The organism is Thalassomonas sp. M1454, from assembly GCF_007097525.1.
Classification (GTDB): Bacteria; Pseudomonadota; Gammaproteobacteria; order Enterobacterales; family Alteromonadaceae; genus Thalassotalea_A.
Map to the genome: position 1 here is coordinate 1384115 of NZ_VKDD01000002.1, position 45621 is coordinate 1429735.

Here is a 45621-nt window from a genome sequence, read left to right on the forward strand (position 1 = left end):
GATGATCAATATTCATTTGAATATTACGATGGCGTTTATCCGTTGGCATTTCATCCGTTAACACTATCATTGGCGACCGATCTAAATAAGCACAGCCAACACCTGTAGATAAATTGGTAGCACCAGGACCAAAGGTGCCAAAGCATACGCCTGGTACGCCAGTTAATCGACCGGTTGTCTCAGCCATAAAGGCAGCACCACCTTCATGACTAGTTAATATGAACTCAATGCCCGGAGTTACCCTTATAGCTTCCATATAATCAATCCAAGCACCACTTGGCACGCCAAAGACATATTGCACACCTAATTCTTTTAGCGCCTGAATAACTTGTACTGCTACCGTTTTATCTTGATTCATATTTTATAGCTTAAGTTGATACTGCTTAGGAAGGTTATATTCCTTTTCCGTTTTACTATTAGGACAAGGAATTTTTAAATATATAGCACACAACTGTAAATCTTTACCTGTAGCTCTGACTTCTTCTTCACCGTGTAATCTATCGCCAACAATAGGCAAGCCAATGCTAGCTAAATGCTTTCTTATTTGGTGTTTACGGCCGGTTTCAATTGCGACTTCAACTAAGGAGTAATCATTAACTGAGTCATATTCTATACAAGTGATGTGACTTATCGCGGCTTTGCCATCTATTTCCCTGGTAATTGTCTGTGGTTGAGAGTTTTGACTATGATCGCCATGAACAATAGCTTGGTAAGTTTTCGCAGTATTTCTTTGCTCAAATGCATTTGTTAGTTCGCGCACCGCAGATTTACTATGGGCTAACACTATTAAGCCAGAGGTTGCTTTATCAAGGCGATGGACGATAAAAGCAGGACGTTGCGGCGTAAGGTGAGTTTCAACGAAACGATTAATGGTGGTGTGATCGCTCCACTTTGAGCCCTGACATAACATACCATATGGCTTATACCAAACACTGTATGAGCTTTTATCGTCAATTAATATAGCATCTTCAACACTTTGCTTTAAAACACTAAGGTTGTAATACATATGCAATACATCACCAATTTTAAGAGTCTTTTTTGCGCGGCGTAAACGTTGGGTAGAAGCTCCTCGCTCCAACCAAACACAACCCTTTTGCATTGCTTGTTTTATTACTTGCTTTGATAGAGGTGAAGCTTCAGCCAATAACTCTGTAACTGAGTATTGCAGGTCTTCAACGTTTACATGAAACTCGTGAGCAGTTTGTGTCATTTAACTATAGATATTTATTAGTAATATCTGCAATGTAACTTAAGTTAGCGTTTTAGCCAACGTTTGAATTTATCTTTACGCAGATAAAGTAGGACAAATAACATTATAAAATAAATACTAGGCTCGATAATTTCAGATTTAACAGACCAAAAGAAATGAATACACACGAGGATTGTGAGTACGTAGTTGTAATTGTGTAGGCTCTGCCACGTTTTGCCCATTTTCCGCCTTAGCAGTGTAAGTGAGGTGATAGCAAGAGCGGTGATAAAAACAAAAGCAAGCATGCCCACAGTAATATAAGGCCTATCGACTATTTCATCGATAAACAAGGAAAAGTCGAATTGCAGTTCAAAAAACAAAAAATTATTAAGGTGTAAAAGCGCATAAAAAAAAGCGTACAAGCCAAGTAAACGTCTAACTTGTAGTAAAAAGCCTAACTTAAAGAATCTAGCTAGCGGGGATACACATAGGGTAATTAACAGTAAGTTTAATGCCCCTATACCAGTAAAATGAATAATATCTTCAACGGGATCGGCACTAAGTAAATCATTAATCGCTAAATAATACATCACAACAACGGGCAACAAAGCGCCAAGGTGAATCAATGTTTTTAATAACCAGATCTTATATTTAGTAGATAACATTTACTTAAACCTTTTCTAGCCTCAGACAATATAAAATCCATTAAGTAGCTACTTAATGGATTTTTATAAGACCGGATATTTCAGCAATAAATTACCGCTAGATAATTACTTTAAAGAAAATGAGTATAAGTCGGCATCATTAATCGCATGACGGCTCACAAGTACTTTAGAGTCTATTGTAGGCGATAGAGCTGAATAAGAGCGAATTGAATTTACAGGCAATTCATAAACAACCTCGTCCTCACCATCTATATTTAAGCGTTTGACTTGATCATTGGTGTCGTCTCTATATAGGTAATAAAAATTATTATCTACCCAGAAGTAGTTGCCGTAATCGTTGATTAATAAGTTATCTTCAACCTTAGTAAATTGTTGAGTTGTTTTATTAAAGGCCCAAATACCACGCTGATTAAATCGAGAGGTGTAAATGACATTATTCGCCCCTTCGACAGCAAAAACCTCACCGGAGTCAGTTAATTGCTTCATTTCATTAGCAGTGAGGTTATATTCATATAATCCCCACTTACCATTTTCAGAGCCTGAAAAATAGAACCTATCTTCGTCTAATGACCAATTAGGGTTTTGAATTTGCACATCGATATTAGCTATAGGTTTAAATGTAACATTTGGCAATGTACCTAGATAAAACCTACCCTCGGGGTATTCTTCTGTTTTCATAATAACAACGAATTTGTTACCACTTGGTGAAACCGTAGCAATGAGAACAGAACCAATATCTTTAGTAATTTGCTTAGAAATAAATTTTTGTCTAAGCCATAATTCCCAGCTGCCTGAGCGGTTGGATGAGAACAGAATACTATCATCAAAAGCGACATGACTACCATATAAATCACGTGATGATGATGCTATACGACGGGTTGTTCGTCCTGTTTCCATCGAAACTTCTTCAATATATTCACTAGTACTGTAACGAGTAAATACTAACTCATCAGTTTTTGGATTAATTGTTAAACTGCCTGGGGTAGGCGTTTTATCTAAGATAACTTCCGACTTATCATTCAAATCTAAAGCAACGATAGCATAGTTGCCGCCCATAGCTTGGGTAAGAATCAGTTTCTCATTCAACTTATCCCAAACAAAACCAAGTAAGGCTAAGTCATTAGTTTTGATAAGCTCTACTACAGGCTTATCTGATTGGTAATCTGCAATAGTAAGTAATTCAGAACTAACCGCATGTTTGCGAATAACAGCTAGCTTTTTATCGTTGTAAATAAAGCTTACCGATAAATCTTCATAATTAGCTTCAGGGGTGGTGATTTGTTTAATATTTTCTGAAGAAAATTCATAGGTAAAAATAGCAGTGCTATCACCAACGACTTTGTTGTATGCAAGCAATTTACCGGATGAACTCCAATCAATGACTTTATCATCATTATTAAAATAACAACCAGAATCAATTAACTTATCTTCTCTTGAGATCAGCTGAAAAGTTCTTATTTCGCATATTCCTTCGCCATTTAATCGTGCATAGGCAATTGACTTTCCATCAGGCGACCAAACAGGAGCATATTCATCAAAATTACTTTCGGTTAACTTTCTTATAGGCGCGTTTTCATTTAATAAGTTAATTAAGTATATCTGCCCTTTACGACTTGATTGGCGCCAATGTAGAGCTAAAAACTGTCCATCAGGACTAATTGCAGGTTGCTTCTCAACCCCTTCAAAATTAGTAATATGCTTAATAACTTTAGGTTGCAAAGCAGTTGGAGGGGAGCTCATATAAGGAATATAAATTATAATAGCGATAAGCAAAGAAATAATAATTGCACTAAGTTTTAATGGCGATATTTTTTTACTTACCCAAGGAATATCAACCTCTTCTTTTATCCCCTCAGGCTTAAGTACAAGTTGATAACCAACTTTTTGAATGGTTACAAATACTTCGTCATTTTCAGCACCTAAATCTGTAAACACTTTGCGTAAGTGCCATACAGCATTAGGGAAGCCAGTTTTACCTACGCCAACATTACCTAGCCAGATTTTATCAATGGCATCATCTTTACTGACAATGTGATCGTCTGACAAAATAAATAACTTTAATAGTTCGAATACTTTGGCTGAGAGCTGAACTGTTTCTTGTTCCGAAGAAATTGTCATTCGAGTACAATCAATGCTCCAACGCCCGATTGAATATTTTCGAAATGCTACATCGATCATTAAAGAAGTCGCCTATTTATTATTAAATGTTTTTCTAATTTGTTTATTACAATATTATTTAGATTAAATAAATATCTAAAATCAAAGCCAGTGTTTTTTTTTACTTATCACTCTTGCGCTATTCGATTATAAGATAATTAGATGATTTATAGAAGTGATGATTTTTTATTATTTATGCTAAAAAATAAATAACTTATTAAAATGTATCGTTTTATTTCCTATCAGAAATATCAAGACATTTTACAAACAAATTTAGTTTGATAAATAAGCGAAAGTGTTAAACGCCAATAGAAACATTACAAATATAAATCAATAATATCTTTTTAAGTTCATATTTTTATAGAGTTCAGCTACCTGCTCTGCGTATCCATTAAACATTTGTGTTTCTATTCTATTACGAGCAAATAAACCTCCACTTGTAATTCTTCTCTCACTCGCTTGTGACCAACGAGGGTGATCAACGTTTGGGTTTACATTGGCATAAAAGCCATATTCGTTAGGTGCTAATTTATTCCAGGTAGTTTTTGGTTTACGAGTAACCAACTCAATTTCAACAATTGACTTAATGCTTTTAAAGCCATACTTCCACGGGGTAACTAAACGAATTGGCGCGCCATTTTGTGCTGGCAGTGTTTTACCATACAAGCCTACCGATAAAAACGATAAATCATTCATCGCTTCATCAAGGCGTAATCCTTCAACATAAGGATAATTTATACCTCCACCTAAATATCGGTTTGATTGACCAGGCATTTGTTTAGGATCGTACAAAGTTTTAAATTTCACATATTTGGCATCAGAATTTGGCTCAGCTTTTTTAATTAAATCGGCTAAACGAAAACCTAGCCAAGGTATAACCATAGACCAAGCTTCAACACAGCGCAGTCGATAAATGCGTTCTTCCAATTCGAACGAGCTAAATAGTTGCTCATAATCTAAAGTAAATGGCTTATTAACCTCGCCAGTTATTTTTAATTGCCATGGGTCTACCTTAAAGTTTTTGGCATATTCAATAGGTTGATCTTTTTTAGCACCAAATTCATAAAAGTTATTATGACTGATCACTTTAGCTTCAGGTGTAAGCTTATCTGTAATTTGTTTGGCATTCGTTTTAGTAAACTTTAACGGTGTTGTTTTAAAGCTACTATCACTGTCTTTAGCAAGCGCATTTAAACTTAAACCTGTACCAGCTAATAAGGTAGATGCGCCAGCAAAGCCTAAACCTTTAAGTAACTTACGGCGTTCTTTATATACGCTTTCGTCAGTTACATCATTTTCGGTTAACTCGTTATTACGCTTTATTTTAATCAACATAGCCTACCTAGTGTTTCAGTGTATTTAATAAACATACTCTATCAGACAGTAAATAGTTTAAAAAAATTTCAAAAAAAAGCCTGAATTAAATTCAGGCTTTGCTAGTTTTTTTTAAATAAGTGAGTGGAAATTTAAGCCGCTTGAGCTATTTCATCTAAATAGGCAACGATATCTTTCGATTCGTACATCCACTTACTTGTGCCATCGTTATTATCAATTCGTAAACAAGGTACGGTTCGTTTACCACCGTGCTGTAAAAGATCGGCTAAATGATTGTCTTTTTTAATATCGCGATACTCAATATTTAAGTTTTGGCGCTTAGCCGAACGGCGAACTTTAACGCAAAATGGGCAAGCATTTAATTGGTAAATACTAAAGTTTGCGGTTTTTTCATCTAATTTTTGCTGTAATTGTGGATCACGTTTAACTGCTTTTGGTGAAAAAATAAAATTAATTAATAATATAATTCGACCAATAATAAATCGTAATAAAGCCATGTTTGTTTCCTAGTTTTTTTCGTTAATGCTTTTAAATAATATATTTATCTGTGCCTTAATAGTTTTAGCTATTAAGCGTTACCACATTAAATCATCTGGAATTTGATATTCTGCATAAGGGTCGTCCTCATCAATATCTTCTTCTACCTTTTCATTACTAACCAATACGATAGAAGCATCTAAAGTTGCTAACTTCTCGGCAGTTTCTGCGGTAACTAAATAACTTTTTTGTTCAAAGCCACAAATAGCTAAACGGCCATTAACCAAAGCTTTTTGTGTTGGCGTATCGACTAACATCTTTTTAATTTTACCGTCTTGGGTAAAATTAAATTCAATTTCTCCCATAACAGAAAAACTATGATGAGTGAGAATTTGTAATATTCTTTGTTGAAGCTCTTTAGCCGCTAGTTGTTGCTTTTTCTCATCGTTAAGCGCTTTATCTTTTGCTGCTTTTTCAGCTTGTTGTTTGGCTAAGTCGGCTCTTACTTTTTCTTGTAAGCTAGCTTCAATTTCTACACCACTACGCTTCTGTTTGTTCTTTTTTCGTTTATCACTATTGGCCTGCTTTGCTTTTTGTTTGGTAGTTAAGCCAGCTTTAAGTAATTGATCTTGTAAAGACGCCATGAAATTGCCCTAAAATGCATTCGAGATAATAAAATTGGAGGGTATTTTAACAGAATTTAGCAGAAAACAAATTATCAGTTGACACTTTTTATACGGCCCCATACATTAAGGCTATGAATAAAATTATTACTGCTTTTAAATTTACTTTTTTTACCGGCTGAAGCCGGAGGATTTTGTTTTTAAATTTAAAAGCCAAAACCTCCAACAATGGAGGTTTTTTTGTTTACGCCCTAATAAATAATAAAAGTGTACGGAGTACCAAGTGAAAGATAGTCTAGATTTGAATCTCATCCGCAAAGAAATTACCAGCTTAGATCAAGAGCTTTTAAGCTTGTTTGCTAAACGCCGCTCTCTCACTCTTAATGTTGCCAAAAGTAAAGCTCATCAAGTGCGCCCTGTACGAGACCAACAACGCGAGCAAGAATTATTAGTAAGGTTAATTCAATTAGGTAAAGAGCAAGGTTTGGATGCTCATTATGTTACGTCAATTTTTCAAACCATCATTGAAGATTCAGTACTTAACCAGCAAGCATTTTTGCAACAACTTAAAAATCCTAATATCAAAACACCTACCGTGAGTGTGGCATTTTTAGGTGATAAAGGCTCTTATAGCTACCTTGCTAGTTATCGTTATTTCTCTCGCAGAGCGGAAGAGATCATAGAGTTTGGTTGTGACAGCTTTGCCGATATTTTACAACAAGTTGAATCTGGGCATGTAGATTACGGTATGTTGCCAATTGAAAATACTAGCTCAGGTAGTATTAACGAAGTTTATGACTTACTGCAACACACTAACTTGTCTATTGTTGGTGAATTATCACAACCTATTGACCATTGTTTACTTACTTCGGTAAACACTACGTTAGATAAAATAGATACCATTTATGCTCATGCTCAGCCTATTCAGCAATGTAGTAATTTCTTAAATAAACAAGAAGGTATTCGCATGGAGTACTCAGACTCAAGCGCACAAGCTATGAGTAAGGTACAAGAATTAAAGGCTGATAATGTTGCAGTGATCGGCAGCGAAGAAGGCGGCAAGCTATATGATTTAATGCCATTGCAAAAATCAATTGCCAACCAAGATGAAAACCACACACGCTTTATTCTAGTTGCAAGAAAGTCTGTAGATGTTGCCGAGCAAATCCCAGCTAAAACCACATTAATCTTAGCTACAGGGCAAAAGCCTGGTGAATTGGTTGACTGTTTAATCATCTTGAAAGAATTCGGTATTAATATGACTAAACTTGAGTCTCGCCCTATACAAGGCAGACCTTGGGAAGAGATGTTTTATATCGACTTAGAGGCCAATTTAAAGTCTACAGCGATGCAAGATTGTTTAACTAAACTTAATGATCATACTCGGTTTATGAAAGTGCTTGGTTGTTATGCAACAGAGCAAATTAAACCGACGAAAGTGCCACACTCAGAACTTAAGTAGGCAGTATAAACATGAGTAAATTTATTTTAAGCGAAGAGCTCAATGGCGTACTACGTATAACGTTGAATCGACTTGATAAGAAAAACGCATTAAATACCGAGATGTATCAACAGCTTGCGGCTCTATTGCGCACCGCAGCTAAAACGGGCAGTGTTCATTGTGTTTTAATCCAAGGGGACAGCTCCTGCTTTTGTGCTGGCAACGATTTAGATGATTTTATCAAAACTAGTGATTCAGATGATTTAGCAGCATTTGAATTCATAACCGAATTGGCTGCTTTTGAAAAACCTATTGTGGCTGCAGTTGCTGGTGCAGCAGTTGGTATTGGTACAACAATTTTATTGCATTGCGATATGGTTATTGCAGCAACAAATAGTAAGTTTAAATTACCTTTTACCCAGTTAGGTCTTTGTCCTGAAGCAGGCTCGAGTTTCCTTTTACCTCGTCTTATAGGCCAACAAAAAGCATTCGAATTGATGGTCCTAGGTAAACTTTTTAGTGCTGATGAAGCTGTACAGTATGGTATTGCTAATGAAGCATGTAGCCCGGAAGAGGTTTTATCAAAAGGTTTAAATGTAGCGAATACAATTGCAGCCCTGCCTTTAGATGCATTATTAACCAGTCGTAAATTAATACGCGATGCCAGTAAACAACAATTAAATGAAGTAATGGCGGCAGAAGTAAAAGAGTTTGCTAGATTGGTTAAAGGCGAGGAATGTAAGTCAATATTGAAGCAGTTTTTTAAATAACAACCTCTTAAAAAGCGTCATTAAAATACAAGATCACATTTCAAGTTGATCTGACCCTCTTGATTTTTGAAGTGCCGAAATGATTTCGGCACTTCAAGTATGATAAAACTATCCTTGTTGTTGTTCTATTTGCTTAGCAATATACTCAGGTGACTTGGTATTTCTACATAACCAGTAGTAAGCACCTGGTACAATAAATAATGTAAATACGGTCGCTAATGCTACACCGAAAAATATCACTGTACCAATAACCATTCTTGATTCCGAGCCAGGTCCTGTTGCTAAAACTAGCGGTATAGAGCTCATTACCGTTGTAAATGAAGTCATTACAATAGGTCTTAAACGTTGTTGAGCACCTTTGATAATCGCTTGCGTAAACTCTTCACCAGAATCACGAAGTTGGTTAGCAAATTCAACAATTAAAATACCATTTTTAGCCGCTAAACCTATCAGCATAACAATACCAATTTGGCTATAAATATTAAGGGTCATACCACTTAAATATAAACCAGCGACTGCACCAACAAGCGCTAGTGGTACTGTGATCAAAATCACAAAAGGATGAATAAAGCTTTCAAATTGCGCTGCTAACACTAAGTAAGTAATAAGCAAAGCAAGAGCAAAAACTAACACCATTGAACTACTTGAGTCCTTAAGTTTTTCAGAGGCACCTGTATAATCAACGCTGGCTTCCATTGGCAATTCATTTAAGACAATATCATTTAGATAATCTAATGCTTCACCAAGCGTATAGTCTTCGCTAATACTGCCCGAAAGGGTAATACTGCGTAAGCGGTTATGCCTATTTAAGTTTGTGGCCGTTGCGTTTTCTTGAAAGCTAATTAAATTAGCGAGCGGAATTAACTGCTGCGTCGTAGATGAGCGTACATAGATATTTTCTAAGCTACTCGGGCTTTTATACTCATCTTCATCGCCTTCAAGTAGTACATCGTATTCTTCACCACGCTCGATATATGTTGTCACTCGACGCTTACCTAACATAGTTTCAAGGGTTCTACCTATATCACCAACAGACACACCTAGATCAGAAGCACGTTCTCGATTAATTTTAACCAATAGCTGAGGATAAGTTTCTTTATAGTCCCCTTCTAAACCAAGAATTTTTGGGTTTTCTTGAGCTTTTTCTAAAATGATATTACGCCAGCGAGCTAGCTCTTCATAGCTATTACCTTGCAGTACAAAGCCAATAGGTTTACCACCACCAGAGCGACCACCTAAACCACCTCGTGACATAATAAACGCTCGCGCATCGGTTATGTCTGCAAGTTCACCATTGAATTTTCCAATGAACTCCATCGTAGAAATATTACGCTCTTCCCAATCAGGTAAACCAATGATAGCAATACCACCAGCACCTCTAAAACCAGGTACCCTCACCATAACACGTTCAAGTGAACCGTCTTCGTAGTACTTCATCAGTTTTTCTTCAATGATCGACATGTTGGCAACATTGCGCTCATAACTCGAACCTTCAGCGCTAGACATCATTAAAAATGCACCGCCTCTATCTTCTTTTGGCGCATATTCGCTAGGCAGTTTATTACCAATAACCCAAACACTAGTAAATGCTAAAGCCATTACAATTACTATCATCAAAGGCTGCTTTATAGATGAATTAAGAGCGTTTGCATAAGACTTTTCTAACTTGGCAAAGCCTTTATCTAATAACTGACCAAGTGATGAACTTCGCTGTCTATTTTTCAATAATTTGGAACACATCATCGGCGTTAAAGAAAGCGCGGTAATACTTGAGAATATAACCGCAGCAGATATAGCAACGGCAAACTCAGTAAAGAGACGGCCTATATCGCCTGAAATAAAGACTAGTGGCACAAAAACAGAAACAAGAACTAAAGTGGTGGCAACGACAGCAAAAGCAACTTCACGGCCGCCATTAAAAGCTGCGGTAAGTGGTGGTTCACCATTTTCAATACGGCGATAAATATTCTCTAAAACCACGATTGAATCATCAACAACCAAGCCGATTGCCAAAACTAGAGCTAACAGGGTTAATAAGTTAATAGAGTAACCAAGAGCAGACATTACAATCATAGAGCCAATTAATGCTACAGGTACGGTTACTGCGGGAATAATAGTGGCTCTTATGTTACCTAAGAAGATAAAAATAACTAATATCACCATCAACATCGCGATACCTAAGGTGTTATATACCTCATCAACAGAGTCTTTAATAAAAATAGACGAGTCATAACTTGGGATAATGTTGGTACCGGCAGGTAAGCTCAGCTTTATCGCTTCCATCTCAACTTGAGCAGCTTTAACAACCTCAATAGTATTTGCTTTTGATTGTTTAATAATGCCTAAGCCAACCATGTTGTAGCCATTACTGCGGAACATGTTTTCTTCATCTTCAGCAGCAACTTTAACTGTGGCAATATCATCTAACCTAACCAGTGAGTTGTCTTCACCTCGAGAAATAACCATAGACGCGAAGTCTTCTGGTGTGCGATAACTACGCGATACTCGCACATTAAAGTTGCGATCAATAGACTTTACTTCACCAGCGGGTAGCTCAACATTTTCTGTTCGTAACACTTGTTCGATATCATTAACGGTAATGTTGCGAGCAGCCATGGCTTCACGGTTCAATGTCAGCTTCATCACATAAGTGCGACCACCACCGACCATAATTTCAGAGACACCATTTACTGTGGCAAATCTATCGACAATATAACGGTTAGCATAATCAGTTAATTCAAGAGTGTTAAATACATCTGAGCGTAAGCTAAACCAAGCAATAACATCTTCATCATCTCCTGCTTTTTCCACTTCAGGGGGATCTGCTTGCTCTGGTAAACGTCTTAGTACAGAAGATATTTTATCGCGTACATCATTAGCAGCACCGTCAATATCTCGAGTAAGTTCAAACTCGATTGAGATACGAGAACGACCATCACGAGAACTAGATGTAATCGTTTTTATGCCTTCAATACCACTGATCCTATCTTCTAAAACTTGCGTTATTTTCGACTCAACAATAGCAGCTGATGCGCCAGAATATTTAGTAGAAACAGAAACAACAGGTTTATCTGTATCGGGGTATTCTCGCAGTGGTAACATTAAAAACGCGGCAATACCAAAGGTAACGATTAATAAGTTTAATACCGTAGCAAAAACAGGTCGTTTAACTGAAAGATCAGATAATATCATTATTTGCCCTCTTCGCTTTTCACTTTGATAGACGAGCCATCTCTAAGTTTTAAAGCGCCTTCAGTAACCACTTCATCGCCAGCATTTAAACCAGAAATTATTTCTACAACACCTGGCTTACGTCGCCCTATCACTATAGGAGTACGAGCGACTACACCATCATTGTTAAGAAAAACAAAATGGCTATCTTCAAATGGAATTACAGCGGTTTCTGGCAGTTGTAAAACATGTTCAACTTTTCGTTTAATGGTAATGGCCATTAGCATGCCTGGACGTAACTTGCCTTCATCATTTGGTAATAAAGCTCTAACTTTTACCATACGAGTTTTAGCATCGATACGAGGCGAGATACTACTGATAATACCTTTAAAAGTAACCCCAGGATAAGCAACATTGCGCGAATTAATAACTTGCTTAACTTTAATTGTTGGCAAGTATTGCTCAGGAATAAAGAAGTCTACTTTGATCGTACTTAAATCATCTAAACTTGTGATCACATCGCCATTTTTAACAGACGAGCCAACACTTACGTTACGAAAACCTAACTGCCCATCAAAAGGTGCTTTTATCGTTAGTTTTGCTAGTTCAGCTTGCACATTTTTAAGTCTAGCTTGTATAGATTCGGTTTTAGCTTGCTGCTCTTCAAGTTGAGCAATAGATGCAACATCTTGTTTTCTTAATTCGTTGTAACGAGTTAACTGAGCGCTTGATTCTTTCAAGTTAGCTTGTAGCTCACGCACATTTGCTTGTTCAGCTTCTTTACGCAGCTCAACAAGGATTTGTCCTTTCTTAACAATATCACCGTCATTAAAAAGTACTTGTTCAACAATATCAGAACGTTGTGAAGTAATAATTACCGACTCGTTGGCAAGCGATGTACCTAGTGCTTCAAACTCATCACTAAACTCTGCATCAATAACTTGAGCAGTTTTAACGGTAACGATCCTTTGATAGCGTTTTTTTTCAGATTCAGTTTCTGGCCATTGCACATATGTTACTAAACCAATAAGTAAAGCAGAGAGAAAAAGAAGCGGTAAACGAGAAGATTTTGTCTGTTCCATAGGGATAAATAGCCATATTATAATTTGTTGGCAAATATACATTAATTGACAAATTGAAAACACAAATAAACGTTGAATGACAATATTTACAGGTTAAATTAAACTTACTTCTAAACTAGTTCTGCATGTATAATAAATTATTATTAAATTTTTTATTTAGAAGTCGATTAGCAATGAACAAACTAGCCGTTTTAGCCGTAAGCATTTTAGTTTTTTGTGGTGCCATGTTGTGGTATTTAGCTGCAACTGATTTAAATGGTTTTATCCGTTCACAAGCAATCACACAAGTTTCCTTGATCACCAAACAGCAAGTAGATGTTAAGCAAGTAACATCGGCTTTAGAGCAAGGTGATATTTCTTTACATCAACTCACGATAAAGGACATAAACTCCTCTGCAGATGCACTTTTAATTGAGCAAGTAGCAGCCAAGGTGGATGCTGCAACAATCAATCAAGCAGCGATTATTGTTAATTCAGTTAATTTTTCTAACTTACGCGCTAACATCAAGTTTACTGCTGATGGCGATAGCAATTTCAAACAACTCGCCCAGCAAATTGAAAGCCAATTTGCCTACATAGATAGCTACACACCAGAAAAATTTAGTGCCAAGAAAAAAACTAGCTCAAACAAAAAGCCAGTAACAACAATGCAGGTACGCAATATTAAGGCAAGTAACATTGTTTTATCGATTGATTTGCAAGATGTAAATGGCAAGCAGCTGAGCATTGAAATACCAGAACTGTCTTTGGCAGCAATTGGTAATAAAGAAGCTATTGACGCGGGCTTTATAGGTACAAATGTTACGCAAGCACTTGTTAACGCCATAGTAAGTTTAGCTGAAATCCATTACGCAAATGCGATGGAAAACAGTTCAAATTAAGCACTTAGTGTTTTTTCACCTAAACTAAATACTAAGCTCAGTGGTAATTAGTTTAGGTAATTTAATTGAATAGCAAAGCAAACTCTAAAATTAGCATCTCTGCACAATTAAAAAATAACGCAATCGCTTTAATAAGTATTGTGATTGCAATCTCAAGCTTGTCTTATAACACATGGCGCAATGAGCTGACTGAGCATAACCGTAATGTGCGTACATCTTCTTTTGAAATTTTAATGTCTTTAGCCCAGTTACAACTGTTAGTTGATTATGCTTATTATGAGGAAAATGAGGATAAAAAAGACCCTATTAAAGGCTGGAGTTATGTACTTTACATACAAGATTTAACTCAAACGGCTTCTTTGCAAACCCAGAAAAGTGCAAATAATCTTCACTCGGTTTGGAATGATAACTGGCAACAGATGGATCAAAATAAAGTTAATAGTGACAACATATTAACTGCTATCGCCAGTTTGCGCAGCGATGTGTTAACGACTCTACAAACCCTAGATTAACTTAAGTCTTCTAGTCGTTTAGCTAATCGTTTAAGCTTTATTTCTGCGCTTTACTATCTTTATACATTGCTAAAATATCTTCAGATAAGCTAACTTCTGGTCGCTCAATAATACGACCAATTTCGACATTTTCATGGTATACAATAAATGTTGGCGTATATTTGATGTTAGCCTCTTTAGCGCGCCCTTGCGGCTCTGATTTATTTAAATCTAACGAAATCATATCAATGCTGACATTGGTTCGTTTAAAGCTTTTTAATAAGCGCGGTACTTCACGTTCACTATCATGACACCAAGTACCAAAAAACACTTTCAGTGAGATCTCACTTGGCAGTTGCTCCACGGCTTTTGCTTCATCACTTGATAATAAATAATCATCATAATTACTAACAAAATGAGGGTAACCGTCAAACAGTTGCTGCTTAGTAATGTTACCCACTAAGTTATCCGCTGCATGTGCTTTTGATGACATAACCGCTGCAACAACCCACAAGCCAAAAGCTATGATCATTAATAAAATTTTGTACTTTACTAGGTACTTCATCACAGTAGTTCGTTTATTTTGGCTCACGAGCTTTCTCCAATAAGACTTTAGATTCTTGTAAGAAACTTTGGGCATCATCGCCAAACCAGTCGGCAACTTGATTAAACTTAGCAATAAAATCAATTTTACTGCCATTTTCAACGTGTTCAAGAAGTTCGATAAATCGATGGGCAAAGCGTTTCATCATCACCACATTGTCTGGATTTGAGTAAATTATATCTGCATACAAGTTCGGATCTTGAGCAAATAAGCGACCAACCATTGCAAGCTCTAAGCGGTAGATCGGAGAGCTCATCGCAAGTAACTGCTCAAGTTCAACGTTTTCTTGCATTAGGTGGTAACCATAACAAACCGTTGAAAAGTGACGCATTACTTGCACCATAGCCATTGCTTTATCGTGTTCAACAGCCGTAACTTGATAATTGTTAGCTCCCCAAACCGCAAACTGATCTAACAGCCATTGGTAACTTTCGCTGCCTCGGCCTTCACAAACAATAATAGTTTGTTTAATTAAGCCGGTAACATCAGGTCCAAACATAGGATGTAAACCAACTACAGGCCCCTTATGTACGGCTAACATTGCTTTTAGAGGGCTATCCTTAATACTAGTAATATCCGCTAAAATACAATCTTCAGGTAACGACGAAAGTTTATCTATCGTCATATTAGTTAAGGTGATTGGAACTGCAACAATGACAAGGCCAGCGCCCGCTAAAATTTCATCGCTATTTGCCCAATCATCTTTTTCCAGTACACAAACTTGGTAATTCGAACGATGAAATAAATCAACAAATACACCACCGAGTTGGCCTTTACCACCAATAACTACAACCTTACCTGCACTTTTATTTATGCATTGATAACCTTTCTCATCTTGGCTCGAGTATGAATCGCGCATAATACGACGAAAAAGATCCTCAACCAACTGCGTTGAAAGATTAGCATGCATCGCTTGCTTTTTTAACTTGCTAAGCAAAGCTTGTTCACGCTCAGGAGCAAAAATAGGCATACCTACTTTACTTTTAATGTCGCCAACACGAGCAGTTACTTCCCGGCGCTTTGCCAATAACGTTACTAACTCCTGGTCTATCTCATCAATTTCAATGCGGCATTGTTGTAGTTTATGCTCAAAATCTTTCATCGGTTCTCGTTTCAGTTGTTCTTATTTAATTGAATATCTAACTAGCAATACGCTTAGGTAACACATTCTCTAACTTTGTCGCTGCATTAGCAAATACTTGCTCAGTTGCTTGCCAATCGATACAAGCATCAGTTACAGATACACCATATGCTAATTCTTCCTTTGCAAGGTTAGAGCTTTGGTTGCCGGCATTTAAATGGCTTTCTAACATAATACCTATGATAGATTTGTTACCTTCACAAATTTGATTAACCACATTTTCGGCAACTAAAGGTTGGCGGTTGTGATCTTTACTTGAATTTGCATGGCTACAATCTATAACTAAAGCTTGCGCTAGGCCAGCTTTTTCAAGGCTTTGTTCACAAATAGATACATTAACTGAATCATAATTAGGCTGTTTACCACCACGTAAAATTACGTGCCCGTCAGGGTTACCTGAAGTTTTTAATAAAGATACTTGACCGTCACGGTTAATCCCCATAAAACGATGCGAAGATGCGGCAGACTCCATTGCATTTATTGCTACATCTAAACTACCGTTTGTGCCATTTTTAAAGCCTATAGGCATAGATAAACCACTTGCCATCTCACGGTGAGTTTGCGACTCAGTAGTACGAGCACCAATTGCAGACCAACTAAATAATTCAGCTAAGTACTGTGGTGAAATAGGATCTAAGGCTTCTGTTGCAAGCGGTAAACCTAATTCAGTTAAGTAAATTAGTAATTCACGTGCTGTTTCTAAACCAGTTGTCACGTCAAAGCTGCCATCCATGTGAGGGTCATTGATTAAACCTTTCCAACCAACTGTTGTTCTTGGTTTTTCAAAATAAACACGCATTACGACATAAAGGGTATCTTTATACTGCTCTTGCAGAGATTTTAATTTACGACCATATTCTTTAGCAGCTTCAACATCATGAACAGAACAAGGGCCTGAAATCACCAACAAACGGGCATCTTTTTTATGAATAATATTAGAGATAGTTTGTCTTGATGATAAAACAAATTGTCTGTCATCTTCACTTAAAGGCAATTTATTGCGCAACTCGTTTGGCGTAATTAATACTTCTTCAGAGTTGACATGGATATCGTTTAATTTTTTATTTTCAGCTGCTATTGACATAATAAGTCCGATTTTAGTTTTGTTATAAAGAAAGTTAAATGTAATTTGTACGGGTGAAGCAAAGGATCGGTAAGTAGACCTACCAATAAAGATGGGTAAAGCGATAATATCGGAATGTGGTGTAATTAAGTTGCATAACTTCGAATTAGTACCGTAAATATTGAAAACTGTATTCGCTTGTCTGAAGCCAAATTAAATGGATAGCTTCATTTAGTAGTTTATTAATATCAGCTTTTAATTACGCTATGCAAGTAAAACTTTAGGCCTTTATGATATTAGTTATAAAAAAGGAGCCAACAGGCTCCTTAATTCATTTTATATTCGTAATTTAACAAAAATTAGCGTAATAAACGATGTTCAATAAGTTCATCAACAACGCTCGGATCGGCTAACGTTGAAGTATCTCCTAATGTACCTATGTCATTTTCAGCAATTTTACGCAATATACGACGCATTATTTTGCCTGAACGAGTTTTAGGTAAACCGGGTGCCCATTGAATAAGATCTGGTTTTGAGAAACTGCCTAGCTCTTTGGCAACTAAAGCTTTTAGCTCAGCGATTAGCTCTTCACTTTCGACTTCATCATGCATAAGAGTTACGTAAGCATATACACCCTGCCCTTTAACATCATGTGGATAGCCAACAACTGCGGCTTCGGAAATTTTTGGATGTAGTACTAAGGCACTTTCGATTTCAGCAGTACCTAAACGATGCCCTGAAACATTAAGTACATCATCAATACGGCCAAGGATCCAATAATAGCCATCGCTATCGCGCTGCGCGCCATCACCGGTATAGTAATAACCATCAAATTGACTAAAGTAGGTTTGGTGTGAACGTTCATGATCGCCATAAACTGTCGTCATTTGTCCTGGCCAGCTAGCTTTCATCAATAATGGACCGCGAGCTTCACCCTCAAGTTCTGCACCATTGTCTTTATCAACAATAACAGGCTCAACACCAAAGAAAGGTAAACCAGCAGCGCCGGGCTTCATTCCTGCAGAGCCAGGTAATGAAGTAATTAATATGCCACCAGTTTCGGTTTGCCACCAGGTATCAACTATAGGACAGTTACTGTTACCAATAATTTCATAGTACCAATGCCATGCTTCAGGGTTAATAGGCTCACCAACACTACCTAGCAGGCGCAGAGAAGATAAATCTTTACTGTTAGGGAATTCATCTCCTATCCCCATCAACGCACGTATCGCTGTTGGCGCGGTGTAGAAAACATTAATTTTATGACGTTCAACCATATCCCAACAACGCCCTGCATCAGGGTAAGTAGGCACACCTTCAAAAACTAATGTTGTAGCCGCATTTGCTAGCGGTCCATAAAAAATATAACTATGACCAGTGATCCAACCAGCATCTGCAGTACACCAATAAATATCGCCATCACGATAATCAAATACGTATTTATGTGTCATAGCCGCATATAAAAGATAGCCACCGGTACTATGTTGAACACCTTTAGGAGTACCCGTTGAACCAGAAGTGTATAAAATAAATAGTGGGTCTTCTGCATTAACCATTACAGGTTCACAATCAGCTGATGCCTTTGCCATTTCGGTTTGATAATCAACATCAATAGAGTCATTCCAAGCGATATCTGCACCAGTTCGTTTAACAACAATTACGCTGTGCACGTTTGCACAATCATTAACGGCTTTATCAACATTAGTTTTCAGAGGGAATTTTTTACCGCCACGAACACTTTCATCAGCAGTGATAACAACTTGGCAGTCGGCATCAATAATGCGAGATTTAAGTGATTCCGCGGAAAAGCCGCCAAAGACAACAGAGTGCACTGCGCCAAGACGTGCACAAGCAAGCATAGCAAAACCAACTTCAGGGATCATAGGCATATAAATACATACACGGTCCCCCTTTTTAACGCCACGTGCTTTTAACACGTTAGCAAATTTACACACTTGCTGATGTAACTCGTTATAAGTGATATGTCGGGTATCACTAGGCTCATCACCTTCAAAGATAATAGCGGTTTGCTCGCCGCGAGTTGCTAAGTGGCGGTCGATGCAGTTATAACTAACATTTAACTGACCACCTTTAAACCACTCAACATCAGCCTTTTTAAAGTCAACGTTACGAACGCTGTCAAAAGGCTTACCCCAGTCAAGAAACTGTGTTGCTTGCTCTGCCCAGAACTTTTCAGGCTGCTCAATTGATTGTTGATAAAGCTCTTTATATCTAGCTTCATCAATGTATGTATTAGCTTTGGCAGCATCTTTGATAGGATAAAATTTTTCTAATGGATTCATACTTTTGTCGCCTAAATTAGTATTAATTTTTTATTATTATTTGCTTTTATTAAATATCATTCCCTAAGCATAGTAAAAGCTAGCAATATTAAAATTGTTTGTCATCTTAATAAATTGTAAAACATATAAAAACACACAATGACAGCGCTGTCATCATGTTTTGTTAATTTAATGTATCGTATTTGAATTTAAAAGATGTAGTAATGAAAACAATGACAAAATAAGATAACATGTTATAACTTAATAATAAGCTCATTAACTTTGGTCATTTACATGAAAAAATTACTTGTTCTCAGTGTGTTAACTCTCCTTTGTGCCTGCCAACATCGTGCTAATTTTAAAAGTGCAAATGTTATTAAACCACACCTAGATGCTGAAATAACTGCTGAGCCAGAAGAGCAAAAAGTAGAAATTGAATTACAACGCTTTGTTTATTTTGATTTCAATTCAGCAGAGCTATCACAGCAGAGCAAATTGGTTTTAGACTCGCACATAGAAGCTATGAAAATGATTAAACAAGGTAAAATTGTTTTACAAGGTCATACAGATCAAGTTGGTGGCGAAGAGTTTAACCATGGTTTAGCGAAGCAACGAGCAACCTCTGTTTGGGTTTACTTGGTGAAGTCTGGTATTAGTGAAGAGCATTTAGTTGCGGTAAGCATGGGCAAAGGGGATGAAAACCGGAAAGGCGCCGATCCTAAAACAGATAGACATGTTGAAATCATGTACTAATCTAACAGGGTATTGCTATAAATCTACAACTATATTTTTAAATAAAGTTGTAAATTATAGGCTACCGAAACAGCGCCGTCCTTGGCGTTTCGGCATACCCCACGTCCATTGCTACAAATTTAACGCCATGACGTACACGATGTACTAATGCCATGATCGCACGGATGCGAATGAATTGCCCTTGGCCAAATTTGCATACTTATATTTACACGATGTAATGTATGCGATTTTCTCATGGACGAGACAAAAATCGTCATCCTGTGAGCTACCGATACTTCGCTCCCGGCGGTATAGGATTACGACCATCCTTGGTCGCAAAAAAAAAGGTCTGCAATTGCAGACCTTTTTTCGAACAAGTAATAAATTACTTACCCAACTTTTCCTTGATACGTGCTTTCTTACCAGAAAGTTCACGTAGGTAGTAAAGTTTAGCTTGACGTACATCACCACGGCGTTTAACTGAAATCTCAGCAACAACAGGGCTATGTGTCTGGAATACACGCTCTACACCTTCACCGTTCGAAATTTTACGAACAGTAAAAGCTGAATGCAATCCGCGGTTTTTCTTAGCGATAACAACACCTTCAAATGCTTGAAGACGTTCTTTGCTACCTTCTTTTACTTTAACTTTAACAACTAAAGTATCACCAGGTGCAAACGCTGGTACGTCTTTTTTCATTTGCTCTGCTTCAAGAGCTTTAATGATATTACTCATTTTAATTCACCTTTTTCCTAGAGTTCACCGAACCGATCAAGAGTTATGTTTAGCTTTAATAGCCTTTAACACTTTCTCTTGCTCCTCGGTCAGAGCTAGGTTAGTTAGTAACTCTGGACGTCGTTTCCAAGTTCTTTCTAATGACTGTTGCATGCGCCATTCGCGTATATTTTTATGATTACCACTTAGCAAAACACTTGGCACTGATTTATCATCCAGAATTTCTGGTCTAGTGTAGTGTGGACAATCTAATAAGCCGTCAGAAAATGAATCCTGCTCAGCTGATTGATTATGTCCTAATACACCAGGAATAAATCTAGCCACTGCATCAATTAAGGTCATTGCCGGTAATTCACCGCCAGTTAACACAAAATCGCCGATAGACCACTCTTCGTCGATATCCGACTCGATTAATCTTTCGTCTATGCCTTCATAACGCCCTGCAATTAAAATCAGAGATTTATGATTTGATAATTCACGTACACCCGTTTGGTCAAGCTTTCGTCCCTGAGGTGATAAGTAGATCACATGCGCATCTTCGCCAGCCGATTTTTTTGCTGCGTTAATGGCATCCCGCAATGGTTGCACCATCATAAGCATTCCCGGACCACCGCCATAAGGACGATCATCAACGGTGCGATGCTTATCATGAGTAAAGTCTCTTGGATTCCTAGTTTGGAATTCAATTAACCCATTACGAATCGCTCTTCCTGTCACTCCAGACTCAGTGATAGCAGTAAACATTTCCGGAAAAAGGCTTATCACCTCTATCCTCATTTTGCTGTTATCCATTGAGTTAGAAACCTGGATCCCAATCCACGTCAATTTGTTTCGAATCAAGTGAAACATTATGGATCACTTGTTCATCTATATAAGGAATTAACCTTTCTTTTTTGCCAAACCCATCATTAGGGTTGGCTTTAACAACCAGTACATCATTAGAGCCGGTTTCCATGATGTCTGTTACTTTACCAAAGTTATAACCTTGGCTGTTCACCACATCCATTCCGATCAGATCTCGCCAGTAAAACTCACCTTCCGGTAATTCTGGCAATACATCACTCTCAACTACAATTTCAGCTCCAGTTCTTAACTGGGCATCCGTGCGGTCATTGATATCAGCAAATTTGGCAATTAAACTATTACTGTGTTTACGCCATTCAGTTACTGTTACTGTTTGCTTTTTTCCACCTAAGGTAAGAACCCAAGGTGAATAGTTAAAAATTGCCTGAGGATCATCAGTAAAAGAATGAATTTTCAACCAACCTTTAATGCCGTAAACAGCACCGATTTTTCCAAGGGTGACTTCTTTTTTCATTTTTACTTTTGCTCCCGCAATTTCACTAAATTAATTAAGCCGCAGTTGCGTCTTTAACTAACTTAGCTACACGATCAGATAATGTAGCACCTAAACCAACCCAATGGTTTACGCGATCAACGTCTAAACGAAGTTTTTCAGATTGACCTTGTGCAGTAGGGTTGAAGAAACCAACTTTCTCGATGAAACGACCATCGCGAGAGTTACGGCTGTCAGCAACAACCACCTGATAAAATGGACGCTTTTTTGCGCCGCCACGAGCTAAACGAATGGTAACCATACCGTCCTCTATATTTAAGTTATAAAACGAATTTTCCAGACACTTTCTAACCCACAAGGGATAGAAAAGCTCGCAGATTTTACGCTTTTGCCGAGAAAAAGCAACCTTTAATACCAAATTAAGGTAAAGATAGTTGAAAATAATCAACAAAAGTCGAGCTATAAACCAACTTGTAGGTTAGAATCTCGCCCAATATTAAGTATACACCTGCGATTAAGTAGCTATTTTAACAGTAAATAGCGCCCAAAATGGTAACAGAATGTCAACAGCACAAAATAATAATGTTAAAGGGTTAATGTTAGCTCTTATTACCGCCATTATGTGGGGGTTACTGCCACTCGCTTTAGTTAGCGTTTTACAATTAATGGATTCGTATACCATTACTTGGTATCGATTTATGTTTGCGGCTGTGTTTGTCGGTTTAATGCTTTTTAAAAGTAATAAGATTCCAAGTGGGATCTTACAAAGTAAAAGTTTAATGAAGCGCATGCTGTTTGCTGCAGTGTTCTTATCATTAAACTATATATTGTATTTGAGTTCTTTATATTTCGTTCCTGGCGAAACCGCACAAATGCTAATACAAATGGCACCATTTATGATGTTAATTGGCAGTGTGCTATTTTTAAAAGAATCTTTTTCTCGTGGTCAAATGGTTGGTTCAATCGTTTTAATCTCAGGCTTGGTTTTATTCTTCAATCAACAGTTCACAGCCCAAGAAAGCTTAAGTAATGACGATTTTATAACAGGGTTAGTAATAATGATTGGCGCATCTTTTACTTGGGCTACCTACGCTATTTTGCAAAAGCAGATGCTAAATCATTTTAATTCAAACCAAATTATGTGGTGTATCTATCTACTTAGCGCCCTATTCTTTTTACCGGCTTCATCACCAGGTGATATATTATCACTGGACATGTTGTCATTAGTGCTATTAGTTTTTTGTTGTGCAAATACATTAATCGCCTATGGCACATTTGCCGAGTCGTTAAAATACTGGCCGGCATCGAAAGTAAGTGCTGTACTGGCAATAACTCCGCTATTAACAGTATTATTTGCAACCATTGCTGAAGGTATTTGGCCAAGTTTCTTCTCAGCTCAAGAGCTAAACACGCTTGCTTATGTTGGCGCTTGCTTAGTTGTATTAGGGTCGATGTTGACAGCGTTAGGTAATAAAATATTATCAAGAGATAATATGCGAGCTTTGAAAAGAATAATAATCCGCTAAATAATAGGGGTAACGATAAGGTTGCTAATATCATTACCCCTATTATTTTTAGTTACTTTTTCTGCGCGCTAACACCCATCAAATGCTCTACCTTTTCAATATTGTAAAAACCTGCCTTTTTTAGTCGACGTATTACGCCATCAACAAAGCTACTGCCTTGCTTAACTATTTGCGGGTTACCGGTGTAGTGAAATAAGCGACCACTTGGGCGAAGAACTCGGTAAATTTCACGATAAAAGTCTTCACTATATAACTCCCCCGCTAAAGAGAATCGTGGGGGATCGTGAATTACTGCATCAAAAGAGCTTGTTTGCATAGTAGTTATCAATTCATAGCTACTACCATGGAGTTGCACAATACCATTGTTTGTTAAGTCTTGTGACCAAGGGTTTTGTGCCCTCAGCCCCATGACCTGCTGACTCAGTTCAATTGTAGTTACTTCGCTTGCACCTAATCGGTGAGCAGATATTGCGGCATAACCTAAACCACTACAGCAGTCTAGTACCTTATCACCAGCTCGTACTGCTTTTTGCGCCATTTCAGAGGCACTAGTGAAAGGATCAGTGCCTTTTGATATATGCATTTTAACACCGCTGATCTCTAACAAAGGAGCACCTGCAGTAGGGACTAGTTTATAGTAACCAACGCTTCTATCTTCTAAGGGCTCAATATCACCTTCTTCACACAAGAAAATTCTTTGTGTTTTTTTGGCAATCCTTTTTAGTTGAGTAACTGAGAGTTCATTGTTTTGATCTAAAACTAAACAATCATCTACTATTGAATAATCAGCTTCAGATATATTTAAATCAGTTGATAATCGGACACTTGCTTGTCTTTTTTTTATCGCATCTAATGCTTGCTGAGCATTGATAGAATGGAGGTAATAACTCGACATATAATTAGCCTATCTAGTTAAGTTTTTATATTTTAAGTAATAAAGCAAAGGAGCTTACTCAAATTAGCAGTTATATTACTGCATTCCTCTATAAGCTCGAGTTATCCTCTATTAATTCGCGTAATCAATATAAGCAGGGTTAGAGTTAAGTGCTCGCTGTGAGCCTTTTAATGAAAAATTGTAATCACATAAACTAAAGTTGCCGCGTTTAGCTAATGACTTAACAATCTCTTCAGTATCTAAAGGTGAGAAGTTTGCGTAAAAATCGCCAAGCCCTTCAACAACTACATTAACTGTACGTATTTTATCACCATTGTTAAATTCAATATCCGAACAACTTAAATCACCATTTGCTGATTTTAGCGACCAAACCTCGCCGGTCGCCGAGCTATCTGATTGCCAATGAATAATTAAACCATCGTTTTCATCTAATAATAAATAAAAGTTATCTGGCATCTCGAGTAAGTCGGTACGTGTGCTAACGTGCTCTACAACAGTTTCTTGTAAAACGTCTGTGCCATTATCAGCTTCTAAATCATCACTTGTTAGCAATGGTAGTGCGATTAGTAAGCTAGCAATAACAAATAAAGCCCCTGTTATAGCAAGTATCAGTTTTTGTTTTTGTGAAAACCAATAAAAAAATAGGCTCGCTATTTGATTCGGAGACTTGGTCTGTGTCGAAGATGGCTCTATATATTGTGCTGAAGAATCTAGGTTTGATGGCGCTTGCTCAGGGCTATATTGTTCAGAGCTAAATTGGTAATCGTCAGCTTGATTTTCTACAGCCGCGCCAAATAAGCTTGGCTCTATGCGCTCTGCTTTTGTCTGTTGCTTTACTGCAGGGGCAATTAATTCATTTAAATCAACAGGGCCATTATAGCCAAATATATAGCTAAGCTTGTGCTTTGCCGGTTGTGCAAACAAATAAAAAGTCGCGGCTAAAGGAAGAATTAATGCGCCATAACTTGTGGCAAATGGCAAAGCAATAATAACAAGTAAAGCTATTGCATAAAGGCTAGTAGTGAGCCAAGCCGCTTTTGATGCATGATTAGCATCTCGGCAGCGACGAATTGCACTTGCGAAAATAACTAAAGCGATCAGAGCTATCAAAATTATTTTACTTATCATGCTCGCTAAAACTAGTTCATTAAAAAACGTAAAAACTAGAACACTTATTAAGCTCAATAAGATAAATCGCTCGTTATTATCTGAGCCTTTAAAGCAGAATAAAGATTTAATTAATTGCACTGCTGCTGATCCTTCAATAACCCTTTAACATTTATTAGGGTCTATATTTTTATAATTGATAATACAATAACAAAAAAACCAGAGTATAAAAACTCTGGTTTGGCGTTTGTAAGAAAGTAGATTTACCTGCGGAACATTCCACCTGGTCCACCCATGCCGCCCATTCCACCTGGAGGCATCATGCCCTTCATTGAACGCATCATTTTTTGCATGCCACCTTTACCTGACATTTTCTTCATCATTTTCTGCATTTGCGTAAACTGTTTCAGCAGCTTATTAACATCTTGGATCTGAGTACCAGAACCCGCTGCAATACGGCGTTTACGTGAACCTTTGATAATATCAGGGCGTATTCTTTCAGCTGGAGTCATTGAGTTAATTATGGCTTCCATACGATTAGTTAACTTGTCGTCCATTTGACCTTTAATTTGCTCTGACATATTACCCATACCCGGTAATTTATCCATCATGCCCATCATGCCACCCATACTTTTCATTTGTACAAGTTGCTCACGGAAGTCTTCTAGGTCGAAACCTTTACCACTTTTAACTTTTTTAGCTAACTGCTCTGCTTTTTTCTTATCTACTTTTTGCTCAACTTCTTCGATAAGAGAAAGTACGTCACCCATACCAAGGATGCGTGATGCAACACGATCTGGATGGAACGGTTCTAACGCATCTGTTTTTTCACCAACACCTAAGAACTTAATTGGCTTACCGGTAATATGGCGAATTGATAACGCCGCACCACCACGAGCATCACCGTCAGTCTTAGTTAAGATAACACCGGTTAATGGTAATGCATCGTTAAATGCTTTCGCTGTATTTGCCGCATCTTGACCTGTCATAGCATCAACAACAAATAATGTTTCTACCGGCGCAATTGATTTATGAAGCCGCTGGATTTCATCCATCATTTCGCCATCAACGTGCAAACGACCCGCTGTATCGACAAGAACTACGTCAATAAACTTTTTACGAGCATGCTCTAATGCGTTATTGGCAATGGTTATTGGTTTTTGTGATATATCACTTGGGAAAAATTCAACATCAACTTCTGTTGCTAATGTTTCTAGCTGTTTAATAGCGGCAGGACGGTAAACGTCGGCACTTACAACTAATACTTTTTTCTTTTCACGTTCTTTTAAAAATTTAGCTAACTTAGCAACAGAGGTAGTTTTACCCGCACCTTGCAAACCAGCCATCAAAACTACCGCAGGAGGCGTAGCTTTAAGATTTAACGCTTCGTTAGCTTCACCCATTGCAGCTTCAAGTTCGCTTTGAACTATTTTTACAAAGATTTGCCCTGGCGATAAACTTTTAGAAACTTCTTGTCCTACAGCCCTAGTTTTAACATTGGCTATAAATTCACGAATAACAGGTAACGCAACATCGGCTTCCAATAAAGCCATACGAACTTCGCGTAATGTATCTTTAATGTTGTCTTCTGTAAGACGACCTCGACCACTGATATTCTTCAGGGTTTTGGTTAAACGATCGGAGAGATTCTCAAACATGGAATGCCTAAACCTTGTGGCTATTTTAAACTCAATAGCCGTTAAACTTAATTAATAATGCCCTTATTATACCTAGCAAACAGATAAAAAATACAGTGATAATTACTGTTCAAGCCATTATTGGCTGTAAGAATTGGCTTTTAATTTATTTAATAATTGTAACAAGAGTTGGTATAAGCAGATTTACTACACTATTTTGGCTTTAATTACGGTACAATGCCCCCATAAAGTTTTATGTATTATTTATGTTTAGAGCAGGTTATGGATTTATTTTTAGAATTACTAAACAACCTATTTATTTTAGCTAACGAAGCAAGCCCTTTTCTAATTTTAGGATTAGTGATTGCTGGTTTAATGAAAACTTGGGTGCCAACTCAAATTTTGAGTAAGCATTTAGGCTCTGGCAATAATGCGATTGTTAAAGCGGCCTTTGTTGGCGCACCTCTCCCCTTATGCTCTTGTGGCGTTATCCCTGTTGCTACACAATTAAAACGCTCAGGCGCTTCTGCGCCAGCAACATCTTCATTTTTAGTTGCTACCCCTGAAACCGGCGTTGACTCGGTATCGGTATCTTATGCATTACTCGGTCCTATCATGGCAATTTATCGCCCGATAACTGCAATACTTTCGGCTATTTTTACTGGTTTTCTGGTTTCTACTATAAAAGAAGATGGCACTATAAAGCCAAAGGCAAACGAAGCTAGTTCAATAAAAAGTTGTTGTTCATCTAAAAATGAAGCAAGTCATACTCATCAACAAGTTGAAGAAACAACTGAAAAGACAAGCTGCTGTGCAAGTAAAACACAACCTAAAACCGACACGATGTTAAGTAAAACCTTACTCGGAATAAAATACGCTTTTGGCCAACTAATTGACGATTTAATTGTGTGGCTTTTTATTGGTTTATTATTTGCAACCTTAGTTAAAACCTTTTTACCGCCAGAGTTTTTAGTAAGCTACGGCAGCGGTATTACGGCTATGTTGCTAATGATTGCAATATCAATTCCTATGTATATTTGTGCCACGGCATCAACCCCAATCGCTGCGGGTTTTATTTTGGCAGGCATTTCTCCTGGTACGGCATTGGTATTTATGATGGCAGGCCCTGCTACCAATATCTCGACCTTAGGTGTGATCAAAAATGAAATGGGTAAAAATGTGCTTGTTCGTTATCTATTAGGGATAAGTGTTTCTGCAATTTCATTTGGGCTGTTGCTTGATTTTGGCTTGGCTTATTTCGGTATAAATATTAATGAACAAATGAGCCATAATCACGAAATGTTACCATTTTGGTTTAGCACCGCTTGTACAGCGACTTTAGTTATTATGGCAATTAAACCTATCCGCCGTTTAATAATTAAATAAACCAATATCGACGCTAGTATCAACTAAGATTAAAGTGCGTTTATTTACGCTAATATTCTGATAGTATTAGCAGTTATTAGTAATGAGATATATTCTTTTGGGGTTTTAATAAGTGAGTGTTGTTCTACTTTTATCATTAGCTGTTGTTGCATCTTATGCCTTTGCAGCATTGTCAGTATTCTCAAAGCTATTTCATCCTGAAGGTCCAAACCCTAAGCTATATTTGTCCCTAGGCAGTTTAGCTATCGTTTTGCATAGCTTGTTACTTTCACAAAGCATATTTTTCCAAAATAGCGTCGATTTAAGTTTAATGAATGTTATTTCGTTAGTTGCTTTTATTATCTCAGTTTCAATTACCTTAATTGCTATCCGTTTCAAAGCTAATTTAATCTTGCCTGTGGTTTATGGCTTTGCCGCATTAATTCAATTAACTATTTTACTCTTCCCTGAACACACACATCTTGCAATTGATGCAGGACAATTTAGTTTAGTATTGCATATATCTTTAGCTTTAATGTCGTACGCCATTTTAGTCATTGCGACTTTGTACGCCCTGCAAGTAAGTTATATCAATTTGAAATTAAAAACAAAAAACCTAGCTGCGGTAAATCATCTTCCGCCATTATTACAAGTAGAAAGCCAGCTATTTAGCATTATGCTTGCAGGTACTTTGTGCTTAATAATTTCACAAATTGTCGGCTTTGCTTTTGTTGATGGCTTCTTGGCAAGCGAAAACATTCACAAAACCGTGTTATCTTTATTAGCACTAGCTTTATACATCATTATCCTCCTTGGGCATTACCGCTTAGGCTGGCGTGGGCATAAAGTTTTACTCTTGTCATTAACTGCGACCGCAGTGTTAACTTTGTCATACTTTGGTAGCAGATTTGTAAAAGAGTTTCTCTTATCCTAACTTATAATGTATAACGCTATATTATAAACGACTAATGTTTACTAACTTAAGGCCCCATAATTGAACGACATATCAACCAGTACACTTATTGTTATGCTTTGTGTGCTCATTTTAATTTCTGCATATTTTTCTAGCTCTGAAACAGGAATGATGTCTTTAAATAGATATCGCTTAAGACATCTTGAAAAGAACAACCACAAAGGAGCTAAGCGCGTAAGCAAACTACTTGCACGCCCTGATCAATTAATCGGCTTGATCCTAATTGGAAATAATCTAGTAAATATCTTTGCATCAATTATTGCCGGTATTATTGGTGCCCGTTTGCTCGATGCAGAAACAGGACCTGTTGTAGCCGGTCTTGCATTAACCTTTATTATATTAATCTTTGCCGAAGTAACGCCGAAAACGTTAGCGGCGTTGCACCCTGAGCGAGTAGCCTTCCCAAGTTCAATATTACTCAACCTATTATTAAAGTTGCTTTACCCATTTGTTGTTGCCTTAAATTGGATAACCAACGGTATTTTGATCTTGCTACGTATAAGTCCAGAACAAAGAGAGCAACATAGCTTAAGTACAGAAGAGCTACGAACAGTAGTTAATGAATCTAGTGCCCTGCTTCCTGCTCGTGACCAAGATATGTTGGTTAGTATTTTAGACTTAGAAAAAGTTACCGTTGAAGATATCATGATCCCACGCAGTGAGATCCAAGGTATTGATATCAATGACGACTGGAAAAAAATACAAAAGCAATTAACTCAAGCCAATCACACCCGTGTCATCTTATATCGTGACAATATTGATGATGTCGTGGGTTACGTACATATGCGTGATGCGGTAAAACTATTATCAAAAGCGCAATTTACTAAGGCAACATTATTACGCGCCGTAAGTGAAATGTACTTTATTCCTGAAGGTACACAACTTAATGTGCAGTTATTAAAGTTCCAACGAGCTAAAGAGCGCTTAGGGCTTGTAGTTGATGAGTACGGTGATATTCAAGGCTTAGTAACTCTAGAAGATATTTTAGAAGAAATCGTTGGTGACTTTACTACAACCATGGAGCCAGCTCCAAGTGATGAAGTAACTATGCAACCAGATGGAACAGTATTAGTTGATGGCACGGCAACAATTCGAGATATCAATAAAGAAATGTCATGGGCATTTCCAACTGATGGGCCAAAGACCTTAAATGGTTTGATACTTGAGTATTTAGAAGAGATCCCAAAACCTAACATAAGTATGCGAATTGCTGGCTACCCAATAGAAATTATTGAGGTAGCTGATAATATGATAAAAACTGTACGTATTATGCCCGAGCACTATAAAAGCTAACTTGTATAACAGCAATTTAATCAACTAGAGTGTTTATACATTTATTTGAAAGCCGAACCATAATCTTTGATTGAGTTCGGCTTTTTCGTATTTATAGGCTGTTGTTTCACTTACATAAAGTTGCTAACGTAAAGTTATACCAATTCCATTAACTACTTGATCTACTTTTTCATGAGGAAAAAGGGATAAATACACAGGTTATACGTTCCAAACATAACCTAAGTACCTACTTCCATGTAGGCAAGGCATAAAATTTAGTAAGTAGTTATTCTACTTATAAATTTTATAACGCAGTAGTTATTCATTTTAACCATTAAAAATGAGCTGTTAATTAATGGACTTGGTATTATAACTGGAAAGCCATTTAGGTAAATTGGAGAGCTCGTGCAACAAGAATATGATTTTATAATTATCGGCGCAGGCTCTGCCGGTTGTGTATTAGCCAATAAACTATCCGAAGATGGCTTATTCAACGTTTGCTTACTCGAAAATGGTGGCGACAATAATAGCGTTTTAGTTAATACTCCTATAGGCACAGCTGCACTTATGCGGTTAAAAAAGTTTAATTATTGCTTGAACTCTACGCCTCAGCCACAGCAGAACAATCGGCTAATATATAACCCAAGAGGCAAAGGGTTAGGTGGCAGTAGCGCTATCAATGCTATGTTATATACTCGCGGCCAAAAACAAGATTATGACCATTGGGCAAAGCTAGGTAATAAAGGCTGGTCGTTTGATGAAGTCCTGCCCTATTTTATTGAAACAGAGCATCAACAGCGGATAAAAAATACATACCATGGATTTATTAAACCAGATGACAAGAAGCCAAACTATGGATTAAATGTAGCTGATTCAAGGTCTATGAACCCTATAGGCGCGCAATTAGTTCAATCAGGTCTTAATGCAGGTTATAAATTTAATCCCGACTTTAATGGCGAATCACAAGCCGGAGTTGGTTATTATCAAGTAACTCAAAAAAATGGTAAACGCTGTAGTGCCGCTAAGGCGTTTTTAGAGCCAATCAAGCATCGACAAAACTTAACTATTATCACCAATGCTAGAGTTGAAAAAATATTATTAGAAGATAAGGTTGCTGTTGGTGTGCAGTTTTGGCAAAAACAGACAAAGTACACATTAAAGGCTAAAAAAGAAGTTATTTTAAGTGCTGGTGCTATACACAGTCCGCAAATATTAATGCTCAGTGGTATTGGTCCTAAGGATGAGTTGGATAAACATAAAATTAAAGTACAACATGAGCTAATAGGGGTTGGTAAAAACCTACAAGACCATGTTGATGCCATAATAGTTAACCGCCATAAAGCTAATAACCTTATCACCCTGCAACCAAATAATTTGATTTATCTATGCAAAGAGCTAGGTAGATATATAAAGAGTAAAACTGGATTACTTAGTACGAGCCTAGTGGAGTCAGGCGGTTTTGTTCCATTATCCGCTGATACTAAGCGCCCCGAGATTCAATGGCAGTTTATCGCAGGAGCTATGGACGATCATGGTCGTAATTTAAAAATATTTCTTGAGCGCGGTACCAGCATGCACGTTTGTTTACTACGTCCTAAAAGTCGGGGGGATATTACTTTACAAGATGCGAACATCACTTCCGCCCCTTTAATAAATAGTAATATGCTTAGTCACCCTGATGATTTATCAGACATGGTCAAAGCGGTAAAATTAACACGCAAGTTGCTTGCTACACCGCCATTAGCAAAAGGGATTATTGATGAAATATTCCCAGGAGATAATGTACAAACGGATGAGCAAATAATTGAGTTTTTAAAGTCAAAATCGAACAATATTTACCACCCCGTAGGCACATGTAAAATGGGCAATGATGAATTATCCGTTGTCGATGATAATTTAAAGGTCCATGGGCTTAAAGCATTAAGAGTGGTAGATGCTTCAATTATGCCAACCTTAGTGAGTGCTAACACCAATGCACCAACCGTTATGATTGGGGCTAAAGCTGGCAAGTTAATAATGTCCGAGTACAGCTAAAAATGCCCAATAAAAAAGGTAGTTATCAAATAGATCAACTACCTTTTCTTACTTATTACTGGCTAACTAAATTAATAAAAAATTACTCGCCATAACCAGCTACTATCTAATTCTTCTTGGCAGCTTCTTAGTTGTGCACTGTAAGTTTTGGCTCTGCTTTCTACCTTACGCGATACCTTTAATAACCAAGGTTTTTTATTGTAGGATTTCTTTCTAAAGCCGCCCCAGCCTTCATGGTAATTTAGATATTGGCTGTATGGATCCCACTTAGAAATACCATTAATTTTTTGAGTTTTTGAAATAAACCAGCCCATAAAATCAATCGCGTCATCAAAATCATCTCTATCAGCACCACTGTTATCACTTTCGCGAATATAGTCGTCCCAAGTAAGTGTTTTAGCTTGAGCAAACCCATAAGCACTACTCACCCTACCCCAAGGAATAAAACCAAATAGATAATCTCTTGGTGGCAATGCATCAGCACGGAAAGAGCTTTCTTGATACATCATACTCATAGGTACATGGATAGGAACGCCCCAACGCTCTTTCATATCTTTAGCACCTTCATACCAACTATGATGCTCGCGAAAAATTTCGCATATATTTTCAGGATTCTGCGGTGGTGGAGTTGTACAGCCACTCAATTGCAACGCTAAGATGATAAATGGGAAAAGCAGCAGACGTTTCATAAATAAAACCGATATTTTTATTATTTCTGATTTAAGAGATTATAGTGTGACAGAAAACGAGTTTAATTTTAATTATTTTACTTATTAATTTGAAAAATATTGTAATTGCTAAAATTTAGACAAAAAAATAGCGCGTACTACAATTACGCGCTTTGAATAGTAGAAAGCAATCCAGGGAGAAAATACTTTCATATAGTATGAGTAAACTTGTTTAGATAAGTTCAAATTATTTTAAATTAAATTTAAATAGCGTAAAAAGGGCAATAATTATTAATAATTCTGCAAAAGCATGAATAGAAAAACACAGGATTACTACCATCCTGTACTACAAATCTAAAACCGTGACGTACCAAGGTGTACTAATATTTTATTCCTCACTACAAATTTATCGCCATCCTGCAGGCCGCCGAAACTAAACCATCCATGGTGTTTCGGCATACCCCACATCTATCATTACAAATTTATCGCCTTCCATGGCCAAATTTGCATACCTATATTTACACGATGTAATGTATGCGATTTTCTCATGGATGAGATAAAAATCGTCATCCTATAGGCTACCGATACTCCGCTCCCGGCGGTATCGGATTACGACCATCCTGTACTACAAATCTAAAACCATCCATGGTGATTTGCATACTTTCATCCATGAAAGCAAAAAAAAAACGCATAACCCGAAGGTATGCGTTTAAAAGTGTCATTCACAAGGAAATAAAATGTCTTACCTAAAGTGAGAGTGTTGTTTTTTAAATAAGTTCAAATTAATTAAATATTTTTTAAGAGCATTTAAAATAATCAGCCAAGAACGCATCAAAATCCAATGTATCAGCATCTTCAATTTGCTTTTGCTTGATAAGAGAATCTGCCGCAATATTTTGTAAAAGCTCTTTATCAAATACGGTGTATTGATGCTCATTTATCTCTTGTTTAAATTGATTAACGTATTGCATTGACCAACCAACAATACCTTTATCTTTTGTTAGTAAGTCATCCAAAATTTTGGCTGAAGGAGTTAAGCTAGGATTATTTATTTTAGCTAATTCATCAGCAATCACCTGTGAATAGCAATTTACGTTATAAGCTTTATCATAAAGGTTCGCTATAACAGCTAAATCGGTAAAGATTTCATTACCCCACTCAGGCACATTTGTTTCCCGACCTTTATCATTTAGCACTAAGTCTGGATTACGTCCTTCTAATACGACTTTATCAGTATTTAAGGTAAATGCTTTCTTTTGCTCTGCGTTTATTAACGGGCTGTCTTTGAGCATACAATAAGTAATAAATACATCTAAGAAATACATCTGCTCTTTACTTATACCGGTACTAACAAATGGGTTTACATCCATGGCACGTACTTCAATGTATTCTACGCCTCCTTCCTTTAATGCATCAGAAGGTTTCTGGCCCGACTTAGCTACACGCTTAGGTCTTATTGGAGCATAAAGCTCGTTCTCAATTTGTAAAATATTGGTATTTAGTTGCTGATAGACGCCATCGACTTTAACACCGAGTGATTCAAATTCTTTTGAAGGTAAGTTAATTGCTTTTTGCACTGCATCAACGTAACTATCTACGGAGTTATTACAGATGTGTAAATCAGATTGCGACGAGTTAGTGTAACCTAAATCACTCATTCTTAGTGAAGTAGCATACTCTAAGTAATAACAGCCTTTAGGTGCTACTTTAAACGGTATCTTGTGTGGCTTGCCTTGCAAAAAGCTTGGGCATAAAGCAGGAGAGCTACCAAATAAATATGGGATCAACCAGCCAAAACGTTTGTAGTTACGAATAAGTGCAAAGTAACGCTCTGATTTAAAATCTTGTAATGGCTGCTGATCACCAATAATTTCTTGTAATGAAACAAAAAATGCATCTGAAAATGAAAAATTAAAATGAATACCCGCAATTACTTGCATCATGCTGCCATAACGATTTTTTAATCCTTGTCGATAAGCAGTTTTCATTTTCCCTACATTGGAAGTACCGTAATTAGCTAATTTAATTTGCTCTTCATCATCAACGACACAAGGCATACTCATAGGCCAAAAAGAATCGCCATTGATATGCTCTAAAGTAAACTTTTGTACATCTTTTAGCTGGTTTAATGATTCATCGATAGACGTTGATACAGGTGTAATAAACTCTAATAAGCTCTCAGAATAGTCTGTAGTAATATAAGGATGAGTTAAAGCGCTACCAAGAGCTTTATTATGGGATTGAGTAGACAGTTTACCATCGGCTTGAATACGTAAGGTTTCACGCTCAATACCTCGTTGTACCCCAGAGATTGATGTTAGGTGATTTTTTTCAAACGCTTGAGTTAAATCAGAAATAGATAAAGTCAAAGTTGCCTTGCTCCAAAATAGCTTGATCAGTGAGTTCAAATCAGCAATATAATTATATATCGCTATTATGTGGGGGAAAGTACATATTTTTCAATTACATTGTTTAATTTGTACAAGTTTATTTTGTAATTTTTCGTATTTTCATCAAATAGATACAACAATCACGGCAAAGCAAAACAACCACAAACAATTAACAGCCATAAAACAAAGGTAGCCGAAAGACTTAAATCTGTAAAATTTATCAATCATTTACAACTATTCTTTGTACAAATTAAAATTGCAAGGTAAAGTTATTATATAACCAACTGAATTTAAGTATTTATGTCTGATAGTGCCTTAACTCTACTCCCTCCTTTAATTGCTATTATCATCGCGGTATGGCGTAAAAATGCCATCATTGCGTTAATTAGCGGAATATTTTTATGTTTTCTACTACTCAACAGCTGGCAACCTATTGATGCTGCGGTAAACTCTGCGGGTGAAGTTCTTAATGTTTTCGCATCAACAGGTAATGCCCGAATCATTACCTTTAGTTTGCTCATTGGTGCATTAGTTGCCTTAATGAATAGTTCAGGCGCAGTACAAGGTTTTATTGAAAGCTTAGCCAATATGAGCTTAGTGAAAAGTAAACGCCAAGCTAGTCTATTACCAACAATTGTTGGTACGAGTATTTTTACAGACACCAACTTAAGTATGTTCTCTGCAGGTATGGCATCACAAAAGTTGTTTGACCAACATGGTTTGAGCAGAGCTAAATTAGCATTTTTAATTGATTCGACATGTTCTCCTATTAGTGTTTTATTCTTAATAAATGGTTGGGGCGCATATTTACTCGGCTTACTTGATGGCTATAACTTAGACGATCCAATCGGGGTGTTAATTGGCACTTTAGGTTATAACTTCTATGCAATTATTGCAGTCTTATTGGCATACTATACAGCCTATACAGGTAAACTTTTCGGGCCACTAGCACAAAGTGAAAGCTCTATTGTTGCATCTCAACCAGATAAAAGTATCACACCTGCTAAAGCACGTGTAATGTGGCTACCAATGTTAAGCTTAATGGCAATCACCATAGGTATGCTTTATTACACTGGTAATGGTGATATTCGTCAAGGCTCAGGCTCACTATCGGTATTAACAGCGGTTATTTCAGCATTAGTTTTACTTATTATTATGATATTTAGTTACAAACTATTAAGCTTTAAAGATGTAATGATAAGCTCAATTGACGGCATCAAAAATATGCTACCTGCGGTAACTATTTTAGTACTGTCATTTGCTTTTGGTACTGCGATTAAAGAACTAGGTACAGGAATATATGTAAGCCAGTTATTAACGCCTGATTTCCCTTTAATTCTAGTAGCACCGTTAATTTTCTTAGCTGCTGGTTTAATGGCATTTTCAACAGGAACATCTTGGGGGACTTTTGCCCTACTTATCCCGATTGCAGTGCCAATTGCGTTAACCACAGGCTTGCCTGTACCATTTTTAGTTGCCGCGGTGTTAAGTGGTGGTGTATTTGGCGATCATGCCTCACCGATATCAGACTCAACTGTGGTAGCATCAATTGCTAGTGGCTGTGATCATTTCGAACACGTTAAAACGCAATTACCATACACCCTAGTTTCAGCAGGTTTAACCATTATTGGTTTTATTATTGTTGGCGCATTTCATTAACTTTTATGACTAAGTCGGTTTTTAATATTGTTGCTGATTTAGAGCACTTTATCGTAATCAATAAAACCTCCGACTGCAGTTTTCATGATGAACAAACACCTGGCTCTGGTTTACATAGCCAGGTGCAGTCCTCTTTAAATTTAGCTGAACTCTACCCTGTTCATCGTATTGATAAAATGACTTCTGGCTTAGTTATCTTTGCCAAATCGGCAAAAATTGCTGCCGAGTTTGGCAAGTTATTTGAGCTACATAAAATCAATAAATACTATCTTGCATTAAGTAAAAACAAGCCAAAGAAAAAACAAGGTTGGATCAAAGGTGATATGGCAAAAAGCCGCCGTAGCGCGTGGAAATTACTGCGCACAATGCACAACCCTGCGATCAGCCAATTCTTCTCTTACTCTATAAATAATGGTCTTAGACTATTCATCATAAGACCACTAAGTGGTAAAACCCATCAAATTAGAGTTGCCTTAAATAGTATTGGATCACCTATCATCGGCGATACAATCTATAACCCTTCGGCTCAAGCCGATAGAGGATATTTACACGCGTTTGCATTGCAGTTTGAATTACTAGGGGAGAGTTACGAATTTCAAGTTAATCCTTGCTTTGGAGAGTATTTCTTATTGCCACAAGTTAGCGAAAAATTAACTGAACTCACTTCTCCTTGGCAGCTTGCATGGCCACAAAAATAATTCATTGACATGATTTGTAAGTGCAAAACTCGTTAGCATTAAAAAAGCCGCATAAAATGCGGCTTTTAACTGTTTCATACCTACTTGTTAAAGAGAGTGAATAAATACCGTAGCAATAGCTAATGGACAAATAAATTTGGTATACCAAGGCCAAATTTTCCAAAATATTGTATGCTCTACAGCTTCATTACCGTGTTTTAATTCATCAAGCACAGAGTTACGATGCCAGATCCAACCAACAAAGATACAACAAAGCATTGCAATAATAGGCTGACCATATTCGGTAGCTACCATAGCGACGAGATCAAGCATAAAATCAAGGTTGAGAATAATGACCACACTGATAACGAAAATTAAAATACCAATAACTGTAGTGGCTTTTTCTCTCTGCATGTTATGACGTTCTACAGCATAAGAAACAGGCCCCTCAAGCATTGAAATAGATGAAGTTAAAGCCGCAACACTCATTAAAATGAAAAAGGCAAAACCAACAAATAAACCAATTGCGCCCATACCTTCAAATAACGTTGGTAATACAGCAAATACCATACTTGGCCCCGCGATTAACGAACCATCATCAGCATATATAGCAACGCCTTGAGCTTGAGCTACATACATAGCAGGGATAATCAATAAACCAGCTAAGAATGCGATTGAAACATCTATTAAGGTAACCTGTGCACCTAAGCTTACTAAGTTCTCTTTTTTAGATATGTACGAACCATAAATGATCATCACACTTGTACCTAAAGATAAAGAGAAGAATGCTTGGCCTAATGCGCTCACCAATAAATCAGGTTTAAACACTCGGCTAAGATCAGGATTTAAATACGCTTGTAAACCAGCACTAGCACCATCTAAAGTCATTACATAAATAATTAAAATAGCTAATAAAGCTATCATCAATGGCATTAGGCGTTTAGACCATTTTTCAATACCCTGCTCCACTCCACGGCGAATAATAAAAATAGTTAAAAACATAAACAGAGCAGTAAACAGTAAGTTACGAACCAAGCCTTGGCTAATGACCCATTGTGAGGCATCAGTTAAACCGACTAACTTAGTAACCGGTTCAACCGCATAAGACATCATCCAACCGGCAATAATCCCGTAGAAACTTAATATAAGAGCTGCACAAATGATACCGCCAAAGCCTACTAAAAAAGCAAACCGCTTTTGTAATAACGAATGGGACATTTTTTGCAAAGAAGTGACAGCATTAGCTTGCCCAAAACGGCCAATAAGTAATTCAGCCATAAACGCAGGGTAGGCTAAACAAAAGGCTAATACTAGATAAACTAATACAAAAGCTGCGCCACCATTACTGGCTGTTTGTGTAGGAAAGCCCCAAATATTACCTAGGCCGACTGCAGAGCCTGCAGCAGCTAAAATAAAGCCTAATCGTGAGCTAAACTCACCTCTTGACGTCGCCATAAATTCTCAGTTTTAGTAGTTGTTATAATTATTATTTAGCCAGTTTTAAAGACTCGTAATAAACTAGTCTTTAAAATTGTTAAATTGAAAAGTTTGATCAAGTTCGGCATTACGAACAAGCTGCATTACAGCTTGCAATTCATCTCGTTTTTTACCGGTAACTCGAATCTTATCGCCTTGAATAGACGCTTGAACTTTAAGTTTACTATCTTTGATTAGTTTCACAACTTTCTTAGCAACAACCTGTTCAACACCTACTTTAAAGGTAACTTGTTGAGAGAAGGTTTTACCTGAATGATTGAAATCACCAACAGTCATAGCTTTTGAGTCTATGTTACGTTTTGATAATTGGCCTCTAAGCATATCGAGCATTTGCTGAATTTGAAAATCAGCTTCAGCTTTAACGGTTACATTTGGGTTTTTAAATTCAAAAGAAGCTTCTGCACCTCTAAAATCAAATCGCGTACTCAACTCTCGAGTAGCATTGTCGGTGGCATTTCTAACTTCTTCTAAGTCAACTTCAGAAACAATATCTAATGAAGGCATAATTTTTTCTCTAAAGGTTATTTTATTCTTGGGTCATAGATTATCAAAGCTCATCATCTAGAGCTAGATACAATCAACTTTAGCAGATAAAATCATTGTAAATAAGAATTAATTTACATACTCGTGTTAATATAATTAAAATTTATTAATAGACATATCTAGTGAACCTGAAATCAAGCATTTTCTTAGTCTTAATACTTGTATGCATTAGTTTAATAATAACTAATGATGGCCAAGTTATTACATTTTTATCGCAAAATAACCTACTAGATAAAACAGGTCATTTCATTGGCTTCTTTATATTATCTTGGTTACTTAATACGATTTTAAAATTAAAAATAACCTCAACATTAATCAGTATTATCATCTACGCTGGGTTAACTGAATTAGGACAAGAATACCTTGGCTTTAGGAATGGGCAAATAAGTGACTTTATTGCTGATATACTTGGCTGCGTATTTTACTTTATATGTCTTAAAACATGCCAATTGAAACGAGTAAAAGATTAACCATGAATATAGTTATCGTCGGCTCTGGCGCAATGGGCTTATTATTTTACCAACAACTGAATACACAAGCAGATGTTAGGATAAAAACTAGAAGCAACGACAATATATATAAATCATTTACCTACACAGATTTGCATGGCTGTAATACAAGCATGCAATACCAAACTGCAGATGAAGCTTTTATGAAAACTGCAGATATAGTACTTATTTGCGTAAAATCATACGATGTAGCAAATGTTGTTAGCTCTATCAAAGATTCCATAGCAGAAAATACCATCATTATTTTAATGCATAATGGTATGGGAGTTATTGAAGAGTTAAACCTTACTACATCCCCTAAAAATCCTATTTATACACTGCTCACCACCCAAGCGGCTCGTAAATTAGCAAAGAATCATGTAAAGCACACAGGCATAGGTATCAATCAAATAGGTCCAGTTAATAACCATATTGGTGATAGAGAAATATTAGACCTTTTAGTTGAATTATCGACTAATGATATAGGCTTCGAATTCTGTAATTCTATTACATTATTACAATGGAAAAAACTTGCGATAAACTGTGCTGTTAATGCATTAACAGCAATAAATAACATTAATAACGGTGAATTAAGCGCAGCGGCCTATTCAAAAATAATTGAGAGCATTACAAGTGAGGTTATCATAGTGGCAGAGCTAGAAGGTATTTCACTAGATATAACAGAAACTCTTAACACAATAAAAACCGTGATTAAGAACACCAGCATGAATAGCTCATCAATGCGCGAAGATGTTAAAAATAAACGCAGAACGGAAGTGAGCTATATCAATGGCTATATACATAATCTTGGATTAAGACACGGCTTATTAACGCCTGAAAATACTAAACTGTTTGAACAGGTTAGCAATTTAGAGGCAAATTACGGCTAAGACTAATTTGATTAATTAACTTTGTATAACCTATTGCGTATCGGTTTTAAGAACTTCATTTAACATAGGGATTAACTTGCCTTTTAAACTATTAAGCTCTTTTTCAGAATATGGTACTAAAGGCAATTGCCCCCATATAGGTTTAGGCCAACTCGGATCCTCTGCAAAGCGGACAACATGGTGAATATGAAGTTGTGGTGTAACATTACCTAAAGCAGCAACATTCATTTTATCACCATTAAAACACTGCATTAAAATTTCAGAAACGGCACTCGACTCATTTAGAAATTGAAGTTGATCTGTCCAAGACAACTCATAGATATCTTTAACATCACTGCGCTTTGGCACCATGATAAACCAAGGATAGTTACTGTCATTACATAATAGTAGCTTACACAAAGGTAAATCAGCTATTTCAATACCATCCCTTTGCAGATCAGGGTGCAACTTAAATTCTTCACTCATGTAAACTCCTTACTTGCCACTTTTTTTCTTTTTAGGCTTATTCTTACGGCCACGTCCTCGAGCTTCTTTTTTAGCTTCTCGCTCTGCAATTCTTTTTGCTTGTAACTCTTCAAAGTAGACGTTTTCTTTCTCAACCATTTCTGGTGTTTCAAAGGTGATATTACCTAAGGTTTTATCTCGTATTTCATTGATAAGGATTTCTGAAGCTTTATGAAAATCAACATGCCCGCCACCTTTAACACAGCCTCGTTTACGCCCCATAGCCTCAAGAAATTCAATTTCTGTATCAGGAATTTCAGTTAAACCATATCTGTCTTTTAATAATTCAGGATATGCTTTAATAAGGTAATCTGCTGCAAAACAAGCGATATCTTCATGATCAAAAGCAGTATCTTTGATACCACCAGAAACGGCTAATCGATAACCACTATTTTCGTTAGCAATTTTTGGCCACAACATGCCTGGAGTATCATATAAATACACTCCTTCTTCTAAACGAATACGTTGCTGTGCTTTGGTCACAGCCGGTTCATTACCTACTTTAGCTTTTACTTTTCCAACTAACGTATTGATAAGCGTAGATTTACCAACATTAGGTATGCCCATGATCATGGCGTTGATTTGCTTACCTTCTTCATCTTTATTCGGTACAAGTTTACGTATTAACGCAGCAATACTTTTTGCCCCACTAGGCTCATCAGTTGTTAAAGCTATAGCTTTTACGTTTTGTTGCGAATGAAAATAATCAATCCATAGTTTAGTTAACTTAGGATCGGATAAATCACTTTTATTAAGAATTTTAATCAGTGGTTTATCACCACGGATCTCGGTGATCATTGGGTTTTCACTACTAAACGGTAAACGTGAATCACATACCTCGATAACTACATCGATCATATGAATGATTTCTTTAATTTCTTTTTGGGCTTTATGCATATGCCCGGGGAACCAGTTAATTGCCATGAATATATTCTAATAAGGTAAGTTATGTGTATTTTAGCAAGGAAATGAATTTGTTACATAACTATTTGAGAAATGGAGTTTGTTTTAATAAGAGCAATGTGAATTAGGGAGATCCCGCACAAAAGCACTGCGGGACGACGGTGATTATTTTTATAAATGAGTTGATGCGCGGAGTGAGTTTACTTAGAACGTCATCCCTGAATCGCCTAAGCGATATCAGGGACCTCCTACGGCAGTGGCGTGCATTTATTGGATACGCAATGCTATGCCTTCAATGGTGTAGGTCACAAAAGGCTCCATACGAAAAAAGCCCTTAGCGTTAGCTAAGGGCTTTTCGAAATGGGAGCCTAGCGATGACCTACTCTCACATGGGAACCCCCACACTACCATCGGCGCTACTGCGTTTCACTTCTGAGTTCGGCATGGGATCAGGTGGTTCCACAGTGCTATTGTCGCTAGACAAAAACTGTTGTTAATAACGTCCGAATAAATTCGGACCTACTAACTTAATAATTTAGANTAGGAGCCTAGCGATGACCTACTCTCACATGGGAACCCCCACACTACCATCGGCGCTACTGCGTTTCACTTCTGAGTTCGGCATGGGATCAGGTGGTTCCACAGTGCTATTGTCGCTAGACAAAAACTGTTGTTAATAACGTCCGAATAAATTCGGACCTACTAACTTAATAATTTAGAAAGCTATTAAACCATTACTCAATATTCTTTAATGCGTGATTTTATCAGACCATACAGTCTCAAACGAAAACCGCTTGGGTGTTGTATGGTTAAGCCTCACGGGCAATTAGTATCAGTTAGCTCAATCCCTCACAGGACTTACACACCTGACCTATCAACGTTGTAGTCTCCAACGACCCTTTAGGGGACTCAAAGTCCCAGTGAGAACTCATCTCAAAGCCTGCTTCCCGCTTAGATGCTTTCAGCGGTTATCAGTTCCGAACATAGCTACCGGGCAATGCCACTGGCGTGACAACCCGAACACCAGAGGTTCGTCCACTCCGGTCCTCTCGTACTAGGAGCAGCCCTCTTCAATTCTCAAACGCCCACGGCAGATAGGGACCGAACTGTCTCACGACGTTCTAAACCCAGCTCGCGTACCACTTTAAATGGCGAACAGCCATACCCTTGGGACCGACTTCAGCCCCAGGATGTGATGAGCCGACATCGAGGTGCCAAACACCGCCGTCGATATGAACTCTTGGGCGGTATCAGCCTGTTATCCCCGGAGTACCTTTTATCCGTTGAGCGATGGCCCTTCCATACAGAACCACCGGATCACTATGACCTACTTTCGTACCTGCTCGACGTGTCTGTCTCGCAGTTAAGCTGGCTTATGCCATTGCACTAACCGTATGATGTCCGACCATACTTAGCCAACCTTCGTGCTCCTCCGTTACTCTTTGGGAGGAGACCGCCCCAGTCAAACTACCCACCAGACAGTGTCCCCAAGCCCGATCAGGGCCCTAGGTTAGAACATCACGCATACAAGGGTGGTATTTCAAGATTGGCTCCACAACATCTAGCGACGCTGCTTCAAAGCCTCCCACCTATCCTACACATGTAGGAGCAATGTTCACTGTCAAGCTATAGTAAAGGTTCACGGGGTCTTTCCGTCTAGCCGCGGGTATACGGCATCTTAACCGCAAATTCAATTTCNTACTTAGCCAACCTTCGTGCTCCTCCGTTACTCTTTGGGAGGAGACCGCCCCAGTCAAACTACCCACCAGACAGTGTCCCCAAGCCCGATAAGGGCCCTAGGTTAGAACATCACGCATACAAGGGTGGTATTTCAAGATTGGCTCCACAACATCTAGCGACGCTGCTTCAATGCCTCCCACCTATCCTACACATGTAGGAGCAATGTTCACTGTCAAGCTATAGTAAAGGTTCACGGGGTCTTTCCGTCTAGCCGCGGGTATACGGCATCTTAACCGCAAATTCAATTTCACTGAGTCTCGGGTGGAGACAGTGTGGCCATGATTACGCCATTCGTGCAGGTCGGAACTTACCCGACAAGGAATTTCGCTACCTTAGGACCGTTATAGTTACGGCCGCCGTTTACCGGGGCTTCGATCATGAGCTTCGCTTGCGCTAACCCAATCAATTAACCTTCCGGCACCGGGCAGGCGTCACACCGTATACGTCATCTTTCGATTTTGCACAGTGCTGTGTTTTTAATAAACAGTTCCAGCCACCTGGTTACTTCGACTCTCCTGTGCTTACACCGCAAGGGCTTAACACTAGAGAGCGTACCTTCTCCCGAAGTTACGGTACTATTTTGCCTAGTTCCTTCACCCGAGTTCTCTCAAGCGCCTTAGTATTCTCTACCTAACCACCTGTGTCGGTTTGGGGTACGGTTCCTATATATCTGAAGCTTAGAAGCTTTTCCTGGAAGTATGGCATCAACAACTTCA

General features: G+C 37.6%; 40 protein-coding genes and 3 rRNA genes (1 of these 43 running past the window's edge). 14 read left to right on the forward strand and 29 right to left on the reverse strand.

Going from position 1 to position 45621, the window contains the following annotated elements; all coding sequences use genetic code 11:
- The 7 genes from FNN08_RS08110 to FNN08_RS08140 form a co-directional block, all read right to left on the reverse strand.
- Window positions 1-358, reverse strand: the 5' portion of a protein-coding gene (locus tag FNN08_RS08110) for a thiamine pyrophosphate-binding protein (protein ID WP_143584413.1). The gene continues 1277 nt to the left of window position 1, outside the view; only the first 358 of its 1635 coding nucleotides appear in the window; it begins with the start codon at window positions 356-358; its stop codon lies beyond the left edge, outside the window.
- Between the two features lie 3 nt (window positions 359-361).
- Window positions 362-1210, reverse strand: coding sequence for an RluA family pseudouridine synthase (locus FNN08_RS08115; protein ID WP_143584416.1), 849 nt, complete (start codon window positions 1208-1210; stop codon window positions 362-364).
- Between the two features lie 44 nt (window positions 1211-1254).
- A complete protein-coding gene (msrQ, locus tag FNN08_RS08120; protein ID WP_143584419.1) occupies window positions 1255-1854 on the reverse strand; it encodes a protein-methionine-sulfoxide reductase heme-binding subunit MsrQ in 600 nt (199 codons plus the stop codon).
- Window positions 1855-1959: 105 nt separating this feature from the next.
- Window positions 1960-4032 (reverse strand): winged helix-turn-helix domain-containing protein, encoded by a 2073-nt coding sequence (locus FNN08_RS08125; protein WP_143584422.1) that lies wholly within the window; start codon window positions 4030-4032, stop codon window positions 1960-1962.
- Window positions 4033-4341: 309 nt separating this feature from the next.
- Window positions 4342-5346, reverse strand: a complete 1005-nt coding sequence (gene msrP / locus FNN08_RS08130) for a protein-methionine-sulfoxide reductase catalytic subunit MsrP (protein ID WP_143584425.1) — start codon at window positions 5344-5346, stop codon at window positions 4342-4344.
- A gap of 131 nt (window positions 5347-5477) precedes the next feature.
- Complete coding sequence (locus FNN08_RS08135; RefSeq protein WP_143584428.1) at window positions 5478-5843, reverse strand: glutaredoxin family protein; 366 nt, start codon at window positions 5841-5843, stop codon at window positions 5478-5480.
- A gap of 78 nt (window positions 5844-5921) precedes the next feature.
- On the reverse strand, window positions 5922-6467 hold the full coding sequence (locus FNN08_RS08140) for a DUF2058 domain-containing protein (protein ID WP_143584431.1): 546 nt from the start codon (window positions 6465-6467) through the stop codon (window positions 5922-5924).
- A gap of 262 nt (window positions 6468-6729) precedes the next feature.
- Here FNN08_RS08140 and FNN08_RS08145 point away from each other — a divergent pair, with 262 nt between their 5' ends.
- Both FNN08_RS08145 and FNN08_RS08150 read left to right on the forward strand, forming a co-directional pair.
- Window positions 6730-7908, forward strand: a complete 1179-nt coding sequence (locus FNN08_RS08145; RefSeq protein ID WP_143584434.1) for a chorismate mutase — start codon at window positions 6730-6732, stop codon at window positions 7906-7908.
- 11 nt (window positions 7909-7919) lie between these two features.
- Entirely contained in the window at window positions 7920-8657 is a 738-nt protein-coding gene (locus tag FNN08_RS08150; protein WP_143584437.1) for an enoyl-CoA hydratase-related protein, read from the forward strand.
- 108 nt (window positions 8658-8765) lie between these two features.
- On the opposite strand, the gene FNN08_RS08155 is transcribed toward FNN08_RS08150, so the two are convergent.
- Window positions 8766-11849, reverse strand: coding sequence for an efflux RND transporter permease subunit (locus FNN08_RS08155; protein WP_143584440.1), 3084 nt, complete (start codon window positions 11847-11849; stop codon window positions 8766-8768).
- Complete coding sequence (locus FNN08_RS08160) at window positions 11849-12910, reverse strand: efflux RND transporter periplasmic adaptor subunit (RefSeq protein ID WP_185962595.1); 1062 nt, start codon at window positions 12908-12910, stop codon at window positions 11849-11851. The genes FNN08_RS08155 and FNN08_RS08160 overlap by 1 nt, the downstream gene beginning before the upstream one ends.
- A gap of 173 nt (window positions 12911-13083) precedes the next feature.
- Here FNN08_RS08160 and FNN08_RS08165 point away from each other — a divergent pair, with 173 nt between their 5' ends.
- Window positions 13084-13791: a hypothetical protein gene (locus FNN08_RS08165; RefSeq protein ID WP_143584445.1), complete on the forward strand. Its 708-nt coding sequence runs from the start codon at window positions 13084-13086 to the stop codon at window positions 13789-13791.
- Window positions 13792-13856: 65 nt separating this feature from the next.
- Complete coding sequence (locus tag FNN08_RS16350; protein ID WP_185962596.1) at window positions 13857-14303, forward strand: hypothetical protein; 447 nt, start codon at window positions 13857-13859, stop codon at window positions 14301-14303.
- A gap of 37 nt (window positions 14304-14340) precedes the next feature.
- On the opposite strand, the gene FNN08_RS08175 is transcribed toward FNN08_RS16350, so the two are convergent.
- The 4 genes from FNN08_RS08175 to acs all read right to left on the reverse strand — a co-directional run bounded on the left by FNN08_RS08175 (window position 14341) and on the right by acs (window position 19393).
- Window positions 14341-14874, reverse strand: a complete 534-nt coding sequence (locus tag FNN08_RS08175; RefSeq protein WP_185962597.1) for a thioredoxin family protein — start codon at window positions 14872-14874, stop codon at window positions 14341-14343.
- Window positions 14861-15988: a bifunctional chorismate mutase/prephenate dehydrogenase gene (gene tyrA, locus FNN08_RS08180; RefSeq protein ID WP_143584450.1), complete on the reverse strand. Its 1128-nt coding sequence runs from the start codon at window positions 15986-15988 to the stop codon at window positions 14861-14863. Before tyrA ends, FNN08_RS08175 begins: the two co-directional genes overlap by 14 nt.
- 37 nt (window positions 15989-16025) lie before the next feature.
- Window positions 16026-17111 (reverse strand): 3-deoxy-7-phosphoheptulonate synthase, encoded by a 1086-nt coding sequence (locus FNN08_RS08185; protein ID WP_143584453.1) that lies wholly within the window; start codon window positions 17109-17111, stop codon window positions 16026-16028.
- A 338-nt stretch (window positions 17112-17449) separates the two neighbouring features.
- Window positions 17450-19393, reverse strand: a complete 1944-nt coding sequence (gene acs, locus FNN08_RS08190; protein WP_143584456.1) for an acetate--CoA ligase — start codon at window positions 19391-19393, stop codon at window positions 17450-17452.
- 273 nt (window positions 19394-19666) lie between these two features.
- Between acs and FNN08_RS08195 the strand changes: the two genes are divergently transcribed.
- Complete coding sequence (locus FNN08_RS08195) at window positions 19667-20125, forward strand: OmpA family protein (RefSeq protein WP_143584459.1); 459 nt, start codon at window positions 19667-19669, stop codon at window positions 20123-20125.
- A 364-nt stretch (window positions 20126-20489) separates the two neighbouring features.
- Here FNN08_RS08195 and rplS read toward each other — a convergent pair whose 3' ends face one another.
- The 4 genes from rplS to rpsP are packed head-to-tail and all read right to left on the reverse strand — an operon-like array spanning window position 20490 to window position 22438.
- The gene (rplS, locus tag FNN08_RS08200) at window positions 20490-20840 is read right to left on the reverse strand and encodes a 50S ribosomal protein L19 (protein ID WP_143584462.1); all 351 of its coding nucleotides are present in this window, start codon (window positions 20838-20840) and stop codon (window positions 20490-20492) included.
- A gap of 36 nt (window positions 20841-20876) precedes the next feature.
- Window positions 20877-21617 (reverse strand): tRNA (guanosine(37)-N1)-methyltransferase TrmD, encoded by a 741-nt coding sequence (gene trmD / locus FNN08_RS08205; RefSeq protein ID WP_143584659.1) that lies wholly within the window; start codon window positions 21615-21617, stop codon window positions 20877-20879.
- A 19-nt stretch (window positions 21618-21636) separates the two neighbouring features.
- Window positions 21637-22158, reverse strand: a complete 522-nt coding sequence (rimM, locus tag FNN08_RS08210; protein WP_143584465.1) for a ribosome maturation factor RimM — start codon at window positions 22156-22158, stop codon at window positions 21637-21639.
- Window positions 22159-22192: 34 nt separating this feature from the next.
- A complete protein-coding gene (gene rpsP / locus FNN08_RS08215) occupies window positions 22193-22438 on the reverse strand; it encodes a 30S ribosomal protein S16 (protein WP_143584468.1) in 246 nt (81 codons plus the stop codon).
- Window positions 22439-22697: 259 nt separating this feature from the next.
- Between rpsP and FNN08_RS08220 the strand changes: the two genes are divergently transcribed.
- On the forward strand, window positions 22698-23663 hold the full coding sequence (locus FNN08_RS08220) for a DMT family transporter (protein WP_143584470.1): 966 nt from the start codon (window positions 22698-22700) through the stop codon (window positions 23661-23663).
- 52 nt (window positions 23664-23715) lie between these two features.
- On the opposite strand, the gene FNN08_RS08225 is transcribed toward FNN08_RS08220, so the two are convergent.
- The 3 genes from FNN08_RS08225 to ffh all read right to left on the reverse strand — a co-directional run bounded on the left by FNN08_RS08225 (window position 23716) and on the right by ffh (window position 27323).
- Window positions 23716-24558: a class I SAM-dependent methyltransferase gene (locus FNN08_RS08225; protein WP_143584472.1), complete on the reverse strand. Its 843-nt coding sequence runs from the start codon at window positions 24556-24558 to the stop codon at window positions 23716-23718.
- Between the two features lie 111 nt (window positions 24559-24669).
- Entirely contained in the window at window positions 24670-25668 is a 999-nt protein-coding gene (locus FNN08_RS08230) for a hypothetical protein (RefSeq protein ID WP_143584474.1), read from the reverse strand.
- 260 nt (window positions 25669-25928) lie between these two features.
- A complete protein-coding gene (gene ffh, locus FNN08_RS08235) occupies window positions 25929-27323 on the reverse strand; it encodes a signal recognition particle protein (RefSeq protein WP_143584476.1) in 1395 nt (464 codons plus the stop codon).
- 261 nt (window positions 27324-27584) lie between these two features.
- Here ffh and FNN08_RS08240 point away from each other — a divergent pair, with 261 nt between their 5' ends.
- The 4 genes from FNN08_RS08240 (at window position 27585) to FNN08_RS08255 (ending at window position 32946) form a co-directional block, all read left to right on the forward strand.
- Window positions 27585-28688 (forward strand): SO_0444 family Cu/Zn efflux transporter, encoded by a 1104-nt coding sequence (locus FNN08_RS08240; RefSeq protein ID WP_143584479.1) that lies wholly within the window; start codon window positions 27585-27587, stop codon window positions 28686-28688.
- A gap of 112 nt (window positions 28689-28800) precedes the next feature.
- Complete coding sequence (locus FNN08_RS08245; protein WP_143584482.1) at window positions 28801-29601, forward strand: inner membrane protein YpjD; 801 nt, start codon at window positions 28801-28803, stop codon at window positions 29599-29601.
- 60 nt (window positions 29602-29661) lie between these two features.
- Window positions 29662-30933 (forward strand): HlyC/CorC family transporter, encoded by a 1272-nt coding sequence (locus FNN08_RS08250; RefSeq protein ID WP_143584484.1) that lies wholly within the window; start codon window positions 29662-29664, stop codon window positions 30931-30933.
- A gap of 384 nt (window positions 30934-31317) precedes the next feature.
- Window positions 31318-32946: a GMC family oxidoreductase gene (locus tag FNN08_RS08255; protein WP_143584486.1), complete on the forward strand. Its 1629-nt coding sequence runs from the start codon at window positions 31318-31320 to the stop codon at window positions 32944-32946.
- 71 nt (window positions 32947-33017) lie between these two features.
- Here FNN08_RS08255 and FNN08_RS08260 read toward each other — a convergent pair whose 3' ends face one another.
- Together FNN08_RS08260 and gshA are read right to left on the reverse strand one after the other, a co-directional pair.
- A complete protein-coding gene (locus tag FNN08_RS08260) occupies window positions 33018-33635 on the reverse strand; it encodes a hypothetical protein (RefSeq protein WP_143584488.1) in 618 nt (205 codons plus the stop codon).
- Window positions 33636-34411: 776 nt separating this feature from the next.
- Window positions 34412-35983 carry a glutamate--cysteine ligase gene (gene gshA, locus FNN08_RS08265; protein ID WP_143584491.1) on the reverse strand — a complete coding sequence of 524 codons (1572 nt, stop codon included), beginning with the start codon at window positions 35981-35983 and terminating at the stop codon, window positions 34412-34414.
- Window positions 35984-36304: 321 nt separating this feature from the next.
- Here gshA and FNN08_RS08270 point away from each other — a divergent pair, with 321 nt between their 5' ends.
- Together FNN08_RS08270 and FNN08_RS08275 are read left to right on the forward strand one after the other, a co-directional pair.
- Window positions 36305-37663: a Na+/H+ antiporter NhaC family protein gene (locus FNN08_RS08270; protein WP_143584494.1), complete on the forward strand. Its 1359-nt coding sequence runs from the start codon at window positions 36305-36307 to the stop codon at window positions 37661-37663.
- 5 nt (window positions 37664-37668) lie between these two features.
- A complete protein-coding gene (locus FNN08_RS08275; protein WP_143584497.1) occupies window positions 37669-38361 on the forward strand; it encodes a TIGR01621 family pseudouridine synthase in 693 nt (230 codons plus the stop codon).
- A gap of 87 nt (window positions 38362-38448) precedes the next feature.
- Here the strand turns inward: FNN08_RS08275 and FNN08_RS08280 are convergent, their stop codons facing one another.
- Both FNN08_RS08280 and FNN08_RS08285 read right to left on the reverse strand, forming a co-directional pair.
- A complete protein-coding gene (locus FNN08_RS08280; RefSeq protein WP_143584500.1) occupies window positions 38449-39795 on the reverse strand; it encodes a sodium-dependent transporter in 1347 nt (448 codons plus the stop codon).
- A gap of 63 nt (window positions 39796-39858) precedes the next feature.
- Entirely contained in the window at window positions 39859-40341 is a 483-nt protein-coding gene (locus tag FNN08_RS08285) for a YajQ family cyclic di-GMP-binding protein (protein WP_143584502.1), read from the reverse strand.
- A gap of 161 nt (window positions 40342-40502) precedes the next feature.
- Between FNN08_RS08285 and FNN08_RS16635 the strand changes: the two genes are divergently transcribed.
- A complete protein-coding gene (locus tag FNN08_RS16635; RefSeq protein ID WP_185962598.1) occupies window positions 40503-40850 on the forward strand; it encodes a VanZ family protein in 348 nt (115 codons plus the stop codon).
- 2 nt (window positions 40851-40852) lie between these two features.
- Window positions 40853-41758, forward strand: coding sequence for a ketopantoate reductase family protein (locus FNN08_RS08290; RefSeq protein WP_185962599.1), 906 nt, complete (start codon window positions 40853-40855; stop codon window positions 41756-41758).
- Window positions 41759-41788: 30 nt separating this feature from the next.
- Here FNN08_RS08290 and FNN08_RS08295 read toward each other — a convergent pair whose 3' ends face one another.
- The 5 genes from FNN08_RS08295 to FNN08_RS08315 all read right to left on the reverse strand — a co-directional run.
- A complete protein-coding gene (locus FNN08_RS08295) occupies window positions 41789-42223 on the reverse strand; it encodes an HIT domain-containing protein (RefSeq protein WP_143584508.1) in 435 nt (144 codons plus the stop codon).
- Between the two features lie 9 nt (window positions 42224-42232).
- Window positions 42233-43186, reverse strand: a complete 954-nt coding sequence (gene ylqF / locus FNN08_RS08300; protein WP_143584510.1) for a ribosome biogenesis GTPase YlqF — start codon at window positions 43184-43186, stop codon at window positions 42233-42235.
- A 345-nt stretch (window positions 43187-43531) separates the two neighbouring features.
- Window positions 43532-43646 (reverse strand): 5S ribosomal RNA (gene rrf / locus FNN08_RS08305).
- A 65-nt stretch (window positions 43647-43711) separates the two neighbouring features.
- A 5S ribosomal RNA gene (rrf, locus tag FNN08_RS08310) occupies window positions 43712-43826 on the reverse strand.
- Window positions 43827-43970: 144 nt separating this feature from the next.
- Window positions 43971-45621, reverse strand: a 23S ribosomal RNA gene (locus FNN08_RS08315); the annotation flags it as partial.

Bases quoted from the DNA above. Each gene is read 5' to 3' on its own strand.
- FNN08_RS08115 (WP_143584416.1), bottom strand. From the start codon at position 1,210: ATGACACAAACTGCTCACGAGTTTCATGTAAACGTTGAAGACCTGCAA.
- msrQ (WP_143584419.1), bottom strand. From the start codon at position 1,854: ATGTTATCTACTAAATATAAGATCTGGTTATTAAAAACATTGATTCAC.
- FNN08_RS08125 (WP_143584422.1), bottom strand. From the start codon at position 4,032: ATGATCGATGTAGCATTTCGAAAATATTCAATCGGGCGTTGGAGCATT.
- msrP (WP_143584425.1), bottom strand. From the start codon at position 5,346: ATGTTGATTAAAATAAAGCGTAATAACGAGTTAACCGAAAATGATGTA.
- FNN08_RS08135 (WP_143584428.1), bottom strand. From the start codon at position 5,843: ATGGCTTTATTACGATTTATTATTGGTCGAATTATATTATTAATTAAT.
- FNN08_RS08140 (WP_143584431.1), bottom strand. From the start codon at position 6,467: ATGGCGTCTTTACAAGATCAATTACTTAAAGCTGGCTTAACTACCAAA.
- FNN08_RS08150 (WP_143584437.1), top strand. From the start codon at position 7,920: ATGAGTAAATTTATTTTAAGCGAAGAGCTCAATGGCGTACTACGTATA.
- FNN08_RS08155 (WP_143584440.1), bottom strand. From the start codon at position 11,849: ATGATATTATCTGATCTTTCAGTTAAACGACCTGTTTTTGCTACGGTA.
- FNN08_RS08160 (WP_185962595.1), bottom strand. From the start codon at position 12,910: ATGGAACAGACAAAATCTTCTCGTTTACCGCTTCTTTTTCTCTCTGCT.
- FNN08_RS08165 (WP_143584445.1), top strand. From the start codon at position 13,084: ATGAACAAACTAGCCGTTTTAGCCGTAAGCATTTTAGTTTTTTGTGGT.
- tyrA (WP_143584450.1), bottom strand. From the start codon at position 15,988: ATGAAAGATTTTGAGCATAAACTACAACAATGCCGCATTGAAATTGAT.
- FNN08_RS08185 (WP_143584453.1), bottom strand. From the start codon at position 17,111: ATGTCAATAGCAGCTGAAAATAAAAAATTAAACGATATCCATGTCAAC.
- acs (WP_143584456.1), bottom strand. From the start codon at position 19,393: ATGAATCCATTAGAAAAATTTTATCCTATCAAAGATGCTGCCAAAGCT.
- FNN08_RS08195 (WP_143584459.1), top strand. From the start codon at position 19,667: ATGAAAAAATTACTTGTTCTCAGTGTGTTAACTCTCCTTTGTGCCTGC.
- rplS (WP_143584462.1), bottom strand. From the start codon at position 20,840: ATGAGTAATATCATTAAAGCTCTTGAAGCAGAGCAAATGAAAAAAGAC.
- trmD (WP_143584659.1), bottom strand. From the start codon at position 21,617: ATGAGGATAGAGGTGATAAGCCTTTTTCCGGAAATGTTTACTGCTATC.
- rimM (WP_143584465.1), bottom strand. From the start codon at position 22,158: ATGAAAAAAGAAGTCACCCTTGGAAAAATCGGTGCTGTTTACGGCATT.
- rpsP (WP_143584468.1), bottom strand. From the start codon at position 22,438: ATGGTTACCATTCGTTTAGCTCGTGGCGGCGCAAAAAAGCGTCCATTT.
- FNN08_RS08220 (WP_143584470.1), top strand. From the start codon at position 22,698: ATGTCAACAGCACAAAATAATAATGTTAAAGGGTTAATGTTAGCTCTT.
- FNN08_RS08225 (WP_143584472.1), bottom strand. From the start codon at position 24,558: ATGTCGAGTTATTACCTCCATTCTATCAATGCTCAGCAAGCATTAGAT.
- ffh (WP_143584476.1), bottom strand. From the start codon at position 27,323: ATGTTTGAGAATCTCTCCGATCGTTTAACCAAAACCCTGAAGAATATC.
- FNN08_RS08240 (WP_143584479.1), top strand. From the start codon at position 27,585: ATGGATTTATTTTTAGAATTACTAAACAACCTATTTATTTTAGCTAAC.
- FNN08_RS08260 (WP_143584488.1), bottom strand. From the start codon at position 33,635: ATGAAACGTCTGCTGCTTTTCCCATTTATCATCTTAGCGTTGCAATTG.
- FNN08_RS08270 (WP_143584494.1), top strand. From the start codon at position 36,305: ATGTCTGATAGTGCCTTAACTCTACTCCCTCCTTTAATTGCTATTATC.
- FNN08_RS08275 (WP_143584497.1), top strand. From the start codon at position 37,669: ATGACTAAGTCGGTTTTTAATATTGTTGCTGATTTAGAGCACTTTATC.
- FNN08_RS08280 (WP_143584500.1), bottom strand. From the start codon at position 39,795: ATGGCGACGTCAAGAGGTGAGTTTAGCTCACGATTAGGCTTTATTTTA.
- FNN08_RS08285 (WP_143584502.1), bottom strand. From the start codon at position 40,341: ATGCCTTCATTAGATATTGTTTCTGAAGTTGACTTAGAAGAAGTTAGA.
- FNN08_RS08290 (WP_185962599.1), top strand. From the start codon at position 40,853: ATGAATATAGTTATCGTCGGCTCTGGCGCAATGGGCTTATTATTTTAC.
- FNN08_RS08295 (WP_143584508.1), bottom strand. From the start codon at position 42,223: ATGAGTGAAGAATTTAAGTTGCACCCTGATCTGCAAAGGGATGGTATT.
- ylqF (WP_143584510.1), bottom strand. From the start codon at position 43,186: ATGGCAATTAACTGGTTCCCCGGGCATATGCATAAAGCCCAAAAAGAA.